This is a genomic window from Empedobacter sp. UBA2044, from assembly GCF_002333005.1.
Lineage (GTDB): Bacteria > Bacteroidota > Bacteroidia > Flavobacteriales > Weeksellaceae > Empedobacter > Empedobacter falsenii_B.
This window is the reverse complement of sequence record NZ_DDBA01000019.1, coordinates 1-57,671: the sequence shown is the minus strand read 5'-3', so window position 1 is coordinate 57,671 and position 57,671 is coordinate 1. Positions and strand designations below refer to the sequence as shown.

54 protein-coding genes and 2 pseudogenes are annotated in these 57,671 nt (G+C 32.4%); 26 read left to right on the top strand and 30 right to left on the bottom strand.

Going from position 1 to position 57,671, the window contains the following annotated elements; genetic code table 11:
* Positions 1–29: 29 nt before the first annotated feature.
* From B4E59_RS02425 to ruvB, 5 genes are all read right to left on the bottom strand, one after another.
* Entirely contained in the window at positions 30–524 is a 495-nt protein-coding gene (locus B4E59_RS02425) for a hypothetical protein (protein ID WP_038332097.1), read from the bottom strand.
* A 52-nt stretch (positions 525–576) separates the two neighbouring features.
* Positions 577–891 carry a hypothetical protein gene (locus tag B4E59_RS02420; protein WP_038332094.1) on the bottom strand — a complete coding sequence of 105 codons (315 nt, stop codon included), beginning with the start codon at positions 889–891 and terminating at the stop codon, positions 577–579.
* 46 nt (positions 892–937) lie between these two features.
* Complete coding sequence (locus tag B4E59_RS02415; RefSeq protein ID WP_286494665.1) at positions 938–1,618, bottom strand: SH3 domain-containing protein; 681 nt, start codon at positions 1,616–1,618, stop codon at positions 938–940.
* Positions 1,619–1,678: 60 nt separating this feature from the next.
* Positions 1,679–2,626, bottom strand: a complete 948-nt coding sequence (gene queG, locus B4E59_RS02410; protein ID WP_286494666.1) for a tRNA epoxyqueuosine(34) reductase QueG — start codon at positions 2,624–2,626, stop codon at positions 1,679–1,681.
* Positions 2,627–2,826: 200 nt separating this feature from the next.
* Positions 2,827–3,864: a Holliday junction branch migration DNA helicase RuvB gene (gene ruvB, locus B4E59_RS02405; RefSeq protein WP_038332085.1), complete on the bottom strand. Its 1,038-nt coding sequence runs from the start codon at positions 3,862–3,864 to the stop codon at positions 2,827–2,829.
* 108 nt (positions 3,865–3,972) lie between these two features.
* Between ruvB and hemH the strand changes: the two genes are divergently transcribed.
* From hemH to hutI, 5 genes and pseudogenes are all read left to right on the top strand, one after another.
* A complete protein-coding gene (hemH, locus tag B4E59_RS02400) occupies positions 3,973–4,956 on the top strand; it encodes a ferrochelatase (RefSeq protein WP_286494667.1) in 984 nt (327 codons plus the stop codon).
* A gap of 81 nt (positions 4,957–5,037) precedes the next feature.
* Positions 5,038–6,138 carry a DUF3078 domain-containing protein gene (locus tag B4E59_RS02395; RefSeq protein WP_286494668.1) on the top strand — a complete coding sequence of 367 codons (1,101 nt, stop codon included), beginning with the start codon at positions 5,038–5,040 and terminating at the stop codon, positions 6,136–6,138.
* A 25-nt stretch (positions 6,139–6,163) separates the two neighbouring features.
* On the top strand, positions 6,164–7,216 hold the full coding sequence (locus B4E59_RS02390; RefSeq protein WP_286494669.1) for a DUF3078 domain-containing protein: 1,053 nt from the start codon (positions 6,164–6,166) through the stop codon (positions 7,214–7,216).
* A 386-nt stretch (positions 7,217–7,602) separates the two neighbouring features.
* Positions 7,603–7,938: pseudogene (locus B4E59_RS14580) on the top strand (GNAT family N-acetyltransferase); the annotation flags it as partial.
* A gap of 211 nt (positions 7,939–8,149) precedes the next feature.
* The gene (hutI, locus tag B4E59_RS02380; RefSeq protein ID WP_219033614.1) at positions 8,150–9,379 is read left to right on the top strand and encodes an imidazolonepropionase; all 1,230 of its coding nucleotides are present in this window, start codon (positions 8,150–8,152) and stop codon (positions 9,377–9,379) included.
* Here hutI and B4E59_RS02375 read toward each other — a convergent pair.
* Entirely contained in the window at positions 9,369–10,679 is a 1,311-nt protein-coding gene (locus B4E59_RS02375; protein ID WP_219033615.1) for a DUF4026 domain-containing protein, read from the bottom strand. The two genes, hutI and B4E59_RS02375, sit on opposite strands and share 11 nt — an antisense overlap.
* A 149-nt stretch (positions 10,680–10,828) precedes the next feature.
* Here B4E59_RS02375 and B4E59_RS02370 point away from each other — a divergent pair, with 149 nt between their 5' ends.
* The 3 genes from B4E59_RS02370 (at position 10,829) to B4E59_RS02360 (ending at position 13,117) form a co-directional block, all read left to right on the top strand.
* The gene (locus B4E59_RS02370; RefSeq protein WP_291051137.1) at positions 10,829–11,689 is read left to right on the top strand and encodes a YicC/YloC family endoribonuclease; all 861 of its coding nucleotides are present in this window, start codon (positions 10,829–10,831) and stop codon (positions 11,687–11,689) included.
* Positions 11,689–12,255: a guanylate kinase gene (gene gmk / locus B4E59_RS02365; protein WP_291051134.1), complete on the top strand. Its 567-nt coding sequence runs from the start codon at positions 11,689–11,691 to the stop codon at positions 12,253–12,255. Before B4E59_RS02370 ends, gmk begins: the two co-directional genes overlap by 1 nt.
* A 91-nt stretch (positions 12,256–12,346) precedes the next feature.
* Positions 12,347–13,117 (top strand): alpha/beta fold hydrolase, encoded by a 771-nt coding sequence (locus B4E59_RS02360; protein WP_291051131.1) that lies wholly within the window; start codon positions 12,347–12,349, stop codon positions 13,115–13,117.
* A 28-nt stretch (positions 13,118–13,145) separates the two neighbouring features.
* Here B4E59_RS02360 and B4E59_RS02355 read toward each other — a convergent pair whose 3' ends face one another.
* From B4E59_RS02355 to mutS, 6 genes are all read right to left on the bottom strand, one after another.
* The gene (locus B4E59_RS02355) at positions 13,146–15,644 is read right to left on the bottom strand and encodes a cation-translocating P-type ATPase (protein WP_291051128.1); all 2,499 of its coding nucleotides are present in this window, start codon (positions 15,642–15,644) and stop codon (positions 13,146–13,148) included.
* Positions 15,645–15,784: 140 nt separating this feature from the next.
* Positions 15,785–16,549, bottom strand: coding sequence for a C40 family peptidase (locus B4E59_RS02350; RefSeq protein ID WP_291051125.1), 765 nt, complete (start codon positions 16,547–16,549; stop codon positions 15,785–15,787).
* Positions 16,549–17,196 carry an O-methyltransferase gene (locus B4E59_RS02345; RefSeq protein WP_291051122.1) on the bottom strand — a complete coding sequence of 216 codons (648 nt, stop codon included), beginning with the start codon at positions 17,194–17,196 and terminating at the stop codon, positions 16,549–16,551. Before B4E59_RS02345 ends, B4E59_RS02350 begins: the two co-directional genes overlap by 1 nt.
* Positions 17,197–17,376: 180 nt before the next feature.
* The gene (acs, locus tag B4E59_RS02340) at positions 17,377–19,281 is read right to left on the bottom strand and encodes an acetate--CoA ligase (protein ID WP_291051119.1); all 1,905 of its coding nucleotides are present in this window, start codon (positions 19,279–19,281) and stop codon (positions 17,377–17,379) included.
* Positions 19,282–19,378: 97 nt separating this feature from the next.
* The gene (locus tag B4E59_RS02335) at positions 19,379–20,182 is read right to left on the bottom strand and encodes a M48 family metallopeptidase (RefSeq protein WP_221854344.1); all 804 of its coding nucleotides are present in this window, start codon (positions 20,180–20,182) and stop codon (positions 19,379–19,381) included.
* Positions 20,183–20,192: 10 nt separating this feature from the next.
* Positions 20,193–22,748 (bottom strand): DNA mismatch repair protein MutS, encoded by a 2,556-nt coding sequence (gene mutS / locus B4E59_RS02330; RefSeq protein WP_286494675.1) that lies wholly within the window; start codon positions 22,746–22,748, stop codon positions 20,193–20,195.
* Between the two features lie 80 nt (positions 22,749–22,828).
* On the opposite strand from mutS, the gene B4E59_RS02325 reads away from it, so the two are divergent.
* Positions 22,829–23,359 (top strand): RNA methyltransferase, encoded by a 531-nt coding sequence (locus B4E59_RS02325; RefSeq protein ID WP_125348748.1) that lies wholly within the window; start codon positions 22,829–22,831, stop codon positions 23,357–23,359.
* A 53-nt stretch (positions 23,360–23,412) separates the two neighbouring features.
* Here the strand turns inward: B4E59_RS02325 and B4E59_RS02320 are convergent, their stop codons facing one another.
* The 12 genes from B4E59_RS02320 to B4E59_RS02265 form a co-directional block, all read right to left on the bottom strand.
* Positions 23,413–23,865: a GNAT family N-acetyltransferase gene (locus B4E59_RS02320; RefSeq protein ID WP_115001464.1), complete on the bottom strand. Its 453-nt coding sequence runs from the start codon at positions 23,863–23,865 to the stop codon at positions 23,413–23,415.
* Between the two features lie 235 nt (positions 23,866–24,100).
* The gene (locus B4E59_RS02315; protein ID WP_286494676.1) at positions 24,101–25,468 is read right to left on the bottom strand and encodes a deoxyguanosinetriphosphate triphosphohydrolase; all 1,368 of its coding nucleotides are present in this window, start codon (positions 25,466–25,468) and stop codon (positions 24,101–24,103) included.
* Positions 25,469–25,547: 79 nt separating this feature from the next.
* Positions 25,548–25,880 (bottom strand): hypothetical protein, encoded by a 333-nt coding sequence (locus tag B4E59_RS02310; protein WP_221854340.1) that lies wholly within the window; start codon positions 25,878–25,880, stop codon positions 25,548–25,550.
* Positions 25,881–25,897: 17 nt separating this feature from the next.
* Positions 25,898–26,710, bottom strand: a complete 813-nt coding sequence (locus tag B4E59_RS02305) for a TPM domain-containing protein (RefSeq protein ID WP_280036030.1) — start codon at positions 26,708–26,710, stop codon at positions 25,898–25,900.
* Positions 26,691–27,131, bottom strand: coding sequence for a TPM domain-containing protein (locus tag B4E59_RS02300; protein ID WP_286494678.1), 441 nt, complete (start codon positions 27,129–27,131; stop codon positions 26,691–26,693). The genes B4E59_RS02305 and B4E59_RS02300 overlap by 20 nt, the downstream gene beginning before the upstream one ends.
* A gap of 5 nt (positions 27,132–27,136) precedes the next feature.
* Positions 27,137–27,739, bottom strand: a complete 603-nt coding sequence (locus B4E59_RS02295; protein ID WP_180904995.1) for a LemA family protein — start codon at positions 27,737–27,739, stop codon at positions 27,137–27,139.
* 114 nt (positions 27,740–27,853) lie between these two features.
* A complete protein-coding gene (locus B4E59_RS02290) occupies positions 27,854–28,321 on the bottom strand; it encodes an ABC transporter ATPase (protein ID WP_125348739.1) in 468 nt (155 codons plus the stop codon).
* A gap of 166 nt (positions 28,322–28,487) precedes the next feature.
* Positions 28,488–29,279 (bottom strand): (Fe-S)-binding protein, encoded by a 792-nt coding sequence (locus tag B4E59_RS02285; protein WP_038332021.1) that lies wholly within the window; start codon positions 29,277–29,279, stop codon positions 28,488–28,490.
* Between the two features lie 39 nt (positions 29,280–29,318).
* Positions 29,319–29,747 (bottom strand): LNS2 domain-containing protein, encoded by a 429-nt coding sequence (locus B4E59_RS02280; RefSeq protein WP_125348737.1) that lies wholly within the window; start codon positions 29,745–29,747, stop codon positions 29,319–29,321.
* Positions 29,748–29,818: 71 nt separating this feature from the next.
* A complete protein-coding gene (locus B4E59_RS02275; protein ID WP_185144083.1) occupies positions 29,819–31,144 on the bottom strand; it encodes a 4Fe-4S dicluster domain-containing protein in 1,326 nt (441 codons plus the stop codon).
* 54 nt (positions 31,145–31,198) lie between these two features.
* A complete protein-coding gene (locus B4E59_RS02270) occupies positions 31,199–32,173 on the bottom strand; it encodes an MlaD family protein (RefSeq protein ID WP_038332017.1) in 975 nt (324 codons plus the stop codon).
* Between the two features lie 59 nt (positions 32,174–32,232).
* Positions 32,233–33,528: an N-acetylmuramoyl-L-alanine amidase family protein gene (locus tag B4E59_RS02265; protein ID WP_257467976.1), complete on the bottom strand. Its 1,296-nt coding sequence runs from the start codon at positions 33,526–33,528 to the stop codon at positions 32,233–32,235.
* A 72-nt stretch (positions 33,529–33,600) separates the two neighbouring features.
* On the opposite strand from B4E59_RS02265, the gene B4E59_RS02260 reads away from it, so the two are divergent.
* The 13 genes from B4E59_RS02260 to B4E59_RS02200 all read left to right on the top strand — a co-directional run bounded on the left by B4E59_RS02260 (position 33,601) and on the right by B4E59_RS02200 (position 46,869).
* Positions 33,601–36,213, top strand: coding sequence for a putative LPS assembly protein LptD (locus tag B4E59_RS02260; protein WP_219033626.1), 2,613 nt, complete (start codon positions 33,601–33,603; stop codon positions 36,211–36,213).
* Positions 36,214–36,225: 12 nt separating this feature from the next.
* On the top strand, positions 36,226–36,612 hold the full coding sequence (locus B4E59_RS02255) for a RidA family protein (RefSeq protein ID WP_291051114.1): 387 nt from the start codon (positions 36,226–36,228) through the stop codon (positions 36,610–36,612).
* Positions 36,613–36,621: 9 nt separating this feature from the next.
* Entirely contained in the window at positions 36,622–37,098 is a 477-nt protein-coding gene (locus B4E59_RS02250) for a hypothetical protein (protein ID WP_125348729.1), read from the top strand.
* A gap of 9 nt (positions 37,099–37,107) precedes the next feature.
* Positions 37,108–38,181 (top strand): 4-hydroxythreonine-4-phosphate dehydrogenase PdxA, encoded by a 1,074-nt coding sequence (pdxA, locus tag B4E59_RS02245; protein ID WP_125348727.1) that lies wholly within the window; start codon positions 37,108–37,110, stop codon positions 38,179–38,181.
* Positions 38,182–38,253: 72 nt separating this feature from the next.
* The gene (locus B4E59_RS02240; protein ID WP_125348725.1) at positions 38,254–38,835 is read left to right on the top strand and encodes a YceD family protein; all 582 of its coding nucleotides are present in this window, start codon (positions 38,254–38,256) and stop codon (positions 38,833–38,835) included.
* A gap of 55 nt (positions 38,836–38,890) precedes the next feature.
* Positions 38,891–39,088: a 50S ribosomal protein L32 gene (rpmF, locus tag B4E59_RS02235; RefSeq protein ID WP_019975824.1), complete on the top strand. Its 198-nt coding sequence runs from the start codon at positions 38,891–38,893 to the stop codon at positions 39,086–39,088.
* Between the two features lie 125 nt (positions 39,089–39,213).
* The gene (gene accB, locus B4E59_RS02230) at positions 39,214–39,696 is read left to right on the top strand and encodes an acetyl-CoA carboxylase biotin carboxyl carrier protein (RefSeq protein ID WP_125348723.1); all 483 of its coding nucleotides are present in this window, start codon (positions 39,214–39,216) and stop codon (positions 39,694–39,696) included.
* 20 nt (positions 39,697–39,716) lie between these two features.
* Positions 39,717–41,081, top strand: coding sequence for an acetyl-CoA carboxylase biotin carboxylase subunit (gene accC / locus B4E59_RS02225; RefSeq protein WP_221854334.1), 1,365 nt, complete (start codon positions 39,717–39,719; stop codon positions 41,079–41,081).
* 279 nt (positions 41,082–41,360) lie between these two features.
* The gene (locus tag B4E59_RS02220; RefSeq protein ID WP_180905001.1) at positions 41,361–42,680 is read left to right on the top strand and encodes a trigger factor; all 1,320 of its coding nucleotides are present in this window, start codon (positions 41,361–41,363) and stop codon (positions 42,678–42,680) included.
* 50 nt (positions 42,681–42,730) lie between these two features.
* A complete protein-coding gene (gene clpP, locus B4E59_RS02215) occupies positions 42,731–43,396 on the top strand; it encodes an ATP-dependent Clp endopeptidase proteolytic subunit ClpP (RefSeq protein WP_038331995.1) in 666 nt (221 codons plus the stop codon).
* A gap of 236 nt (positions 43,397–43,632) precedes the next feature.
* Positions 43,633–44,781: an ATP-dependent Clp protease ATP-binding subunit ClpX gene (gene clpX / locus B4E59_RS02210; protein WP_280062867.1), complete on the top strand. Its 1,149-nt coding sequence runs from the start codon at positions 43,633–43,635 to the stop codon at positions 44,779–44,781.
* A gap of 598 nt (positions 44,782–45,379) precedes the next feature.
* On the top strand, positions 45,380–45,517 hold the full coding sequence (locus B4E59_RS02205; protein WP_286494681.1) for a hypothetical protein: 138 nt from the start codon (positions 45,380–45,382) through the stop codon (positions 45,515–45,517).
* Positions 45,518–45,573: 56 nt separating this feature from the next.
* A complete protein-coding gene (locus B4E59_RS02200; RefSeq protein ID WP_286494682.1) occupies positions 45,574–46,869 on the top strand; it encodes a TlpA family protein disulfide reductase in 1,296 nt (431 codons plus the stop codon).
* A 58-nt stretch (positions 46,870–46,927) separates the two neighbouring features.
* Here the strand turns inward: B4E59_RS02200 and rodA are convergent, their stop codons facing one another.
* The 6 genes from rodA to sppA all read right to left on the bottom strand — a co-directional run bounded on the left by rodA (position 46,928) and on the right by sppA (position 54,757).
* On the bottom strand, positions 46,928–48,472 hold the full coding sequence (gene rodA / locus B4E59_RS02195) for a rod shape-determining protein RodA (RefSeq protein WP_291048789.1): 1,545 nt from the start codon (positions 48,470–48,472) through the stop codon (positions 46,928–46,930).
* On the bottom strand, positions 48,441–50,426 hold the full coding sequence (locus B4E59_RS02190; RefSeq protein ID WP_291048792.1) for a peptidoglycan D,D-transpeptidase FtsI family protein: 1,986 nt from the start codon (positions 50,424–50,426) through the stop codon (positions 48,441–48,443). The genes rodA and B4E59_RS02190 overlap by 32 nt, the downstream gene beginning before the upstream one ends.
* Positions 50,423–50,938: a rod shape-determining protein MreD gene (gene mreD / locus B4E59_RS02185; RefSeq protein WP_291048795.1), complete on the bottom strand. Its 516-nt coding sequence runs from the start codon at positions 50,936–50,938 to the stop codon at positions 50,423–50,425. Before mreD ends, B4E59_RS02190 begins: the two co-directional genes overlap by 4 nt.
* Positions 50,928–51,779 carry a rod shape-determining protein MreC gene (gene mreC / locus B4E59_RS02180; RefSeq protein WP_291048797.1) on the bottom strand — a complete coding sequence of 284 codons (852 nt, stop codon included), beginning with the start codon at positions 51,777–51,779 and terminating at the stop codon, positions 50,928–50,930. Before mreC ends, mreD begins: the two co-directional genes overlap by 11 nt.
* Positions 51,780–51,793: 14 nt before the next feature.
* Positions 51,794–52,819 (bottom strand): rod shape-determining protein, encoded by a 1,026-nt coding sequence (locus B4E59_RS02175; protein ID WP_019975837.1) that lies wholly within the window; start codon positions 52,817–52,819, stop codon positions 51,794–51,796.
* 168 nt (positions 52,820–52,987) lie between these two features.
* A complete protein-coding gene (gene sppA / locus B4E59_RS02170) occupies positions 52,988–54,757 on the bottom strand; it encodes a signal peptide peptidase SppA (RefSeq protein ID WP_291051109.1) in 1,770 nt (589 codons plus the stop codon).
* A 49-nt stretch (positions 54,758–54,806) separates the two neighbouring features.
* Between sppA and folK the strand changes: the two genes are divergently transcribed.
* The 4 genes and pseudogenes from folK to B4E59_RS14620 all read left to right on the top strand — a co-directional run bounded on the left by folK (position 54,807) and on the right by B4E59_RS14620 (position 57,590).
* Positions 54,807–55,193 carry a 2-amino-4-hydroxy-6-hydroxymethyldihydropteridine diphosphokinase gene (folK, locus tag B4E59_RS02165; RefSeq protein ID WP_291051106.1) on the top strand — a complete coding sequence of 129 codons (387 nt, stop codon included), beginning with the start codon at positions 54,807–54,809 and terminating at the stop codon, positions 55,191–55,193.
* Positions 55,194–55,329: 136 nt separating this feature from the next.
* A pseudogene (locus B4E59_RS02160) lies at positions 55,330–56,077 on the top strand (transposase).
* Between the two features lie 725 nt (positions 56,078–56,802).
* Positions 56,803–57,444 carry an OmpA family protein gene (locus tag B4E59_RS02155; RefSeq protein WP_291051103.1) on the top strand — a complete coding sequence of 214 codons (642 nt, stop codon included), beginning with the start codon at positions 56,803–56,805 and terminating at the stop codon, positions 57,442–57,444.
* The gene (locus B4E59_RS14620) at positions 57,327–57,590 is read left to right on the top strand and encodes an OmpA family protein (RefSeq protein WP_414646268.1); all 264 of its coding nucleotides are present in this window, start codon (positions 57,327–57,329) and stop codon (positions 57,588–57,590) included. Before B4E59_RS02155 ends, B4E59_RS14620 begins: the two co-directional genes overlap by 118 nt.
* Positions 57,591–57,671: the final 81 nt, after the last annotated feature.

The window sequence follows — 57,671 nt, the reverse complement described above, 5'->3', positions numbered from 1 at the left end:
TTTTATGTATTTAGGTTTTAATCATTATTTTAAAGTGTACATTCTTCTGGGTTATAAGAACTCAATCTTATTGTTGTTACAATTTCATTTTTCAAAGAAAAAGTCAATATAACACCATTTTCTCTATCATCAATTCTAAATTCTCTGTTATTATTATTCGATTTATCCAAAAACACATTATATTTTGACGAATAAGCTTTCCACAAATCCTCCAACGTACTACCAATTCCAATTCCAGACAAAGTTTTGATATTTTTACTTGTTGTAGAAATAGAACTTAAATAGGTGTCATTTTCTGTTTTACTCAAATAACCACTTCTTATTTCGATTGTATAATCAATCCCTTTTAGGGTGACATTCGTTTCTCCTTCATCAACAATTGCAGCAATTTCTTCACCTAACAATTTCAACACTTCGAACGGACGCATACCAATTTTCAGTTCATTCATTCGTGTTGTAGAAATCTGACCAAATCCAACAACCGAAAGCAAGAAAAATCCTAATAAAGTTATTTTAATCCTCATAAATTTTATTGTTTAAATATCCCGATTCTGTCTCATCATCTTCAAAAATATCTTACACCGAAATATCATATTTTTTGTACGCTTTCCATAAATCGTCCAACGAACTTCCAACTTTTATTCCTGATAAAGTCAAAAGTTTAGAGCTGACAGACGAAACCATACATACTTCGAATTGTTTTGTTTTCAAATTTTTATAGTACGAAATATGATATTTAATTCCATTCAACTCAATGTCCTGTTCAGGCATTTCTGCATTATTTACATCATAAAGAGCTAATTGATTTGGTGTTAAAGCTGCAACTTGTTTTTGCTTCATTTCGTACGAAATATCTCCAAATTTGGAAGTCGTTACTTTTTGAGCAAACATTATCGAAGTGAATAGCAAGAAGCACCCTAAAATTGAAAAAAATCGACTAAGCATAAGCATTAATTTGAGCAATATGTTTTACAATTTTTCCATTATCCAAAACCCAAAGTGCATCATAAACACCAGCTCCATCGCTATATGTACCGAACAAATAATATTGATTTAACTCTTTATTGTAAGTAAGTTTTGTTGCTGATAAATTCGCATTATATAAATTGATAAAATATTCTTTTGGAATGATAATTTCTTTTCCTTTGAATGATATTTTAAACGATTTGAATTCTGTTTGAGGAATCATTCCATCCGAACCAAGAAAATCTTTTTCATCAATCGCATAAACAAAATCACTTTCCTTGAAAATTTTATGTTTTTTCGAATTAAATTCTTGCGTTTCGAGCTGAATGGTATAATCAGCAACCGAAAATTCTATTTTAGAATCATTGACTGAAGTTGGTGAAATAGTTTCAAAATCTTCTAACTTTTTGATTCGATCATAGTAAACAAAACCAGCTTTTTCAGGCTGATATTCAACTAAATACCATTTCGAGTTTTCTTCATCAGAATCAATTGGATAAATTGAATTTGAATTGACTTTAGCAACAATTTTAGACGAAATATTTTTATCATCTCTCACATTTGCAAAACCATCTTTATCTTGCACAATCCCAAATTGAGCTTGCACAAAATAGCCTAAAAAAGTAGTAAGAATGAATAAACTTTTTTTCATTTTTTGATTCGATTTTCTTGAAGTAAAGCTAACAAAATCTAAACCAAAAATTTTCACGAATTATAGTGATTTTACAAAATCGATATTTCTTTTCAAACCATCAAATTTTGTACGTTTTACAGGTGATTTCTTAAAAATTTCTCGAAAAACATCCTCTGTAATTTCTTCCCAATCTTTCTTCGAGAATTGATTAATTTTCTTATGACCAACAAAACGAGTTTCTTTCGTTGGCAACGAAAAACGATTCCATGGACAAACTTCTTGGCAAAGATCACAACCAAAAATCCAATCATCAAATTTTCCTTTCATTTCGGTCGGAATTTGATCTTTCAATTCAATTGTAAAATACGAAATACACTGACTTCCGTTCACTGTTTTATTGGGTAAGATTGCCTCAGTTGGGCAAGCATCAATACAACGCGTACATTTTCCACAATGATCAGTTTCAATTGGAGAATCATAAGCTAAATCCAAATCAATAATTAATTCGGATAAAAAGAAAAACGAACCTTTTTGTTTAGATAACGTCAACGAATTTTTTCCAACCCAACCAATTCCAGCTTTTTTCGCCCATGCATGTTCCAGAATTGGTGCTGAATCGGTAAAAGCTCTTCCGCTCACCTCCCCTATTTCTTCTTGAATAAAATCTAACAACTCGCGCACTTTTTCCTTCACGACAAAATGATAATCTTCGCCTTGCGCATACATCGCAACTTTGTAAGAATTAGGATTTCGATCTAAATCTTGGTAATAATTATACGCCAACGAAATCACAGATTTTGCTCCTTCGACCAAAATTCGAGGATCCAGTCGCATATCGAAATGATTTTCCATATACTGCATTTCTCCATGATAATTATTCTTTAACCAAGACTCTAAACGTGGAGCTTCCTCTTCCAAAAAATCTGCTTTGGCAATACCACACGAAATAAATCCCAATGCTTCAGCTTTTTCTTTGATTCGATGGGACCATTTTATTTTGATATGTTCTTCTGTTTGAAGGAGCATTAGTTAATTCGTAATTATGAATTTATAATTATTATATCGACGAGATTAAATTTTATCATTCTGAATGAAACGTGAGTGAAATGAAGAATCTTAGATTCCTCCTAACGCAAGAATAATATGTCGTGTGAGCCATTTTCGATTTATTAGAGTAAGAAAATCGTTAAGATTCTTCGACAAGCTCAGAATGACTTAGAACAAAATTACAAATCAAACAAATCGGTTTGAGGTGAATTTTCTCCACGATATTTTACACCAATATGTTTGAAAGCTTTTTCTGTTGCCACACGTCCACGAGCAGTACGCATCAAATAACCTTCTTGAATGAGATACGGTTCATAAACTTCTTCTAATGTTCCACCATTTTCTCCAACTGCTGTTGCTAAAGTTGTAATTCCGACTGGTCCACCTTTAAATTTTTCAATAATTGTTGATAAAATTCTGTTATCCATTTCATCTAAACCATTATCATCAACTTTTAGAGCTTTTAAAGAAAATTCAGCAATTGATAAATCAATTTTTCCATTTCCTTTAATTTGTGCAAAATCTCGAGTCCTTCTCAATAAAGCATTTGCTATACGAGGAGTTCCACGACTACGACCTGCAATTTCTATCGCCGCTCTTTCGTCAATTGGTGTGTCTAAAATACGAGAAGATCGCTCAACAATCGTACTTAATAATTCAACATTATAATATTCGAAACGGAAATTAATTCCAAAACGAGCACGAAGCGGCGCAGTTAATAAACCAGAACGCGTTGTTGCACCAATTAATGTAAAAGGATTCAAACCAATTTGAACCGAACGTGCATTTGGTCCAGATTCGATCATAATATCAATCTTAAAATCTTCCATTGCCGAATACAAATATTCTTCGATAACGGGAGACATACGATGGATTTCATCAATAAAAAGCACATCATTTTCTTCCAAATTCGTCAATAAACCAGCTAAATCACTCGGTTTATCGAGAACTGGTCCAGATGTAATTTTGATTCCTACACCTAATTCATTCGCAATAATATTTGCTAATGTCGTTTTTCCCAAACCTGGAGGTCCGTGCAACAAAACGTGATCTAATGCTTCGCCACGAAGTTTAGACGCTTTTACGAAAACTTCTAAATTCTCTAGAATATGCGCTTGTCCAGCAAAATCATCAAAACTTTGCGGACGAACAGTATTTTCGTGATTTAGATCGTCATCTGGATAAAATTCTTTATCAGGATTTAATAAATCTGACATAAAATGATGATATAAATTATAATGATGATATTACGAAGGACAAATTAAATTATCCTCCGTACTTTTACAACTACAAAGAACGCAATATTTTTTTAGATAAAAAGAATTATGAGCAAAGGAATATTATTAGTGAATTTAGGTTCGCCCGATTCTACCAATGTTGAAGACGTAAGAACTTATTTACGCGAATTTTTAATGGATAAGAAAGTTTTGGATTCTCCTTGGATTATTCGTAAAACTATTGTTGAATTATTTATTTTACCAAAAAGACCCGAAAAATCTGCTGAAGCTTACCGAAAAATTTGGACAAAAGAAGGTTCTCCTTTAATTGTTTACTCTAAAATTTTGAGAGATATGATACAAAAACAAATGGATATTCCAGTTGTTTTGGCAATGCGTTACAAAAACCCTTCGATAGAAGCTGGTTTACAAGAGCTTTATGACAAAGGTGTTCGCGACATTTTGGTTGTTCCTTTATACCCTCAATACACAATGTCTTCTACAGAAACTGTTGCGGATAAAGTGCTTGAAATTCAGAAAAAAAGTTACAAAGACACTAAGATTAATTTCTTGAAAGCTTTTTACAATCATCCAGATTATATCAAGGTTTTAGGAGATTCTATCAAAGAAAAATTACCTGAGAATTTTGATAAATTATTGTTTTCTTATCACGGAATTCCAGAACGTCACGATAATAAAGCACTTCGTGCTGCAAAAGCGAGCAAATTACCTATTGAAACTTATCGTAATCAATGTTTTGAAACAACACGTTTGGTAACCGAATACTTGCAATTACCAGAAGATAAATATACCACTTCTTTTCAGTCTCGTTTAGGTCGTGACCCTTGGATTAAACCTTATACAGACCACATGTTAGAAGAATTTCCTGCACAAGGCGTTAAGAATTTAGCGGTTTGCACCCCTGCCTTTGTTTCGGATTGTTTGGAGACTTTGGAAGAAATTTCGATGGAAGGACAAGAAGAATTCTTAAAAGCTGGTGGTAAGCAATTTACATACATCCCTTGTTTGAATGATCGTCAAGATTGGGTGGATACATTAGTGAAATGGTTGAAAGGTTGGCAAAATAATTAAGAAAGGTTTTTAGCCTTACAAAATAAATTAGATATCTTTGTTTGGAATTTTTCAATTTTAAACAAAGATATTTTTTTTAAAATGAGACTAATTTTCTCAATTATATTTTTAGTCCTATCACTTTTTAGTTCGGCTCAATTTTTAGATACTAGTGGAAATCTAATTATTGATGGTCGAAAATATCTGAAATCCAAAGTGGATACTACAGGACGAAAATCGGGTTGGGAAATTTATGGTGCAAATACTTTAACCGTTAATCAAAATACCTTTTCCAATTGGATGGCAGGTGGTGAAAATTCGGTTTCACTAAATGCTAAAGCTGATTACGAATTTAATTTCCGAAAAAAGAAACACTTTTGGGACAATCGTTTTATTTTTGAATATGGTTTTTTAGACAATAAAACCAATGGAACGCGTAAAACTGCTGACAATCTAAATATCACAACTTCTTATGGATATTTGATAAAAGAAAAGTGGTACCTAACCTCATCACTTAATATTCGTTCACAGTTTTCTACAGGTTACAATTACGGAACAACTCCAAAAACAAAACTATCAAACTTATTTGCGCCTGCATATGTAACAATTGGGGTCGGTGCGAATTATACGCCAAATTCTAATTTTTCTGTCAGTTTTCAACCTTTAACATCAAGAACAACAATTGTAGCAGACAAAGATTTGCAAAAGAAAGGAACTTATGGTTTACGAAACGATGGAGATACGTTTCTTTTTGAAGTTGGAGCATATTTAGGTGGTCGATACAAAATGAAACTTTTTGATAACGTAACTTACGATAATAATATTGGAATTTTCTCTAATTATTCGAACAAATTTTATAACCTCGATATTGTATATGCTGGATTATTAGACATGAAAATTAATAATTTTATGTCCACACAATTAACCATCAATTTGATTTATGATGAAGATCAAGTTACTCAAACACAATTTAAACAAGCCCTCGGAATTGGCTTAACATATAAAATAGACAGTACTAAGAAAAAAGATAAGAAGAAACGTAGAAAGAAGGAAATTCTCCCATATTTCGATACATCTGGCATTTCCCCAGTCAAATTACCTAGAATAAAACTGGATAAACAAAACTATGATCAAGTTTTTGATAAAAATACAATTGACGAAAAATCAACATATATTAAATCAGAATCCATATTTTTGGAGTAAGTTAATATAAATCAATCAAATCTACATGAAAAAATTTTTATTTGTATTAGCAATTTTAGGAAGTGCTACAACTTTTGCGCAAACAGTAAAAGATGGTAAAGTAGCTACTGATAGCAAGCGTTATTTAAAAGATCAAAAATTTGATGGCCGTCAACCAGGATGGTTCGTTTCGGGAAATAATTCACTTTTATTTTCTCAAAGTGCATTCAGTAATTGGGTTGCGGGAGGTGTAAATTCGTTTGCGCTGAACGGAAGTTTAGATTACGAATTTAACTTGACAAAAGAGAAACATATTTGGGATAATCGTGTTGTTTTAGGATACGGAATCCAGACTAACAAAGGCGAAAGTTCTCGCAAAACAAATGATGTTATCGACTTAACTTCTTCTTATGGTTACAGCATCGGAAATCATTGGTATTTAGCTTCCTCTATGAATTTTCGCACACAATTTACAGATGGTTTTGATTATTCAAGAGATCCAAAAACGAAGATTTCAGCCTTGATGGCTCCAGGTTATTTAAGTTTAGGATTGGGTATTGATTACAAACCAAGCGAAAATTTTCAAATTAATATTCACCCATTTACACCAAGAATGACCTTTGTCTTAGACAAAGATTTACAGAAAAAAGGAAATTTTGGACTTAAAAATGATGGAGACAATACTTTATTTGAATTCGGTGCATATTTAGGTGCGCGATATAAACTACAAATTATGGAAGGAATTTCTTATGATAACCGTGTCGGAATCTATGCAGATTACCTGAAAAATTTCGGAAATATGGACGTTGCTTATCAAGGAATTTTGGATATGAAAGTGAACAAGTTTGTTTCGGCACAAGTAAGTGTCAACCTATTGTATGATGAAGATCAAATCAAAAAAACACAGATTAAACAAACACTTGGAATTGGATTTAATTACAAATTTGATAACACGCCACCAAAAATAGAAGAAGCTCCAGCAATTGCATTTATGCAAGAAGCACCAATTTTCGAAGAAAAAGAAGAAACTGTAGAAGTAGCAACAAATATTCTAAAAAGAGAACCAATTCTTAATGAAACAAAATTAGTCACTCAATAATATTTTTAACCTGCTTTTAATAAGCAGGTTTTTTATTTTTCTTATTTTTATAACTCAATAGAAGAATAAAATGACAAAAAATATTTTCGGCGCACTTTTACCACAAATTTTAATAATTGTTTGGGCAGCTTTCGAGCTTTACCTTGGGTTCAACAACGAACAAAATAACCGCATCATTCTTAGCGCAATCGTGATATTAATCTTCGTTATTTTTACAATTATTACATTACTCAAGGTAATTAAATATCCCAACGACCCAACTTATTTGAAGAAAAAGTAATTTATATAAATGTAATTCTTAAAACTGAACGTTTAACTTTGAGACCAGTCACACTTGATGATACTGAAACAATTCATCAATTATATTCTATCGAAGAAGTTGATTAATACAACACGTAGGAATTCCAGAAAATATAGAGGTTACAATTCTTCATGTAAAAGATTTAGTAAAATCTAATCAAGGAGAACAACCACAAGCTTATACTTTTGTTATCGAAAATGACAATCAATTTGATGGATTAATTTCTTTAAATTTAGGTAGGGCTAAATACAAGAATGCAGAAGTTTGGTTTAAACTTCATCCAGATTTTTGGAACAAAGGAATTGCAACAGAAGCTTTAAGAGAAATTATTTCTTTTGGATTCAATACGTTAAATCTTCATAGAATCGAAGCTGGATGCGCAATTGAAAATATTGGTTCTTACAAAGTTCTTGAAAAAGTTGGAATGATTCGAGAAGCACATACCAGAAAGCTTCTTCCTCTAAAATCTGGTTGGGCAGATAATTATGGCTACGCTATTTTATCGACTGACTTACGATAAAAATTAAGTCATTGCAAACTCATTTTAGAATCATATCTTATTTGATAACAAGTTCAGCTTATCTACAAATTCTCCCTTAAATTTCGTAAACTTGTGTTATAAAACAACAAAAATGAAATTAATCGGTCCTTTCAGACAAATTATAACACTTGCCAATTTACCTTTAAAAGGTGCTATTCACGAAAACCAAGTCGAAGTTCTCGAAGATGGAGGAATTATTATTGATGATGAAACAATTGTAGAAATAGGAAATTTCGAAACGCTTTCTCAACAACATCCAACTATCGAAATTGAACATATCGAAACGGAACAAATTCTTCTTCCTGGATTTGTAGATTCGCATACACACGTTTGTTTTGGAGGAAATCGTGCCAAAGATTTCGCCATGCGTTTGGACGGAAAAACCTATTTAGAAATTGCCGAAAGTGGTGGTGGAATTTGGTCTACTGTGACAGAAACACGTAAGAAAACAGTTGACGAACTGAAAGATATTACGCTAAAACATATTGCCCAATTAGCTAAACAAGGAATCACAACTGCTGAAGTAAAATCTGGTTATGCTCTCTCTGTTGAGGGTGAAATTAAAATGTTAGAAGCGATAAATATGGCGAATCAAGAAAGTGAGATTGATTTGATTCCTACTTTTTTAGGTGCGCATATGAAACCAAAAGATTTTGAAGGTTCGAACAAAGAATATTTAGAACTTTTGGTGAAAGAAGTTTTTCCTAAATTAAAATCTGATGATTTAGCAAATCGTATCGATATTTTTGTGGAACAATCTGCTTTCTCTGTTGAGGAAGGCGATTATTTCTTAAACGAAGCAAAAAATCAAGGTTTTGATATTACGATTCACGCTGATCAATTTACAGCTGGAGGAAGTTATTTAGCTACAAAATTCGATGCTTTGAGTGCAGATCATTTAGAATTTTCAGGAGAAGAAGAAGTGAAAAAACTTGCCAATTCTGATGTTGTTGCAACTGTTTTACCTGGCGCTTCTATCGGTTTGGGAATGCAATATGCACCTGCTCGAAAATTGTTAGATGCTGGTTGTTGCGTTTCGATTGCTTCGGATTGGAATCCTGGCTCAGCTCCAATGGGAAATCTTCTTACACAAGCTTCTGTTTTGGCTACTTTTGAGAAATTATCAATGGCAGAAGTTTTAGCTGCAATTACTTTTCGTGCTGCAAAGGCTTTAAATTTAGCTGATCGTGGAACAATAGAAAAAGGTAAAAAAGCCGATTTTATCAGCTTCTCTACCTTCGATTATCGTAATATTATCTATTATCAAGGACAATTACAACCAACAAATGTATGGAAAAATGGTGCTTTGATTAATCAATAGTGTAAATATTATCAGGAGTGATGGTGTTTGTCGGCGTGTAAATTAACCAATCGGTAATCATTTCTTGCGGATAAAGACCTTCATCTCCTTCATTCAAACCTTCTACAGCATAAGGACGATTCAAACAAACGCCAAAAATTTCGTTGTTCTCATTGATTCCGTACACATCAAACCAAATGTGTTCCTTATTCATTTCATGATCGACATCAAATCCTAATTTAATTAAAAATCGATAATAATTTTCTTCATCTGCTTCTGGATTAAAATATGTGTTAAATGCTTTTTTATACAATTCAAAACGTTGATAAGCCAAGGCTGACATTCGTTCCGTTTCCTGATCGCTGATAAAGAAAATCGGATTATCTGCAATTGTCGCCGCATAAACTTCTGGTGTCAATGTATGTCCTTCTTGCACCGCTAACAAAACGCCACAAGGTTCATAATTTTCGTTTTCTGGCTGACGTTCATTGTAACCTCCAGGAATTTTAGCAGGATAATCTTTCACCACATCTTCCCAACGTTTCCAACAAAATGTAATATCCAAACCATCATAACCAATATTAAATTCTTCATTTTCTGGCGAACGAAAATCTGGTTTGATAAACGCATTTACAATCATATCCAAAGCCGAATTCATCTGCTCTACTCCATCTTTGATGTTCAACATCTCCAACTCCACAGAACCGCAACGATGCAAACCATGCGTATGCATCCAATACACGCGATCGCCATTTTCATCCTCATCATAAACGCCATGAATCACATATAAATACGAAGGCGCAGGCGGAATTTCTGACTCTGCTGTCACTTTAGCCCATTTACCAGAAAGCAAACGATAAGGCATAAAATCGACAACAATAGACGGGTTTTCAACAATTGCTTGCATAATTTTTAATTGCAAATGAAAACTATCCAATGCATCATTTCCAAAATACATCACAGATTCCAAATAAAAATCTTGTTGCGTTGCAATTTCCATTTCTTCGTCCGAAATCATATTTCCAAAACCAAATTCAGAATAATCGTTACTTCTCGCATCCACAACATACAAATTCACATCAAATTCTTCCTCCAAATAAGACACTACAAGTTGATATTCTTGCTTTACAGCTCCATTTTCGTCTTTATCAATCTCGATAAGATCAAAATTGATTAATTGAAAATAATCGGTTGATTTTAGACTTTTTTCAATTGATTCTCTTGAAAATACAAAATCTTTCGACGAAGGAAAAATTCCCATTGTAGAAGGTAAACTCAATCCATCCTCTGCAATTCCTTTGTACAATTCTTGATTTGTCATAGTTATTTTTAGTTTGTTTTTTGTTAAAGATAAATGTTTTAAGTTCATCAAAATTTTAGCAAAATGTTAAACTTTAAAATGATTAAAGATGATAATTCAGTTCGCATTACGTTAATTTATTGTAATTTTGTTCGCATAATTTTACAATTATGATAGCATCTATGACAGGTTACGGTAAATCCGTATTGGAATTACCTGAGAAAAAAGTAACGATAGAAATCCGTTCTTTAAACAGTAAAACACTAGATTTAAACACGAGAATTCCTTCTTTTTATCGTGAAAAAGAATTAGAAATCAGAAACCTTATTTCAGAAAAAGTTCAACGTGGAAAAGTTGATTTTTCGATGTTAGTAGAGTTAAATCCTGCTGCAAGAAATCAAAATATAAATGCTGAATTAATCAAAAGTTATATGGCAGAATTTAAATCAATCACACCAAATGTGACTGATGGTGAATTATTGCCTGTAGTAATGCGCCTTCCAGACGTTATTTCGTACACGCAAGACGATTTGAGTGAAGACGAATGGAATCAAATTCGCGCAACAATTATTGATGCAATTGACGCTTTAAATCAATTTAGATTAGACGAAGGAAAAGTTTTAGAGAAATATTTGACTTTAAACTTGAATAATATTTTGGAGCTTTTAACACAAGTTGTGCCTTTTGAAAAAGAACGAATTGAAACTATCAAAGAACGTTTCAATAAACGTTTAGAAGAAGTAAAAGTTGATATTGATCAAAATCGTTTTGAGCAAGAATTAATTTTCTATTTGGAAAAATTGGACATTACTGAAGAAAAAGTTCGTCTAAAAAACCATTGCGAATATTTCTTGAAAGAATTAGCTGGAACTGAATCAAATGGGAAAAAACTAGGATTTATTTCGCAAGAAATTGGTCGTGAAATTAATACATTAGGTTCAAAATCAAATCATTCTGAAATGCAAAAAATTGTTGTTCAGATGAAAGATGAATTAGAAAAAATTAAAGAACAATCGTTAAACATTTTATAATGAAAAAAGGAAAATTAATCGTCTTTTCAGCTCCATCAGGCGCAGGAAAAACAACTTTGGTTCGTTACGCTTTAGAACAATTGGAAAATATCAAATTTTCTATTTCTTGTACAACTAGAGATAAACGCGAAGGTGAAGCTCACGGAGAAGACTATTATTTCTTAACACCAGAAGAATTTAAGGCAAAAATTGCAAACGACGAATTCGTAGAACACGAAGAAGTTTACCGCGATAATTTTTACGGAACTTTAAAATCGGAAGTTGATCGCATTACATCAGAAGGTAATTCTGTTATTTTTGATATTGATGTTATTGGTGCATTGAATATCAAAAAATTGTACGGAGATCAATGTTTAACGGTATTTGTAAATCCTCCATCTTTAGAAATTTTGAAAGAACGTTTGATTTCTCGCAACACAGAAAGCGAAGATAAATTGAAACAACGTTTGGACAAAGCGGGAATTGAAATGGAAAAAGCAAAAGACTTTGATGTCATTTTATTGAACGACGATTTGGAAACTGCAAAAGCAAAAACCTTAGAAATTATTACAGGTTTTATCAAATAATAATTCTAAAACCAAAATAAACAAATGCCTCGAATAAATAAAATCGAGGCATTTTTGTTATCTTTAGCTTTCGAAAAAATTATAACAAAAAATGGAAAGCCAAAATAGTTTAGAAATCAACAACGCCAATATTCATTATTATCACCGCGAAATAAATCCAGCAAGACCAACTCTTATTTTCTTACACGATTCTTTAGGTTCTACGCAACTTTGGAGAGATTTCCCGAAAGAAGTTGCCGAAAAAACGAATTGCAATTTATTTATCTACGATCGAAAAGGTTATGGAAAATCGTCGCCTTTTACCATTAATCATCGCGAATTAACCTATATGCATGATGAAGCAGATTTTCTAAATGATTTGGTTCAACATTTCAATTTCAAAGACATTATTTTATTTGGACATAGCGATGGTGGCTCGATAACGTTGCTTTACGCTTCAAAATATCATCAAAATTTAAAAGGAATCATTGTCGTTGGTTCGCACATTATTGTGGAAGAAATTTCATTGCAAGGAATCAGAGATGCTAAAATTGCATATGCAGAAACTAATTTGAAAGAACGTTTGACAAAATATCATGGCGATAAAACGCAGAAAGTTTTTGAGATGTGGACAGAAACTTGGTTACGCCCAGATTTTATTGATTTTGATATTCGAGAAGAATTAAAAAATATCGAATGTCCAACTTTGGTTATTCAAGGAATTGGTGATGAATATGGCTCGATTGAGCAAGTAAATGGGATTATCAACAATGTAAAAGGAAGAAAAGAAAGTTATCTTGTTCCTGATGCAAAACATACGCCTTACAAGGAAAATAGAACGCCAACTTTGGCTAAAACAGTTGAGTTTATTGATTCGTTATAACGAATCAATAAACCTAAAGTGTCATTATTTATTCAATTTTACTTCTACGTTTTATACATTTATACACTTCGAACCAAAGTACAGAAAGGATTGCTACAAGCATCGCGATTCCTAATTCATTTAGATTTAATGAAGTTACTTTAAAAAACAATGAAATTGGTTGTATGTACAATATTGCAAAAAGTATTACTAATGTCAAAACTGTGACATAGACCATTAAGTTATTTTTGTTTCGGAAACTTGACCATAAACTATAATAAAATGAGCGATTGGTTAAACTCAACCAAACATTCGAGAAAATTAACGTTGTAAAAACCATTGCACGTGTTTTCTCTTCATTTCCTCCAAGTTGATAAGTATATTGATATACAAACAATAATCCTAATGTAATTATAATTCCTTGAATAATACTTGTTGAAAGCTCTTTCCAATTCAAGAAAGTTTCGGTCATAGGACGAGGTTTTCTTTTCATCGAATCTTTTTCCAATGGTTCATTTTCATACACAATAGAACATGTTGGTCCCATAACCAATTCTAAGAAAATAACGTGAACTGGCGTAAAAATTTGTGGAAAAGCCCAACCTAAAAATAATGGAAGCGAAACAATTAAAATAATCGGAATATGGATAGAGATAATATATTGAACAGCTTTTTTGAGATTCGTATAAATACGTCTTCCTGCCGCAATTCCAACAACTAATTTACCTAAATCATCATTCGTCAAAATCAATTGTGCAGCTTGTTTCGCTATTTCTGTTCCCTTTTCACCCATTGCCACTCCAATATGAGCCGCTTTCAAGGCTGGTCCATCATTAACGCCATCACCCAACATTGCCACAACATCTCCATCTTCTTTCAACGCTTTTACTACAGCCAATTTCGCTTCGGGAAACATACGCGCAAACAACACTTTATCACGAGCTTCTTTTAATAATTCTTTTTCGGAAAGTTGTGTAATTTCACTTCCTGTAATACTATTTTCTACATGTAAAATTCCAGCTTGTTCAGCAATACTTTTTGTTGTTTCGGCATTATCACCCGTAATCACTTTTACTTTAATTCCCGCATCATAAATCTGTTGAAACACTGTATTAATTCCTTTTTTAGGAGGATCATAAAAAACTACGAATCCTAAAAACTCGAATGGTAAATCTTGTTGAATTTTTGGAAAATTATCCTCTTCAAAATTAGATTTAGCAACACCCAAAAGTCGAAAACCTTTTAATCCAAAATCATCAATGACTTTTTTTAATTGATTTTTTTCTTCCTCTGATAATTTTGAAACATTCAGAATTGCTTCTGGAGCACCTTTGGCTGCGATTATTCGTTGATTTTCATTATTTTTAAAACAATGCGTCATCATGGGAGGTTTCCCAGATAAAGGATATTCGAAAAACATTTGATATTGATTGCGCTCATCAACCTGTGTTTGTTCGTAAACTCGGTGTAACGTTTTTTCCATTGGATCGAATGGAACAGGTTCACTACTCCACATCGCATATTGTATAATCTCAGAAATTTCAACATCATTGAATTGATTTTCATCAAAAACCGTACACATTTTTGCATCATAAATTGCATTCAATTTCATCGAATTTTCGGTAATTGTGCCTGTTTTATCACTACAAATAACAGTTGTGCTTCCTAAAGTTTCGACAACACTACTCTTTTTTACAATAATTCCTTCGCGTAATAATTTCCATGAACCCAATGCCATAAATGTAGTAAATGCAACTGGTATTTCTTCGGGTAAAATAGACATTGCCAAAGTCAAACCGTTTAATAAACTACTTACAATGTCATTTGTTTGAAAATAATTGAATCCGCAAACCATTGCAAAAACAATAATTCCAATGATTGCCATTCCTTTCACAAATTTTTCTATCTGCAATTGCAAAGGCGATTTTTCTTCTTTTATAGATAAAATTGACGTTCCTATTTTTCCCAACTTCGTTTCTGCTCCAATGGCTGTCACTTCAAAAATAGCCAAACCAGAAACTGTCAAAGTTCCACTGTAAATTTCTGAATGATCTATATCTTTAAAAACTGACATACTTTCGCCTGTTAAAGCAGATTCATTCACCGAAAAATCATTGCTATGAACAATATTTCCATCAGCATTAATCATCTTTCCTTCTTCCGTCACACACAAATCACCAATTGTAATTTCGTGTGTTGGAATCTCAACTAATTGTCCATTACGAATAACTGAACTCAAAGGTTCGTTCAACTTTTCTAACTCTTGCAGAGCTTTTTGATTACGAGAATCTTGGTAAAATGAAATTCCTGTCACAGCAACAATAGCCACAAACATAAATGCAGCTTCACCCAAATCACCAACCAACACATAAATAATTGATACAGCAATCAAAATTAGCGTCATTGGTTCTTTTATAATATCAAATAATAAACTATACCAAGCAGAATTCTGTTCACCCTTTATTGCATTATCTCCGTATTGTTGTTGAGCTTTTTTGACTTCAGAATCAGATAATCCTTTTAAATTTTCAGGAATTTTTATAGACATTATTTCAATCGATTAGTGTTTACTAAAGTTACAGCTAAATCCAATTAAAAAATAGTTTAATACTTGATTATATCCTATTTAGATTTGATTTCAATTAAAACAAAAAAATCATTTCTTTCGAAATGATTTTTGCTCTATTATTAAGGAATTAATTTTCGAATGCATCGCAGTTTATGCGAATATTTTTGAGAATCGGTATTGAAAATTCCATTGGTATCAATAGGATCAATACGAACTTTACCATGTGCATGTAAAACTTTTCCGTTACCACACATAATTCCTACATGTATTATACGACCTTCTGCATTATCAAAAAATGCTAAATCACCAGGTTCTGCTTCTTCTACAAAACTTAACACTTCGCCCATTTCTGCTTGTTGATAAGCATCTCGTGGTATTTTATATCCCCCAATTTTGTACACTTGTTGTGTTAATCCTGAACAATCTATTCCAAAAGATGATTTACCACCCCACAAATAAGGTACATTTAAGTAAGCTTTTGCTATTTCAACCAACTGATCTTTTGATTTTTTACCAGAAGTATATACGCCAAAATATTCAAAACATTTTGGACCAATTTTGATTTTACTTTCATTCAAAGTACGAACCTCAGCTCCAATTGTCAATGTCATTGGCAAGCCATTTTCCATCGCATGATTATACGGATTAATTGCAAATTTCTCGATCGAATCTTTATTATATTCTTCTTCCGAAATTTCTACAATTTGTTTTGGATCAAGCCAACCTTCATAACCATCAAAAGCTAACTGAACTTTCGTCCATTTTTCTAATTCTTCTAAAATAATCAACTTTTCTCCAAATAAAACCTGACTCACCATTTCTGATGAATCTCTTGCTTCGGAGCGCAATGGCGCAACACTTACTTGACAAATGGCGTACTTCATTATTTTTTTCGAATTAACGTAATTCCATCACGAATTGGTAAAATGATCGATTCGACACGTTCATCTTTCGTTACCATCTCATTAAATTCTTTCAAAATTTTTGTCGAAGGATCTTTCTTATCTTCCTCTTCCATCATCACTTTTCCGTACCACAGCACATTATCAACCAACATTGCTCCACCTGGACGAAGAAGTTCCAAAACCTTCTCGAAATAATAAGGATAACTCTCTTTATCGGCATCAATAAAAGCTAAATCTACAGAATCTTTTTCAATTGTATTCAATTCTTCGCGCGCATCATTGATTCTAAAATAAATTTTTGAGGCAAATTCTGATTCATCAAAATACTTTCTGCAAAGATATTCTAACTCATCATTTTTATCCATCGTAATGATTTTTCCATCAGCAGTCAAACCTTCTGCCAAACACAATGTTGCGTAACCTGTGAAAGTTCCTAACTCTAAAATAGTTTTAGGCGCTAAAATCTTCGACAAAATGCTTAACAAACGACCTTGGTATTCGCCCGAAATCATGTGTGGTTGTGTTGTACATTGATAAGTTTCAACACGTAAACGACTCAAGATTTCTGGTTCTTGATCCACATGATGATCTAAATACGATTCTAAAACTGGTGAAATTTTTATCATACCTTTAAAAAGTCAACAAAATTACAAAAAATGCATTGAATATCGGCTATATAAAGGAAATTTAGAAGAGAAAATTTATCCAAAATAATCAAACCAAAAAAGCATTAATTTTTGGGTAATGCTTTTTGTTTTGAAAATTATTTTGATAAGCTTAGACTAAATCTTAACCTCAGCCTTACTTTAAACTTTTCCTTTCTGAATAACAGTTACAACATCTGGATCTAATAATGTTGATGTATCGCCAAAATCAGTTTCGTTGCTTGCTATTTTTCTTAAAATACGACGCATAATTTTTCCGCTTCGCGTTTTTGGTAAACCTGAAACAAACTGTATTTTATCTGGCTTTGCAATTGCTCCAATTAATTTAGAAACTCCATTTTTTATTTCTGCTTCAAGTTCTGGTGAACCTTGTACTCCATCTTGCAAAATCACATAAGCATACAATGCATTTCCTTTGATATCATGAGGATAACCAACAACCGCGCTTTCTGCTACAACTTCGTGTTCATTTATCGCATTTTCTATTGGTGCAGTTCCTAAATTGTGTCCAGAAACAATCACTACATCATCTACACGTCCTGTAATTCGATAATTTTCCATTACATCACGATACGCTCCATCTCCTGTAAAATAATATCCCGGAAATGTTGAAAAATAGGTTTCTACATAGCGTTTATGATTACCATAAATAGTACGAGCCATAGATGGCCAAGGAAATTTAATTGCTAAACGTCCTTCTGCTTTTTCATTTACTGCTTCTACTTCTTTTCCATGTTCATCCATTAAAACTGGCTGAATTCCTGGAAGCGGTAATGTTGCAAACGTTGGACGAAGCGGCGTAATTCCTGCTAATGGCGAAATCAAAATAGATCCCGTTTCTGTTTGCCACCATGTATCTACAATTGGACAATTTCCTTTTCCAATATAATCATTAAACCAGTGCCAAGCTTCCTCGTTAATTGGTTCACCAACTGATCCTAAAACTTTAAGACTTGATAAATCATATTTCTCGACATAGTCTAACGATTCACGAGCTAACGAACGAATTGCTGTTGGAGCTGTATAGAAATGTGTCACTTTTAATTTTTCGACAATTTCCCAAAAACGTCCAAAATCAGGAAAACTTGGAATTCCTTCGAACATTACTGAAGTTGCTCCACAAGCCAAAGGTCCATAAATAATGTAACTATGTCCTGTAATCCAACCGATATCTGCTGTACACCAATAAATATCGTTGTGCTCCATTTGAAAAATATTATCGAACGAATAAGCCGTTTCCACCATATATCCACCACATGTATGCACCATTCCTTTTGGTTTTCCTGTAGAACCAGAAGTATACAAAATAAACAAAGAATCTTCGGCATCCATAATTTCCGCAGGACAATTATCGTCTACCTTATGCATTTCATCAATCCAAAATTTATCACGTCCACCAACCATAGAAGTAGGCTCGATAGCACGTCGATAAACAATACACGACTGAATAGAAGCACAATCTTTTAAGGCTTCATCACAAATTGCTTTTAAGTTAATTGATTTCGTTCCACGAAAAACTTCGTTTGCTGTCACCAAAACCTTACATTGCGCATCGTTGATACGAGAGGCAATTGCAGCAGAAGAAAATCCTGCAAAAACAATAGAATGTACCGCGCCAATACGAGCACAAGCTAACATCGCGATGGCTAATTCTGGAATCATTGGCATATAAATACACACACGATCTCCTTTTTGTACGCCATTATTTTTTAAGACATTCGCAAATTGGCAAACTTTTGAATGCAATTGACGATATGTAATAATTCTAGATTCCTCTAAAGGATTATTTGGTTCCCAAATTAAAGCTGTTTTGTTTCCATTTTTTTCCAAATGACGATCCAAAACATTTTCGGTAATATTTAGTTGTCCACCTTGAAACCATTTAAAATCTGCTTGTTCAAAATTATATTCAAGTGTTTTGTCCCATTTCTTTTGCCAAACGAAGTTTCCAGCAATTTTATCCCAAAATTTTTCAGGCTCCTCGACACTTTTTTTATACGCTTTCTTATATTCAGAAAACGAATTGATTCTAAAATTGTTAATCATTTTAATTTTAATTGTGGTTTTGAATACTAAATATAAAAAAAGCGAATCAATTTATCAAATTAACTCGCTTATATTTTACAAATGAATAAAAACTATTCTATTTTCCTTTATACGGACTTGCATTGTAATATGCTAAAGCAGTTGGTAAGGCTTCCTTTATTTTAGCCATACGCGTCGCATCCGAAGGGTGAGTACTCAAGAATTCTGAAACTCCTGCATTTCCACTTTTCGCCGCCATACGTTCCCAAAAAGGAATTGCTTGAGAAGGATCATAACCCGCCATCGCCATTAAATACAATCCTGTAACATCAGCATCTAATTCCATTTTACGAGAATAGTTTAGTAAACCAACTTGTGCACCTACAGGATATAATTGTTCAAAAACTTTTGCATATTCTGCATTTCCAATGGATCCACCAACTATTTGTCCTAAACCTTGTGCGGCCATTTGCTGAGAAGCTTGCTCCGCACTATGACCAGCCAAAGCGTGACCAATTTCGTGACCTAAAACAACAGCCAATCCCGTTGCATCTTTGGTAACAGGTAAAATACCTGAATAAACCGCAACTTTACCTCCAGGCATACACCATGCATTTACTTCGTTTGCATTTAACAACGTAAATTGCCATTGATAACCTTGTAATTGAGAAGATATTCCCTTTTCTTGATAATATTTTTCAGCGGCATATTTTAAACGTTCCCCTACTGTTTGCACCATTTTAGCATCGGCAGTACCTGTAATTACTTTCCCTTGTTTAAGAACCTGAGAATATTGATTGTAAGCTGTCGGAAATAAATCTGCATTAGAAACTAATGACAACGATTTACGTCCGGTAACAGGGTTTGTAGCACAAGAAGCTAATACTAAAGCTCCTGCTACAGTTAAAATTATTTTCTTCATATTTTTAAGTTTATTTACCAAGTTTCTTTTTGATTTCGTTCAATTTCATCAATGCTTCAACAGGTGTTAACGTATTGATATCTGTGTTCAGAATTTCTTCTCTTATAGAATCTAAAATTGGATCATCTAACTGAAAGAAACTTAATTGCATATTATCTTGCGTTATTTTCTCCGTTTTATTCGAGATTCCTTCATCTGTTTTCGTTGCTTCCAAAATTTTCAACACATCATTTGCTCTGTCCACCACTCGTTTTGGCATCCCAGCCATTTTAGCAACATGTATACCAAAACTGTGCTCACTTCCTCCTGGAACTAATTTTCTCAAAAATAATATTGTATCTTTTGTTTCTTTGATACTAACATTAAAGTTTTTGATACGTTCCATCGATTTTGACATTTCATTCAATTCATGATAATGCGTTGCAAACAATGTTTTTGGTTTCAAGGCACTTTGATGTAAAAATTCTGCAATTGCCCATGCAATCGAAATTCCATCGTAAGTCGAAGTTCCTCGACCAATTTCATCCAATAAAATCAAACTTCGTTCCGAAATGTTATTTAAGATACTTGCTGTCTCATTCATTTCGACCATAAATGTCGATTCACCTGATGAAATATTATCTGAAGCACCAACTCGAGTAAAAACTTTATCAATGATTCCTAAATCTGCAGCTTGAGCTGGAACAAAACTTCCCATTTGCGCCATCAAAACAATCAAAGCAGTTTGACGTAAAAGCGCCGATTTACCAGACATATTTGGTCCAGTAATCATAATAATTTGCTGATGATCCGAATTTAACTCAACATTATTCGACACATATTGTTCACCAATTGGTAATTGTTGCTCAATCACAGCATGACGACCTTCTTTTATATTTAGTTCAAAACCATCATTAAGAGAAGGTTTTGTGTAATTATTTTTCTCTGCTATTTCTGCAAAAGTTGACAAAACATCCAAAAATGCAATTGCTTTTGCCGTTTGTTGAATCGGTAAAAGTTTAGTGATAATTTCTTGTAACAATTCAATAAATAATTGATTTTCTATAGCAAGAATTTTTTCTTCTGCACCAAGAATTTGTGTTTCGTACTCTTTTAATTCTTCGGTAATATAACGCTCTGCATTCACCAAAGTTTGCTTACGAATCCATTCTTCTGGCACTTTATCTTTGTGCGTATTTCGAACTTCAATATAATAACCAAACACATTATTGAATGCAATTTTCAAGGACGAAATTCCAGTTCGTTCTGTTTCGCGTTGACACATTTGATCCAAATAATCTTTTCCAGAAAACTGAATTTTTCGTAATCGATCCAATTCTTCTGAAACACCTTCTCTAATTACATTTCCTTTTACAATTTGATGCGGAGGCTCGTTAGAAAGTGTATCAAAAATCTTTTGTGTTAAATGATCAATTGGTTCGATTCGAGAAAATAAATCTGCAACTTCTTTGATATTCGATTGTTCAGCAACTTCTTTTATTTCTTCCGAAATTTTCAAACTTTGTGCTAATTGTTGCAATTGACGAGGTGTAATTTTACCTGTCGAAACTTTTCCAGCCAAACGTTCTAAATCGGTTAATTGACCTAATTTTTCTCGCAAATCGTAACGTAAATCTCCAAATTTGTAGAAGTATTCGACAATATTTTGACGACGTTGAATTGATTTCAAATCTTTCAACACCATTACCATCCAACGATTCAACAAACGTGCTCCCATCGGAGTTTTGGTATCGTCTAAAACATTTAATAACGTAACACCTTTTGGATGTGGAGAATAAACCAATTCGAGATTGCGAATCGTAAATGGATCCATCCACACAAAACTATCTTGATTAAGACGCTGAATAGATGTTAGATGCTGAATTTCGAAGTGATGTGTGTCATCCAAATAAGCTAAAATTGCACCCGCAGAAATGATTCCATCTTTTAAATCCTCAATTCCAAAACCTTTTAGATTCTTAGTTTTAAAAAGATTGGTTAATTTATCAACTGCAAAATCATATTGAAAAGCCCAATCATCCAACAAAAATTTACTTTTGACATCAGAAAAATTATATTTAACACGTTTTTGGTAAATCACTTCACTTGGTCGAAACGATTGAATAATTTTCGCTACTTGATCTTCTTGTCCTTCCGAAACCAAAAATTCTCCTGTCGAAACATCTAACAACGCAATTCCAAAAGCTTTATCACCTTGATGAACAGCCATCAAAAAGTTATTCGATTTTGACGATAAAACCTCATCTTGCAACGCAACACCAGGCGTTACCAATTCTGTAACACCACGTTTTACGATACCTTTTACCATCTTTGGATCTTCGAGCTGATCACAAATTGCAACGCGTAAACCGGCTTTCACCAATTTCGGTAAATAAGTATTCAAACTATGATGAGGAAACCCTGCCAAAGCACTATTATCAGAACCATTGGCGCGTTTTGTTAAAACTATATCTAAAATGCGAGAAGCTCGCACAGCATCTTCTCCAAATGTTTCGTAAAAATCTCCCACACGGAACAACAACATTGCATCAGGATATTTCGCCTTGATGGTGTTATATTGTTTCATTAGAGGAGTTTCCTTATTCTTTACTACTTTTGTCAAATTATTATAAATTTTGAACAGCTAAGTTAGTTAAAAACGAAGTGATGAGAAAACTAAAATTAGACGAATTAGGTCGCGTTTCTGCGGAAGAATATAAAGCTATTGAAAAACACCCGATTGTTGTGGTGTTGGATAATGTGAGAAGTATGCACAATGTTGGTGCAGTTTTTAGAACTTCGGATGCATTTTTAATTGATAAAATTTATTTGTGTGGAATTACAGCAACTCCACCTCATAAAGAAATTCATAAAACGGCCATTGGTGCAGAAAATTCTGTTGATTGGGAATATGTGAAAGATTCGAATGAATTGGTTGCTAAATTAAAAGAAGATGGTTATCAAATTGTAACGATTGAACAAACGGAAGGTTCTGTTTTGTTAAATGAATTTGAAGTTGACCAATCTCAGAAATATGCAATTGTGATGGGAAATGAGGTTGATGGTGTGCAACAATCAATCATTGATCAATGTGATACGTGTATCGAAATTCCACAATCAGGAACAAAACATTCGCTTAATGTTTCGGTTTGTACAGGAATTATTTTATGGAAATGGTATGAAAGTTTTATGAAATAGCGTTAAGCAAAAATATAAACTCCAACTTTTCATCAAGTTGGAGTTTTTTGTTATTAAAAATTCACCGAAACATTAATCCATTCTGGATCAAAATCTGCGTTATATTTTTTATAGAAATTAATTGCAGGTTCATTCCAATCCAGAACTTGCCAAACCATTCCGTGGTAATTATTCGCTTTTCCATAAACAATTAATTCATCCAATAATAATTTACCAATTCCAGAACCGCGCATTTTTTCGGTTACAATCAAATCCTCCAAATATAATCTGCGTCCTTTCCAAGTCGAATAACGATCGTAATGCAACGCAATTCCTTCCACATTTCCGTCCACTTCTGCAACCAAAGAACCCCAAACTGGTTTATCTCCAAACCCGCATTCTTCCATTTCTTCTAAGGTTACCGTTACTTCGTCTGGTGCTTTTTCGTATAAAGCTAATTCGTGAATTAACTCTAAAATTCGAGGACAATCTTCTTTTCTTGCTTCTCGTATTGTTACATTTTTCATTATTGTGTGATGTTATTTAGTTATTCGTTATTCGAGACTAGAAATTAGTTATCTAGTTTACGAAACGTAGAATTCATTATTTTTTGTCATTCTGAATATAGCTTCAGCGAAATGAAGAATCTATAGATTCCTCCATTCGTCGGAATAACAAATTCGCTAATTTTTGATGAGATACTGAAACGAGTTCAGCATGACAATTTCTCTAAATTCGAGCTTCGTATTTCTAACTTCGTACTTAAATCGTCATTCCAATTTCGATTCCTTTGATACGACGATATAATTCTGTTGCGTAATTATCAGTCATTCCCGAAACATAATCCAAAATTCCCATTACCTTTTGATACTTTGTTCCTTTCTCATATAAAAACTGAGCAGGAACTAAACGCAAGGCTTTTTTCTCAAACGTTTTGCGTTCTTTTTCATCTTTTAAAATTGGAGGAATAAATTGCGAAAGCAATTCTGACATTACATTATAACCTGCATTTTCAATTTCGAGAACAGAACGATGATTATAAATATTTTCAATCGAGAAACGTTGAATTTCGTCTAAAACTCGTTTCGTTACTTGTTCCGTTTCATTTTTAATCACATCTAATAACGCCGTTTTAAATTCTCCTTTTACAATTTGATCAAAATTATTTTGGTAAACTTCAACCGATTTTTGCGTCAATAAATTAATTGATTTTGCACGTAAATAGGCTATTCGATCATTTTTATCTGAAATTGATTTTAATGTATTTTTTGTTTTATCAATTTGAGATGGATCTAAAGATTCAACTAAATTCAAAAATAATTTTCGGCATTTATCATGATCAATAATTCCTAAACGTTGCGAATCTTCGACATCGATAATCGAATAACAAATATCGTCAGCCGCCTCTACCAACCACACAAACGGATGTCGCTTGTAAATAATTGGTGAATCTTGTTCCAAAATCATATTCGTTTTTTCAGCAATTGTTCGGAAAGCTTCCTTTTGCGCCTGAAAAAATCCAAATTTCTTACGATGCAATTGATTTTTATCTTTTGCAACCGATTCACATGGATATTTTGCAATCGCAGCCAATGTTGAATACGTCAAACGTAAACCACCTTCCGATTTTCCGTTTTGTTGTTGTGTTAAAATTCGAATTGCATTTGCGTTTCCTTCAAAATTGATTAAATCAGCCCATTCGGCTTCAGTAAAATATTGTTTCAAATCTGTTTCATGGCGATCAAAATAAGAAGCAATTGCATCTTCGCCCGAATGTCCAAAAGCTGGATTTCCGATATCGTGACACAAACATGCCGCTGAAATAACATCGTGAATACTATATTTATAAAATTCTTGTGATTCTTTTGTTAATTTATAATTTTCGGAAATAAACTTTCCTACCAAATTTCCCATCGAGCGTCCAACAGACGAAACCTCTAACGAATGCGTCAATCGATTGTGGACAAATACACTTCCTGGCAAAGGAAAAACTTGCGTTTTGTTCTGCAAACGACGAAAGGCAGACGAAAAAATAATACGATCATAATCACGCTGATATTCTGATCTCGCATCCGACGTATCGTTTGTATTGCTGCGTTGATTGGTGTAAATATGATTGAGAAGTTCCATAAACTGATTTAGAAAACGAATTTAACGAATAATGTTCAGTCATAAAAAAATCCGAACGGTTTCGTTCGGATTTTTGGGTTTATTCGTGAAATTTTAAAAGATTTTTCATTCTTTCTGTAATATATTCATCTTGAAGAAAATTTGCTTCATTAAAGTTTAAATCAAACTTATATTGAACAGCTAACTCTTTTAGAATTTCAATTTCAGCTTTTATCTCTCCTTCAAACCAGTTGTCCCAAGCAAACAAAATTATTTTTTCATTTTTAGCTAATTTGTAAAAGTCGAAATCAATTGATTTATCAAAAATTTCATCATCATATTCACAAATAATTTTCCATTTATCTTTTACTAATTCATTAATAATTAAATAAAAAATATCAGTTTCAATATTTGTGACAATTTTAAAATTCATTAATCAAAATAGTATTTCTACCAACTACCAGATGCTCCTCCGCCTCCGAAGCTTCCGCCTCCGAAACCACCAAAGCCGCCTCCGCCACCAGATGATCCACCCCAAGAACTACCTCCTGAGCCGAAACCTCCGCCACCGAAAACAGAACTTCCTGTGTTCATAATGATAATATCATCTAACAAACTTCTTCGTCTGCCACCATTTCCTCCATTATTTCCTCCTTTACCTTTCGAAATAATAATAAAGATAAAAATGAAAAATCCTATGGCAAAAATCAATGCAAGCCAATCCATTTCTGGTTCTTGCGATTTTGGTTTGTCTTGCTTATATTTTCCTGCAAAAGCTTGAAAAATAGAATTGACTCCAGCATTTATTCCACCAGCATAATCACCTTGTTTGAAATACGGAATAATAACATTGTCAATAATCGATTTGTTGACACTTGGCGGTAAATAAATTTGAGCTCCATAACCTGTTCTAATCGTAATCTTACGATCTTGTTCACTTAAAACAATTACAACTCCATTATCTTTTCCTTGTGTACCAACTTTCCATTTTTCACCAATATCATTTGCAAACATTTCTAACGGATAACCATCTAGAGACTTCACTGTTAATACCAAAATTTGAGTAGATGTTGAATCATCATAGGCTACTAATTTTCGTTCTAATTCATCCAATTGCATTGCATCAAAAACATGTGCATAATCTTGCACAAGCTTTTTAGGCGGATGTTCCATCTTCACCAATTCATCCGGTGTCTGCCCAAAAACGGTTAAAATTGAAAGAAAAAAAGTTAGAAAAAAGTATTTAACTGTAGCTAATTTCATCTGGTAATTCGTTTGTATCATCCTCTTGATAAGGAAAATATTTTTTAAGTGCTTTGCCTGTTTTTTTTATTCCTTCACAAAGCCCTTTTACATAATGTTCTTTTTTGAAATGCTTGATGACCTCTTCTTTTATATCATCCCAAAAATCATCTGGTGTCACTTGATCAATTCCTTTATCACCAATAATTGTAAAGTTATGATCGGTTGGTGAAACATGAAACAACACACCATTTCTATCTTTGGTTTTGTGCATTTCCAATTGCTCGAAAACTTCTAAAGCTTTGTCAAAATGATTGGGAGAAGATTCGAATTCAATATGAACTCGAATTTCCCCACTTGTATTTTTCTCCGCTTTTTGGATGGCTTCGATTATTTTTTTTTCATCTTTAGAGGAAAGAAATTTATGTTTCTTATTTCCCATAATGATTAGAATTCTACTTTAGGAGCATTCTCAGATCCTGCAGCAGCTTTGAAATAACCTTTTTTCGTAGCACCTGTAAAACCAGCGATTAAGCTGTTAGGGAAAGTTACAATCATGTTGTTAAATTTCTCTGCAGCATCGTTGTATTTTTTTCTTTCAAATAAAACTTCTTGTTCGATAGAAGATAATTCTGCTTGTAAAGAAGTAAAGTTTTGATTGAATTTAATATCTGGATACTTTTCAACAGAAACCAATAAGCGGCTTAATGTAGATCCTAATTGATCTTGAGCTTGTTGAAATTTCGCAATATTTGCATCTGTTAATTGACTTGGATCATCAATTTTAATTTGATTAGAAGTCGCTTTTGCACGTGCATCAATCACAGCTGTTAACGTTTCTTTTTCCATATTCGCAGCACCTTTTACCGTGTTCACTAAATTTGGAACTAAATCTGAACGTTTTTGATATGTATTTTCTACATTCGACCATTGTTTTTGCACACCTTGGTCTGTTGTTTTGATCGTATTCGAAACTCCAATTCCCCAGAAAACGATTCCTGCAAGAAGTAAAAGAATCACTCCGCCAATAAGACATCCTTTGTTTTTCATAGTATTTTTAATTTATTATTACGTAAAAATAGTGTTTTTTAAACAATATTTTATCAAAAATAAAACCGAGCTTATTTCTAAACTCGGCTTTAATATTTTTTGGATTTTAAGCGTTTAATTTAATAATGTTTTCGCCCAACTTTCTTCAATCGGTAATAACCAATTTTGCTTAAAATCATTCAAAGAAGAAATTCCATTATTGAAAACTTTTACATTTTTGATTTCTCCTTCTTTTACTTTTTGTTTGAATGTTGGTAATTTTTCGATAAAAACTTCCTGTTCATTTTCATACGAAACTAACATTCTGTTCAATAAATCGAACGAATAATCTGCATCAATTTCGCGTACGATTTTCGTTAATTTATCGATAGAACAACCACTTGCTGTCGCTTGATTTTCGTCTACACCAACTACAATAAATTGATCATAAGGTAAATCAAAATCAGCTAAAAGTTCAGCGCCATGCGCATTCCAATCCGCTATAAAAGTATTTAGTTTAGCTGTAATAGCTTGCTTTTCTTCTGTTGAGAATTTACGATTGGCTTGAAAAATCCAAATTCTTGAATCGTCTGCTAAATTCATTTTCTCTTTGTTTAAAATTTGTGTTTCAAAGATACGGAAATTTTAGATGTTAGATGTTAGATGTTAGATGTTAGATGTTAGATGTTAGATGTTAGAAAGCTAAAATTTTTACATAAAAAAGCCATCTCAAAGAGATGGCTTTTTTATATTATTTTTATAAATTCGATTATAAATCTTTCGCTTCCATAATCAATTCAGCTAAGTCTTTTACCATAACCGTTGATTCTTTTTCGAAGTGTTTTACACCGTCTGTCATCATTGTATTACAAAATGGACAACCTGTTGCGATAATGTGCGGCTCTTTCTCTAAAGCCTCTTCTGTACGTTCTACATTGATGTCTTTGTTTCCTTTTTCTGGTTCTTTGAACATCTGCGCTCCACCAGCACCACAACATAATCCACGTGTTTTGCAACGTTTCATTTCGACTAATTCGGCATCTAATTTTTCGATTAATTCGCGAGGCGCTTCGTACACATCGTTACCGCGACCTAAATAACAAGGATCGTGGAAAGTGATTCGTCTTCCTTTGAACGTTTCAGAACCTTCTAATTTCAATTTACCTTCGTTGATTAACTGCTGTAAATATTGAGAATGATGCAAAACTTCATACTCTCCACCTAAACTTGGATATTCATTTTTCAACGTATTGAAACAATGTGGACAAGTTGTAACGATCTTTTTCACTTCGTAAGCATTCAGAACTTCAATATTCATCATAGCTTGCATTTGGAAAACAAATTCGTTACCAGCACGCTTTGCAGGATCACCTGTACACGATTCTTCTGTTCCTAAAACGGCGAATTCTACGCCAATATTATTTAAAATTTTAACGAATGCTCGTGTTATTTTTTTAGCTCTGTCATCAAAACTTCCGGCGCAACCAACCCAAAACAAAACTTCTGGTTGTTTGCCTTCGGCCATATATTGAGCCATTGTTTTAACTGTAATATTTGACATATTTTTTTGTAGTCTTTGTGTTATTTGAATGGATTTAGTTTAATGTTTTCCATCATCAAAAACTTGAATCGAAACATTTTTTTCAACCAAATCTGTAAATTTACCATTGTATCGTGTCGCTTTTACTAAATGGTTGTCAACCCAATGATAATTTCCTCCACGAGGTTTTCCCATTAAAAGTCCATGGTATTTGAAACCATGTTTTTTCAACCAAATTTCTGTGTACTCACGATGTTCTTCTGTACGTGATGTAAAAAATGTGATAATATGTCCTTCGTCGTACCATTTGTTTAATGTTTCTAAAGCATCTGGATATAATTCTGCTGTTAGCATACGTTCTGGTTCTTCGTTTGGAATATCATCGCAAATTGTTCCATCAATGTCAATTAAATAATTTTTAACATTTTCTGGTAAAATAGGACTTACTCTTTCTCCGTTTTCAATTTTTTCCTCTAAGAAATTTTCCATGTGTGCTGTGTTTGTGTGTTATGTACAAAAATTAATAGTTCTTTGAGAATGAGTAATTGTATTTTACAATTTTAATCGTTTGCCCAATTCAATCTATCCGCATTGTTAAATTGCCAAGGAGCTCCATTATTTTCGACATTTGTCATCATCATGTTCAACTCGTTTGGTGCAGCAGATTGTTCCATTACCAAATAACGACGTAAATCAACAATAATTGATAACGGATCGATATTTACTGGACAAGCCTGTGTACATGCATTACAAGATGTACATGCCCATAATTCTTCTGGTGAAATGTAATCGTTGACAAGCATTTTACCATCATCCACAAAACTTCCGTTTGCATCGATGTTTTTACTTACTTCTTCTAAACGATCACGAGTATCCATCATAATTTTTCGAGGAGATAATTTTTTCCCTGTCAAATTTGCTGGACATTCAGATGTACAACGCCCACACTCCGTACATGTGTAGGCATTCAATAATTGTACTCTGTTTAAATCAAAAATATCTTTTGCTCCAAATGTTTCTGGCTCTCCCTGTGGTTCGGCAGGTGCTGCGTAAGGATCTGCATTTGGATCCATCATCATTTTTACCTCATCTGTTACAGATTGTAAATTATTGAATTCTCCTTTTGGTTCTAACTTAGAAAACCATGTATTTGGAAAAGCCAAAATGATGTGTAAATGTTTTGAATAATACAAATAATTTAAGAAAAAGAAAATTCCGATGATATGAAACCACCAAGCTGCTCTTTCTATAATTGTAATAAATGTGATGTCGTTGAATTGACTAATAATTGGTGCTGTTAACCAAGAAGAAATTGGAAAAGATCCTGTTTCGATATAATGAGGTGCACCCATTTTTTGTAACACTTGATCTGCACCATTCATTGTAAATAAAGCCAACATAAATGCAACCTCCATAATTAGGATATAATTAGCATCGTCTTTTGCCCAGCCTTTCATTTCTGGTTTCCAAAAACGTCCAACTTTTACAAAGTTTCTTCTACAGAAGAAAATGATACACGAAACCATCACCAAAAAGGCTAAAATCTCGAAAAACCCTATCATTCCGTTATAGAAACCTCCTAAGAAACTTAGAATACGGTGTGTTCCGAATACACCATCGATGATAATTTCTAATACTTCGATATTGATTAAAACAAATCCTACATAAACAAAAACATGTAGAATACCAGCAAGAGGACGAACAGTCATTTTACCTTGTCCTAAAGCCACACGAGCCATCGTTTTCCACCTTTCCGCAGGATGATCGAAACGATCTATTTCTTTCCCTAATTTGATGTTACGTATAAGTTTCTTTACGTTTTGCGCAAAGAACCAAATACTTCCTATCATAATTAGAAGAAAGATTACATTTGGAATGTACTTCATCATTTTTTATTAGTCTTTTTGTGAGTTTTGAGTATTTAAATTTTAGTTTTGATTTTATGGCTGAACTGGTTGCTTTTTACCAAAAACAGAGATGTTCACATAACGACTTGGGTTTTTCTTTAAGTCTGTTACCAATTCATTCATATTTTTGATTGTTGCTTCAAGTTCGTTAGCAAGCGTTTCATCTTTTGCTAATTTTCCTAAAGAACCTTTTCCATTATTCATATCTTCTAACAATGTATTTAAGTTTTTAGACGCATTTTCAAAATTCTTAATCACTTGATCTAATTCTAACGCGTTTAATTTATCCGCAGTTTTTCCAAATTTGTCAACCGTAGCTTTTGCAGAAGCCATTGTAGCACTTGCATTGTTAAGCGTTGTGTTCAATGTCTTTTCGTTTGTTTTGATCAAATTATTTGCACTATTTGATGTTGCAGTCAACGATTGCGCTGTTTTGTCGAACGAATCAATTGTATGATTCAAGTTTCTCAACATTGCTTTAATATCTTGTTGAGTTGACGGATCCAAAACATTGTTTACACTTCCTAATGTTTGATTAAAACTTAATAAAACACTATCTAACTTTGCTTGTGTTGGCGTTAATTGTTTCGTCAAACCATCTAACATTCCGCCTGCAATACGACCTTGTAAATAATCACCATCTTTTGCTACATCTGGTCCATAGTCTAATAAAAGTCTAACTTCTGGTCCAGACATAATTCCTGGTTCGTAAATTTCTGCAATTGTTTTTTTCGAAAATTGAATATCTTTTTCGACAGAAATCACGACTTCAAAATAGATAGGTTTTGCAGTATCTATAATTTTAATTTCTTTCACCTGACCAACTCTCAAACCGTTTACAGAAACAGGTTTAGAAGGAGCTAATCCGCTTACATTTTCGTATTTTACAGTAAACAAACGTCCTGATGAAAAAATATTTTGACCTTTTAAGAAATTGAATAGCATGAAAAAACCTACTAAGGTTAAGATGGTAACAACTCCTATTTTTAATTCTTTAGATAACTTCACTTGTTATGATTTTATGCAAAAATAAAATTTAATTTGTAAAGAAACATTTTATATTACGTTTACATTGGTTCTTCACCATTAAATGTAACGATAAAGGCGTTTCTAAAACCTTTGTCTTGTACTTGTTTCAATGTTTTTTGAGCAGATTCCATTGTTTTATCAGAGCCATAATAATATTTCTGAAGTCCACCTTCTTTTACTCGCAACACATTTGTCAATCCATTAAATTTTTCGTCTTTGTCTTTATATTTTTTATTTGATGTCATAAACTGAACACGATAATTTTTACCACCTTCTAATTTTTTATTCGTTTCAAATTCTACAATTTTTGCACCAGAAAATCCTTTACGTTTTACCGTTTGCAACAAATCATCTGCACGAGATTGTAAATCTGTTTCTCCGTAATAATACACGTAATTATCACCTTCCTGAATTACATCTAAATCTGTTAAACCTCTTAATTGCGGCGAAGTTGAAGAAAATTTCATTTTAGACTCCATTACCCTTACCTTCAATTTTTTTCCTTCTACAGGTTTTTCAACTTTTTTAACTGGTTTAGGTTTTTCGTCCTCGTCCTCTACTCCACTTCTACGATCATATTCTTTTTTGAATTGTTTAAAAGCTTCATAAATTGTAGTCGTCGTTTTATCTTTTCCTTCGTCTGATGCTAAAAATGTTCCTTCATCATAATTCGAAATAAATCCTAACTCTACCAAAACAGAAGGAGAAGCATTTCCTCTCAACACGTGAAAATTTGCTTGTTTAACACCTCTACTTTTTCTGAAATCACGATTTACGAAACCTTTTTCTACCAAATCTGCAAAACGAATAGATTGTTCTTTATAAGCTGCATTCATAATCTCAAAAGCGATAACCGCTTCCGGATCATTTGGATTAAATTTTTCGTAACGTTCTTGATCTTTCTCTAAAAACACAACCGAGTTTTCACGTTTAGAAACTTCATCTGTTTCGTTAGATCGTTTCAATCCCATTACAAATGTTTCTGTTCCTGTTGCGCTTTTGTTATCAGCCGAATTACAGTGAATCGAGACAAATAAATTCGCATGATTATCATTTGAAATTCGTGTACGTTCCCATAATTCTAAAAAAATATCTGTATCACGTGTTAAAACAACTTTAACATCTTTGTGATTTTTCTTAATTAACTCCGCTAATCTTTTCGAAACATCTAACGTGATATTCTTTTCATAATCAGCGACTCCCCTTGCTCCAGCATCATGTCCACCATGACCAGCATCAATAACAATTACAAAATTTTGCTTTTTTTGTGCAAATGAAAATGTAGAAAATACCATCATCATCGCAAAAAATAAATACTTTTGTATGTTAATCATTTTTAAACTCATACTATAGGTTTGTTTTTTTGATTAATTTTGACGCAATTTATAAAAAATAAGTTTTTCAATTTGTTTACAAAGGCAATTAAATCGATTTTATTTTTTAGTCCAGTTATGGTTTGCACCGTTTCTTTTGGACAAGTTAAGCAAAATAATAACGATAAAGATCACTCTAAGATAGTTTCTGATTCTGTAAAATTAGATACTATTATCCCTGTAAAAGAGAAATTAGAGTTTGTGGTAGAGCACAATTCCGAGGACGAAATACATAATCGTAAAAAACGTATGACTTACCTTTTGCGTAAGGCACATGTAGTTTACGGCGATATGACTATTGATGCAGATTATATCGAACTAAATTGGGATACAGGTGATGTATATGCCGAAGGTAAGCGCGATTCTATTGGGAATATTATTGAAAAAACTAAGTTTACACAAGGTCAACAAGAAATTTTGCAAGATGCTTTCAAAGTAAATTTCAAAACGAAAGTTGGAATTGCATATAACATTCGCATGACGCAAGAAGATGGAATCATCATTGCTGATAAAGCGAAGCGTGTCAATGATTCGGTAATGTTGTTAAAACGTGCCGATTTTACAACGGATACTTATTTTAAAGAAGGAAAAGATACTCGACCAGATTATTTTCTTCGCGCCAAAGAAGGAAAAATGATTGATAAAAATGGTAAGAAAACATTAATTACCGGACCTATCAATATGTGGATTTATGACGTACCAACGCCCTTAGCATTGCCATTTGGTTACATCCCAGCGATGGGTGCAAAACGTGCCGCAGGTATTTTGATGCCTCGCCCAGGTGAGCGTACAAATCTTGGTTTCTTTATCGAAGATTTAGGGTTTTATGTTCCATTTGGAGATAATTTTGATTTAAAACTTTCGGGAGATATCTATACAAAAGGTAGTTGGGCTACTAGAGCCGAGTCTACCTATAAAAAACGTTACAAATACAATGGGCGACTTGCAGCGAATGTAGAAAATCGCTTAACTGGTATCAAAGGTCTTACAGAAGGCTCTAATGCCTTTTCTAAACAAAGTATGTTTGGTGTTATGTGGTCACATAGCCAAGATCCGAAAGCAAATCCATATTGGTTATTCAATGCCAATGTTAACTTTTCGAGTTCGAAATATTACCGTGAATCTGTACGAAATCAATACATTAATACTGGACAAGTTTTTACAAACAACGTTAACTCGTCTATTAACTTAACAAAAAACTTTGAGAATGCTCCACTAACAGCTCAGTTGAGTATGTCGCACTCTCAAAATTACAATACTGGAGATATTAACATTGCATTTCCTCGTTTCAACTTGACTATGTCTCGTATTTTCCCGTTTGCAAAGAAAAATATGCCAAAAGAAGGTTTAATTCAGAATCTTGGTTTAACGTATAGTATGCAAGCTGGAAATGAAGTTAACACCAACGACAAAGACATCTTTACAGACAAAATGTGGAAAGATCAAATGCGAATGGGTGCGAATCACAAAATTGGTTTGCAGACAGGTATTACACTTGCTAATTATTTCCCATTAACACTTTCTTCTGACTATAATGAAGTTTGGGGTGATAATCGTTTGATTAAAAATTACAATTCTGTTAACGGAAAAATAGAGGACACAACATTGAAAGGATTCAATTCATATCGAACATTTAATTTCAATGCTTCTGTTTCAACTAATATTTATGGATTATATCTTAATCCAAATAAAGATGCTAAGATTTTAGGAATTCAGCACGTGATTACACCATCTATTGGTTATAGTTATACGCCGGATTTCCAAAGTCAATCTTGGGGATATTACAAAGCTTATCAAAACCAAAATCAAGAAGAAGTTTGGTACAATCAATATCAAAACATGTTGTATGGTGTATCAATTCCTGGTTTGACAAATTCATTAAACTTTGGAATTTCGAACAACTTAGAGATGAAAGTAAAAGATGCAAATGACCCGAAAGGTTTCAAAAAAGTAAAGATATTTGAATATTTACGTTTGAGTTCATCTTATAACTTCTCTGCAGATGAATTTAAACTTTCTCCAATCAGTATTAACGGAATGACATCTTTGTTTGATAGAAAAGTAAACGTACAATTTTCGTCAACTGTTAATCCATATAAAATTCAACGTTACATGAATGCTGAAGGAAGTGAAGTTGCTCAATACATTGATGAACTTGGCTTAGGAAATCTTCGTATTTCGAATATGACATTAGGAACTGGTTATACATTTGACAATAGTACATTTGGCGGAAAACGTTTCGATGCCAAGAACTATAAAAAACGTGGAACAGTTCGTGATGAAAATTTCTATTATGACAGCGATAATTATGCGCAATTTGCTATTCCTTGGAGTTTAACAGCTAATTTAAGTTATAATTATAGCAAAGGAACAGAACGAAAAGGAAGTAGCACAGGTTCTATTGCAATGAATGGTAAAATTTCGCCAACACCATATTGGGCAATTTCTGCAAATGCAACTTACGATTTCATCAAAAGTGAAATAACTTATGTACGTTTTGGTTTTGAAAGAGATTTACGAAGCTTTACCTTATCATTCAACTGGACACCAATGGGAACATATAAAAGTTATGATTTCTTTATCGGAATCAAAGCATCAATCTTACAAGATTTAAAATACAACGATAGATCAAGACTTAATTACTAAAAAAATATTAATATGAAAAAAAAAATCGTTCATACAGAAAAAGCACCACAAGCAATTGGACCTTATTCACAAGGTGTAAAATACAACGGATTTATTTACACATCAGGACAAATTCCTTTCAATGTAGAAAAAAATGAATTGGTTACAACAGGTATTCAAGATGAAGTTCATCAAGTAATGAAAAATGTAATTGCAATTTTAGAAGCTGGCGGAACAACAATTGACCAAGTTGTAAAAACAACAATTTTTGTTAAGGATTTGAATGATTTCAACGCAGTTAACGAAGTTTATGCTTCTTATTTTAATGACGAAAATTATCCTGCACGCGAATGTGTAGAAGTTGCTCGTTTACCACGCGACGTAAATGTTGAAATTTCTGTAATCGCTATTGCAGACTAATAAAATATTATGCTAAAAGACAAAACTGTATTAAGAAACACAATTGCTGTAATAGTAGGATTAGCTGTTATCTACGCTATCATACAATTTGGTCTTATATACAACGCGGATAGATTGGGATGGGACAACAAAGTTTTTCCGGAATGGAGACACATCATCAAATACTTTTCGCACCAAGAAGGAAAAAAATTCGAAGTTCAATTTTTTGGATCAATGCTCGCAATTAGTGGAATTGCAGCTTTAGTTGGAGGTGTTATAACAGCACTTATCGTAAGAAGAGCTAAACAAGCTTACACGATGTTTGTAGGTTTTATTGTGTTAATCGTTGCATTAGGCGACGTTCTTATCACGCCTTATCACCCAACTTGGTACGAAATTGCGATCTGTCCAGTTTTATTCTTTTCATCATGGATTGGAGGTTTAATTGTAGATTTAATTTACAAAAGATTTTTAAAAAAATACAAACCATCCAGCCAATCATATTAAACTAACATTATGTCTGAAAAAGATAGAAAAATTAGAGTTGCCATCTCGATTGGTGATTATAACGGAATCGGAATTGAGGTTATCTTAAAAACCTTACAAGAAAAAGAAATAACAGAGTTTTTTACGCCTGTTATTTTCGGTTCAACCAAATTATTATCGTATCAAAAAGATCGTTTAAAATTTGACCGAATCAATTTTCAAGGTATTCAAGATGCGAATCAAATTGTAGACGGAAAAATCAATGTGGTTAATCTTTGGAAAGATCAAATTGATGTACATTATGGTAAAGTAACCAAAGAAGCTGGTGAACACGCTTATCAATCATTAAAAGCGGCTGCAAAATCTGTTTCAGATGGTTTTACTGATGTTTTGGTAACGGCTCCAATTAATAAAGATAATATTCAGTCCGAAGAATTTCATTTCCCAGGTCATACCGAATATTTAGGAGAAATTTGGGGAGGAAAACCTTTGATGTTCTTAGTTTCAGAAAAATTGAGAGTTGGTTTAGTAACGCAACATATTCCAATTAGCGAAGTTGCAAAACAAATTAATCCAAAATCTGTTTATGCAAAAATTCAACAAATTCATAAAAGTTTGATTGAAGATTACGCCATCGAAAAACCAAAAATTGCAGTTTTAGGTCTTAATCCTCATGCAGGTGACAATGGTCTGTTAGGATCAGAAGAAAAAGAAATTATTTCGCCAGTTATCGAGCGTTGCATTAACGAAAATCAATTAGTTTTTGGACCTTATTCGGCAGATAGTTTTTTCAATCCAAGTAATTTAGACGCTTTTGATGCGGTTTTGGCCATGTATCACGATCAAGGATTGGTGGCATTCAAAACAATTAGTTTTGATGAAGGCGTTAATTATACAGCTGGATTAAAATTTGTACGAACTTCGCCAGATCATGGTGTGGCTTACGACATCGCAGGAAAAGGAATTGCAAACGAAGAATCATTTAAGGAAGCTATTTTTTCAGCGATCGAATTATATAAAAATCGAAACGAATACCAAGAGCTAACAAAAAATGTATTGCAACATATCCATCTAAAATTAGAAAAAGGCGATAATAAAGAATAAAAATTTAAAATAAGTTGCAAAGAGCTATTAATTTTAAATAAATTAGATTATCTTTGCACACCTTTTTGTGGTATGGACAAGTTAAAAAATTATAATATTGTATTTACAAGCTTGCCTTTTGGTAAGAGTGATTTTACATTCGAATTATCACAATCGTTCTTTGATTTATTTGAAATTGAGCAAGATTTTGACAATCCTAATTTAATTGCAACAATTATTTTAGATAAAAAATCAACAATGCTTGAGTTAGAAATCAGCTTAAAAGGAGACATTACAGTCCCTTGTGATTTGACTGGAGAATTGTTTCAACAAGAAATTTCAAATAATGCAGAATTAATTGTTAAATTTGGAAACGAGTTTGACGATACTGATTTTGAAATGTGGGTAATTCCAAGAGAGGAATACCAAATCAACGTTGCGCAAGTTCTTTATGAATTGGCAATGTTATCAGTACCAACAAAACGAATTCATCCCGATGTCTTGAATGGCAAAAGCGATTCTGAAATGATTGAATTGTTAGACCAATACAGCATTTACGAATTAGACGAAGATGAAGAATACGAGCATTACGATGAAGACAACAACAATGATGACGATGACGATAATAACGACATTGATCCTCGTTGGGCAAAATTGAAAGATTTGAAACCTTAATTGGTTTTTATTATTAAAATAAATTATAGAAATAAAGAAAAAAAAGTAGTTAGATATGGCACATCCTAAGAGAAGACAGTCGTCAACAAGAAGAGATAAACGTAGAACACACTACAAAATCGAAGCTCCACAATTAGCAATCGATAAAACAACAGGTGAAGCACATTTATATCACAGAGCTCACTGGTCTGACGGAAAATTATACTACAAAGGTAAAGTAGTATTAGAGAAAGTACAAGAAGTTACTGAATAATATAATCTTCGAAAGATTTTGAAGCTGTTTCTAAAAAGAAACAGCTTTTTTTATTTTTTTTTCAATACCTTTGAAATCGTTTTATAAAAAACAAACATAAAAGGTCAAATAAAAAACCGCATTATATGGACATTAAAGACATTCAAAATTTAATTAGATTCGTATCAAAAGCAGAAGTTGCTGAAGTAAGCATCAAACAAGATGACATCGAAATCAAAATCAAAACTTTAGCAAGCGTACCTGCACAAGTTGCATCTCAACAAATTTATGTACCACAAGCTCCTGTAGCTCCAATTGCCGCTCCTCAAGCGTCAGCAGCTGCACCAGCAAATAACTCTACAACATCAACAGAAGAAGAAAATAGTAATTTAATTACAGTTAAATCTCCTATGATTGGTACTTTCTACCGTGCTGCAGGACCAGGTAAAGAACCTTTTATTAATGTAGGTGATGCTATTGCTCCAGGTAAAGTTTTATGTATTGTTGAAGCAATGAAGCTATTCAACGAAATCGAATCAGAAGTTTCTGGAAAAATTGTAAAAATCTTAGTGGACGACGCTAGTCCAGTTGAGTACGATCAACCATTATTCTTAGTTGATCCAGCTTAATCAATTACATCTAAAAAATTATGTTTAAAAAGATATTAATCGCTAATAGAGGTGAAATTGCAATGCGTATTATACGTACTGCAAAAGAAATGGGAATCAAAACGGTTGCCGTTTACTCTAAAGCAGACGAGACTTCATTACACGTACGTTTCGCTGACGAAGCTGTGTGTATTGGTCCTGCTCCAAGTAAAGATTCGTACCTAAAAATGGCTAACATCATCGCGGCTGCAGAAATTACTGACGCGGATGCTATTCACCCAGGTTACGGGTTTTTATCTGAAAACTCAACTTTTTCTAAAATCTGTGCTTCTAACGGAATCAAATTCATCGGTGCTTCTGCAGAAAATATCGAGCGTATGGGAGATAAAGCCAATGCGAAAGCTACTATGAAAGAAGCTGGTGTTCCTGTAGTACCAGGTTCTGATGGTTTATTAGAAAGCTATGAGCAAGCCTTAGAAGTTGCGCGCGAAATTAAATACCCAGTTATGATGAAAGCTACTGCCGGTGGTGGTGGTAAAGGTATGCGTGCAATTTGGAAAGAAGAAGATTTATTACACGCATGGGAATCTGCTCGTACAGAAGCTGCTGCAGCTTTTGGTAACGACGGAATGTATATGGAAAAATTAATCGAAGAACCACGTCATATCGAGATTCAAGTTGCAAGTGACCAAAACGGTAAAGCTTGTCACTTATCAGAACGTGACTGTTCTATTCAACGTCGTAATCAAAAATTAGCAGAAGAAACCCCTTCTCCAATCATGACAGACGAATTACGTCAACGTATGGGAGATGCAGCAGTTAAAGCTTGTGAATATATAGGTTATGAAGGTGTTGGCACAATTGAATTCTTAGTTGACAAACACGGAGATTTCTACTTTATGGAAATGAATACTCGTATCCAAGTAGAGCATCCAATTACTGAGCAAGTAACAGGTTTCGATTTAATTCGTGAACAAATTATGTTAGCGGATGGTGAGCCAATCTCTGGTCAAAACTATTATCCAAACGGACATTCTATCGAGTGTCGTATCAATGCAGAAGATCCTTATAACGACTTCCGCCCTTCTCCAGGGAAAATTACAAATATTAATATTCCTGGTGGTAACGGTGTTCGTGTTGATACACACGTTTATGCTGGATATACAATTCCACCAAATTACGATTCTATGATTGCAAAAATCATTGTTACTGCACAAACGCGTGAAGAAGCAATAGCAAAAATGAAACGTGCGTTAGGGGAATTTTATATCGAAGGTATCAAAACAACGATTCCTTTCCACTTACAGTTGATGGATAATCCAGATTTTATCGCGGGTAATTACACAACTAAATTTATGGAGGATTTTGTTTTTGACGAATCTTACGCAAATTACGGAGAATTATAAGAAATTAAATTTTCGAAATATTGAAAATCCAGAACGTATATTCTGGATTTTTTTATGTCATTGTGTCAGCAAAAATCAAATGGCTTAATTGTTGAAAATATCACCTCAGAAAAGTAGTAAATAATCAATTCAATCATTCCATCTAAAATCAAAATATCAAGTATTTGATAAGATTCCATCCGAATTGTTAATTTATAGTGAATGAATTGATTGTAATATTACTTTTTACTATTAAAAATCATTAATAATTTATACATTTGCACTCCAAATTTAAGGTAGATGAATATTACTAAAAATACAACAGACAAATTAAACGCAGTATTAACTGTAACTGTTGATAAGGCAGATTATCAAGAAAAAGTAGTTGATGTATTAAACCAATACAGAAAAACAGCTAACATCAAAGGTTTCCGTAAAGGACAAGTTCCTATGAGCTTTGTAAAAAAACAATACGAACAAGCTGTTGTTTTTGATACAGTTAACGAAATTTTACAAAAAAGTGTATCTGAATACATCAACACAGAAAAATTATCAATCTTAGGAAATCCAGTTCCAGTAATGAAAGATGTTGATTGGGATGCTGATCAATTATCATTTGATTTCGAATTAGGATTAGCTCCAGAATTTGATGTTGATTTATCTAAAGTAGAAGTTGACAGCTACAAAGTAAAAGTTGCTGACGACGAAATCCAAAAATATGTAGATAATTTCGCTGCTCGTTTTGGATCATTAAAATCTTTAACTGAAGCTGAAGCTGAAGCTGTATTGAAAGTAGAAGCTGCTGTAGAAGGACAAGAAGCTAAACCAACATTTATCCGTTTAGAAGAATTGAAAGATGCTTCTGCATTTATCGGTAAAAAAGCTGGTGATGTTGTAGAAGTAAATTCTAACGATATTTTTGACACTGCTGAAGAAGCTGCACAACAATTGAACACAGAAGTTTCTGAAGAAGGAACTAACGTTACGTATACAATCAAAGAAATTAACAAAGCTGAAAAAGCTGAAGTTAATCAAGAATTATTTGATAAAGTTTATGGAGAAGGAGCTGTAGATTCAGAAGAAGCTTTCCGTAACAAAATCAAAGAAGAGTCAGAAAACATGTACAACAAAGAATCTGACAAACAAATTATCAATGATGTTGTAGCTAAATTATTAGATACAGTTCAATTTGATTTACCAACAGAATTTTTAACAAAATGGTTAATCACTTCTAACGAAAATGTAACTTCTGAAGAGCAAGCGAAAGAAGAATTGGTAAAAATGGACAAAGGTTTACGTTACCAATTAATCGAAGCTAAAATTGCTGAAGTTAACAATGTAGAAGTAAATGCTGAGGAAGTAAAAGAAGCTGCTTTTGCTGCAATCAAAGATCAATTAAAAATGTACGGTCAAACTTCTATTCCAGAAGAAACATTACAACAAATTGCAATGTCTGCTTTACAGAATCAAGAAGAATACAACCGTTTATCATACCAAGTGTTTACAGACAAAATGTTAGACATCTTCAAAAACAATGTAAAATTGAACGAGAAAGAAGTAACATTTGACGAGTTTGTTGACATTATTACAGAAAAAAATAAAGAATTAGCAGAAGCTTAATCACTTCTAAAAAATTCTTTATACCTTTCATTTAAAATCTAAATTTAATAATGAAAAACGTAGGAGAAGAATTTAAAAAATATGCGCTGTTAGACAAAGGAATTAGCTCTTTACATATGGAGAGTTACATCCAAAATACAACGCCTTACATCGTTGAAGAAAGAAAATTGAACGTTGCACAAATGGACGTTTTCTCTCGTTTGATGATGGATAGAATCATCTTTTTAGGAACAGGAATCGATGATCAAATTGCAAATATTATTCAAGCACAATTATTGTTCTTAGAAAGTGTAGATGCAACAAAAGATATTCAGATTTATGTTAACTCACCAGGTGGTGGTGTTTATGCAGGATTAGGAATTTACGACACAATGCAGTTAGTAAAACCAGATGTTGCAACAATTTGTACAGGAATGGCAGCTTCTATGGGAGCAGTTTTATTATGTGCAGGTGCAGCAGGAAAACGTTCAGCACTTAAACATTCTCGCGTGATGATTCATCAACCTTTAGGAGGTGCTCAAGGACAAGCAACTGATATGGAAATTACATTGAAGGAAATCTTGAAATTAAAAAAAGAATTATACGACATTCTTGCAACTCATTCTGGTCAAACTTTCGAGCAAATCGAAAAAGATGGTGAACGTGATTACTGGATGACTTCACAAGAAGCAAAAGAATATGGAATGATTGACGAAGTTTTATTGCCTCGTAAATAATTTTAAATTCAATAAAAATACAAAAAAAGGATACTCAACTTATTGAGTATCCTTTTTCGTTTACAAATACTTAAAAATTTGTAAAACAATAAGAAAGAAACATAAAAAACAATAATCTAAAATAAGATAACTTCATCCTTTATTTTACCATAATTTATACTGATAGAAATTAACAAATAAATATTTTCTATCTAAAAGAAAATAAATACCTTTGCATCTTAATTAAGTATAGAAAATTGGAAGAAAATAAGTGCTCTTTTTGCGGAAAAAGCAGAAACGAAGTAAATATTTTAGTGTCTGGAATCGACGGTAATATTTGTGATAATTGCATAGAACAAGCTCATGGTATAGTTTTAGAAGAATCGAAATTTAACGAAAATAACGATTTGATAAAACCATTAACGCTAAAATCTCCGAAAGAAATTAAAGAGTTTTTAGATGATTACGTGATTGGTCAAGACCAGGCAAAAAAAATATTGTCGGTTGCCGTATACAACCATTACAAAAGAATATTACTAGACAAAGAAAATGATGTAGAGATTGATAAATCGAACGTAATTTTAGTTGGAGAAACAGGAAGTGGAAAAACATTATTAGCTAAAACAATTGCTAAGTTATTAAATGTTCCGTTTGCAATAGTTGATGCAACTGTACTTACAGAAGCTGGATATGTAGGAGAAGATGTAGAAAGTATTTTGACGCGTCTTTTACAATCTGCTGATTACAATGTAGAGCTTGCCGAAAAAGGAATCGTATTTATTGATGAAGTAGATAAAATTGCACGTAAAAGTGACAATCCATCTATTACACGTGACGTTTCTGGAGAAGGTGTACAACAAGCTTTGCTTAAAATTTTGGAAGGAACTATTGTTAACGTGCCACCAAAAGGAGGACGTAAGCATCCTGATCAAAAATTTATAGAAGTTAATACAAAAGATATTTTATTTGTGGCTGGTGGAGCTTTTTCTGGAATAGAAAAACACATTGCAGATCGTTTGAAGAAACACGTAATTGGTTTCAAGAATGAGGATCACAAAGAAATCGAAAATCTTTTGGATGAAGTAAATGCACAAGATTTGAAAAACTTTGGTATCATTCCAGAATTAATTGGACGTTTACCAATTATTACGTATCTTAAAGCATTAGATAAAGAAGCGATGAGAGCTATTTTGACAGAACCAAAAAACTCTCTAATGAAACAATATACAAAACTTTTTGCCCTAGACGGAAAAGAGCTTGTAGTGACGGACGAAACCCTAAATAGAATTGTAGACCGTGCCAATGAACTGGGTTTAGGAGCTCGAGGATTACGAGCAGTTACGGAAGAAATCTTTACTGATTTAATGTATAACATTAAAGATTTACCAGAAAAAGTTATAATATAATCTGTTGAATAGTAACTTATTAATAAATATTTTTATATTTGTAATAAAATTATTATTTAATTTAATAGAAACCTACCAAAAATAACATAATTTATGAAAAAGAATCTACTTGCTTTAGTCACACTTGCTTAGGTCTATAGTGATTCTACACAATATAAATATATAAAAAATAGCTGACGATAAAATTAATAATCGCTTAGAATTCTATTGGAATCAATCACCAAAAACACTAGATATAAATGATTTAAATAAGCTACTATTTATATTGAAATAATGGAGGTCATTTTGTTAAATTTGAGCAAAGTAATACAACCGCTAATATTTCAATTTTTAATTTAATTGGACGTCAAATATTTTATAAAACAATATTTCTACAAATACAGATTATAATTTAAATATTAATAATATTCCAACCTTATATTTGGTTAAGATTGTATATTAAGGTGGTGAAACTTTAACGAAGAAAACCATTAACAAATAAAACTAGCTATGAAAAAATTATTGAAAATTAACTTGTTTTTTTTATTTGTTTTCATTATTAATGTATCTGTTAACGCCCAACCTACAAATCCTTTATTCAGATTGGAAAAATTGTAATATGAACGGAGATAATACAGGAAATAGGGATGGTATTAGAAAAGTATCTATTCATGATTATGCACCTTTTTTAATTGTTACAGCTGTAACAATTGCAGGAATAGATTCATATGAACAAAGACTAATAATTAAAAAATAAATTCATACTTTTAAACCTCAATCAATAGATTGAGGTTTTTTTATATCAAACAAACTATGAAAAATAAATTTATACTGCCGCTTGTTGTTTTAGGAAGTTCTGTCTTTGGGCAGTTTAATGTTTCTGGGCAAATAGAAAATTATGCAAATAAACCTGTTTTGGTTAAAATTTTCGACAATGCCGAAATGAAATTAATCAACAATGCGATTACTGATAACAACGGAAATTTTTCTGTAAAAGTTCCAAAAGAATACAATGGTTTTGTACGTATTGATTTGCCAACAGGTGAAAATCTTTCGTTATTAACTGATAACAAAAATCTAAAATTCAAAACGGTTAGTGGGCAAGAAATATCTACTAAACTTGAAATTTTTGAGGGAAATACACAAAAGGAATACAATAAAGTTTTAGCACTTCAACCATTAAATGAAATTCAGAACCAGGTTTTTCCTTATTTAATGCAAATGTATAAACCAACTGATGAATTTTATACAGCAATGGTAAAAGAAGATAAGCGTATAAAAGAGTTGAAACGTAACGAAAATTTTTCGCCATTAATTACCTATATTAATGAGTTGAATGATTTGAAACAAAAAGCTCAAACAAATAAAGATGCTGAAACGCTAAATGAAATTGTGAATCATTTTGTAAAAGATGATATACGATTGGAGCAATCTGGAATGTTTAATGATTTAGTTTTTGCTTATATTAATGGAAAATTAGCTGCTGCAAACAATCAAGATGTAGAAGGGAATTTAATTGCTGCTACAGACGAAATTTTGGCTAAAACAGATATCAAAACGACAAGAGGTCAAAATGTATTGACAACTATCTTAAACTTTGTTCCTGAAAAAGAATATGCAAATTTTCATAAAAAATATGTAGATAAAGTAAAAAGTTTGACTTCTAATGTAACAGATCAATTGAAAAAGAAAGTGGAAAAAAGCGCTTCTATGCAAGTGGGAAGTAAAGTTCCTAATATCACTTTTCCTCAACCTGTTAATGGGAAAAAATCATTATATGATATCAAAGAAGATCAAAAATTAATTGTTTTCTGGGCTTCTTGGTGTCCTGCTTGTCAACAAGAATTACCGCACATTAAAGAGTTTTACAAGAACTTCAAATCAAAAGGTGGAGAAATTGTTGCTATTTCTTTAGACTATGATCAAACAGCGTTTAACAATGCTACGAAAGAATTACCTTGGTACAATTATACTGATCTTTTGAGATGGGATTCGCCAATCGCGGCAGAATATGGAATAGAATCTACTCCTACTCTAATTTTGGTTGATAAAGACAATAAATTAATTAAGAAAGTTCATCATATTTCTGAGTTAGAAGTATCGAAATAATAACGAAAAAGCTACATTGAAAATCAATGTAGCTTTTTTATTCTATTGAATTATTATTCTAAATAAATCCTTGACTGTTCTTGTAATGAATGATTAGGAAAATTCCGATCAGAATAGTGAATCCCCATAACGAACTTCCTCCGTAGCTGAAAAATGGTAACGGAATACCAACCGTTGGGAAAAGCCCAATCACCATTGCGATATTGATAAAAAAGTGGAAAAATAAAATAGAGGCGACTGCATATCCATAAAATCGTGCAAATCTATTTTTTTGGATTTCGGCTAAGAAAAATAATCGCCCTACGAAAACTGCATAAACAATCACCAAGGCTGTACTACCAATGAATCCCCACTCTTCTCCTACTGTTGTAAAAATGTAATCGGTTTGTTGTTCTGGTACAAACCTTCCTTTTTTAATAGTTCCTTGATTGTAACCTTTTCCATATAATTCGCCCGAACCAATCGCTGTTTTTGCATACAATAAATTATATCCCGAAGTATCACGATACTTTGCTTCTCCTTCGTACAAAACCATCACACGCTCTTTTTGGTGTTTGGGTAATTTCTCAAAAATGATCGGAGAAATAAAACTAACCGTGCTTGCAAATAATAACAACACAATAGACGCAATAATACTAAAATTCAGAACATTTGCAGCTAATCCAGATTGTGTTTTGAATGGTGAATCATTAATTTCTTTTTGTTCGGTTAATTTTAAAATTAAAACTGGAATAATTGATATAAAGAATCCTATCAATCCAAAGAAAGTTGTATTAAAAAATATTGGTTCTGAGAAAAATAAGGAACGCATTGGAAATAAATGTCCGAAAGATTCGCGTGTTTCTTCAGATAAATCTTCAACCAAATAACAAATTCCAATCAATAATAAAAAGAAAATTGATAAGCCGATTAAAACACCATGCATCGCATCAACTACATTCTGATTATAATTGAAAGCTAAAATTAATAAAGCTATTGTAAGAATTATAAATCCAAAAACTAATAAAACGTAAAAAGGAATTTGTACAATCGAAATCAAGAAAATGATTAATAATATGATTGGTGCTAAAATTATCCATGGATTAAGTCCTTCTCTGTACAAGGCAATACTTAATGAACAGAAAATAATTACTGAACCTAAATCGGGTTGTAAAAGAATTAAAACTACTGGTATTGCGATAATCAACAATATTTTTCCTATAAAACCTAAGTCTTTTAGATTTGCGTTTGAATGATTGATAAAATTAGCAATCAACAAAGCTGTACCAATCTTCGCAAATTCGGCTGGTTGCAAACTCAGAGGTCCAAAACGATACCACGCTTTTGCTCCATTAATTTCCTTTCCAACAATCAAAACTCCGACGAGCAAAACGAGGGAAATGATATAAAAAACAGGACTATAAATTTCGAAAAAATTACGGTTGTTTCCGCTCGCAATTATCAAAATCAATATCATCACCATTCCAAGTCCAAACCAAATTAGCTGTTTTACACCTAAATCTGGATTGACACTATACACATTCATAATCCCGAAAGTTACTATCAGAAACCCTAGGATCAGTACAATCCAATCAATTCCTTTTAGTAATCTGCTTTGGCTCATGTTTTAGTTTTGTTGAATCTTTTTTAAATTTTAAACTATCTATTTTATTTCCGATAGAATCCTTTTTTACAGGTTCTACGTATAATCCTTTTCTTTTTAGATAATCTATCCATTGACGACGATATTCGCCTTGTAGATTACCATTTTTCATACGTTGCACTAACGCAGGTCGTTTTATTGTATCCGTTACGTATAATTCTGCGATCAAACTCGCCATTGGTCCAGCATAAGTTGTACCCCAAGAACCATTTTCTACAATTGCAGCAATCGCAATTTTTGGTTTATCTGCTGGAGCAAACAATACAAATAATGAGTGATCTTGTCCATGAGAGTTCTGAGAAGTTCCAGTTTTACCAAATTGTACAAAAGAACTTGTATCAAAACTACGAGCTGTACCCATTGTAAATACATTACGCATTCCGCGTTGAATGATGTCAAAATGTTTTGGATCAACCAATGTATTTTTTTTCACCATATAAGTAGAATCCGTCAATGGTTTTCCATCAATACTATGTACAATATGCGGTGTATAGAAAAATCCTTTGTTGGCAATAATTGCTGTATAATTTGCCATTTGCAGCGGAGTTGTATTAATATCTCCTTGTCCCATACCATTGAAAATAATACGGTAAGGATTCCAAACACCTTCTCCAAAACGATTATCGTAAAACTCAGCTGTCGGAATAAGACCTTTGCTACCAACAGGTAAATCTGTTCCCATAAATTTTCCTAATCCGAAACTATTCAAAATGGAAGCCCATTCGTTAATTCCGACACTATAATCATTTGGGTCTTTACGAACAATATCACGATAAGCTTCAGAAAAATAATTATTACATGATTTTCCAATTGCATGTTCTAAACCTTGCGGCGTATAATACATTCCACAGTGACAACCAATATGCATACGTCCATAACGGAAACCATGTTTACAAACATATGTTGTTTTTTCTGTCATCGTTCCCATTTGTAAACCAGCCAAAGCCGTTACCATTTTGAATGTAGAACCAGGAGGATAAGTTCCTTGTAAAGCTCTATCATAAGTTGGACGAGCAATAGAATCGTTGATTAATGCACTTCTCAACTTTGTATTCAAATAATCGTTTGGATTAATTGTAGGTGCGGATGCTAAAGCCAAAATTTCACCATTATTAGGATCAAGTGCGACAATTGCCCCACGTTTATTTTGAAGCATTTGTTCTGCCAATTCTTGCAAACGATAATCAATTGTCAAATGAACTGTTTTCCCACTTTTTACAGGTCGATCATAATCTCCGTTTTTATATGGACCAACAACATTCATTGTTCGGTCTACAATCCAGTTTTTTACACCTTTTATTCCTCGCAAATCTTTTTCATACGATTTCTCAACACCAGCAATACCAACCAAATCTCCAGGTTGATAATAGGTAGAATCTGTTTTGATATAAGATTGATTGGCTTCGTTTATATAGCCCAGTATATTTCCGGCAGAATTTACCATATATTTACGCTCGGGACGTTTGATAATGCTAAATGCAGGATACAAGTACAATTGTTCTTGCATACGAGCAAAATTCTCTCGCGAAATATTTTTTAAGAATGGATAAGGCGATAATTTTTTATAATCTTTTGCGGTAACAATTTTATCTAAAATAGAATCAAATTGTTGTGTAGAAATTCCAATCATTTTAGAGAATTTAGGTTTATCAAAACCATTCATATATTCTCCATAACTGTCAATTAATTTCCCTGGAATAACGTCTAATTCGTACGAATATGTATTACTCACCAACAATTTTCCGTTTCGATCAAGAATATCACCACGATTAGGATAAATAATTTCTTGTTTGATCGAAGTATTAAATGCATTTAACGTATAACGATCTGTAAATAATTGCAAATACGCCAAACGTCCTATAAATAGAAACACTATAAACAGGATGAGTGCATAAACAACCATCAACTTTTTCATACTCCAACTTTATTTTTAAATAAAATTTTATAAATAAAGACAAACACAAAAGTTATTCCCGAATTGATTAATGCTTTTAGCATCAAAGATCCAATTCCTGATGGTTTAAAATTCTCAAGAAGTAATAAAATAATATGATGTGCAAGAATTAGAATAATCAAATAAAACAACCATTGCGCAAAACTGAACGAATTGAAAGAGAAAAATTCCATTTCGTAATCTTGTTTTCCTGCCAAAAGTTTGATGATTGGATTTCTAAGAAATGCGATAAGTGTTAATGCAAAAGCATGAATTCCTCCTGTGTATTCGAAAATATCTATCATTAATCCTAACATAAATGATAAGATTAGTAAGGCATATTTATTTTGATAAGGCGGATAAAATAATACAAATACAATATAGATATATGGTTGATAACTTCCTAAAAAGTTGATGTGATTGAACACAAAAACTTGTAACAAAGCTAAAACGATAATCTTGATAATATTGATTAAAAAATCTTTATTGAACATTCTGTGGACTTGTTATTGTATCTGATTTTTCTACTTGTTGAATTTCAACTTTATTAAGGTTTGTGACCACATAAGCTTGAGCTAAATTGGCGAAATCTTGTTTCAATCTTACTTGAACTTTCATTTCTCCCGTTTCATCAATTCCTTTACTTACAACTTTACCTATAATAATTCCTTCTGGGAAAACTGGTGATTTACCATCTGTTTCGATAATATCTCCTTTTTTCACTTCGATGTATTTCGGAATTTCATATAACTGAACATAACGAGGATCTTTTCCATCCCATTTCACTGTCCCAAAATATTGATTTCCTTTGATACGTGCATTGATATTGATATCCTTGTTTAACAACGAAATTGCACGAGAATAATTTTTCCCAGCAAAAGTTACAATACCAATTACACCATTATTTGTAATGATTCCGTCACCTTTTTCTATTCCATCATTTGTTCCTTTATCAATCATCAAAAGGTTTTGCGTTTTGATAATCGAGTTATTTACAATCTCTGCAGGTACAAAAGAATACGTTTGATGATAACCTAAGGTATCCGATTTGTAAAACTTTTTAGTTTTCGCATCTTTAATACCTAAATGCACCAATTGCTCACGCAAAAAGGCATTTTCGTCCATCAAATCTTTATTGGTACTCGGTAAATGAATAAAGTTTGTCACCTTTGCAATTTTATCATCCACATAACCTGTAAACGATGTGCTTGCAGAGGCAAGAATAGTTTCGTGATAAATATTTTTCTTAAAGACAAGAAACAACGCAATTAACTCTAAAAAGACAAAAATTAATAGCATTCCATTTCTTCTAATCGCATTCAGAATATATTGCATTGCTCTTTACTCTTCTATTTCATTAAGAAAGTGAATTTATCAATATTTTTAAGTGCAATACCAGTTCCACGAACAACAGCACGTAAAGGATCATCAGCCAAGAAAACTGGTAAACCTGTTTTTTTAGAAATACGTTGATCTAAACCTCTCAACATAGCTCCACCACCAGCCATATAGATACCAGTGTTGTAAATATCAGCAGCTAATTCTGGAGGAGTTTGAGATAACGTTTCCATTACACCATCTTCAATGCGTAAAATTGATTTGTCTAATGCACGTGCAATTTCGCGGTAATTTACAGTAATTTCTTTTGGTTTTCCTGTAATCAAATCACGTCCTTGTACTGGCATATCCTCTGGTGCATGCTCTAGTTCTTCTACAGCAGCTCCAACTTCAATTTTAACACGTTCAGCAGTTCTTTCTCCGATATATAAATTATGATGGGTTCTTAAGTAATATGCAATATCATTTGTAAAAACATCACCTGCAATTTTCACAGATTTGTCACAAACAATACCACCTAATGCAACAACGGCAATTTCTGTAGTACCACCACCTATATCAATAATCATGTTACCTTTAGGTTGAGTGATATCAATTCCAACACCTATCGCAGCAGCCATTGGTTCGTAAATAAGACGAACATCTTTTGCGTTAACGCGTGCACAAGAATCTTTTACAGCACGTTTCTCAACTTCTGTAATTCCAGAAGGAATACAAATCACCATTCGTAATGAAGGTGAAAATAACTTCCCTTGAATTCCAGGAATTTTCTTGATGAACTCTGTCAACATGAATTCTGAAGCTTCAAAATCTGCAATTACTCCGTCTTTCAAAGGACGAATTGTTTTTATATCATCATGCGTTTTACCTTGCATGTGTTTTGCTTGTTCTCCAACAGCAATAACTTTATTTGTTCTTCTATGTATAGCGACGATAGATGGACTATCTACTACAACTTTATTATTGTGGATAATTAAAGTGTTAGCAGTCCCCAAGTCAATCGCAATTTCTTGCGTGAAAAAATCAAATAATCCCATCGTTGATTATGTCTCAGTATTATTAAAAATGAATGTACAAAAGTATAATAAATTTAGATGATTATAAAAGAGAATTTAATTTTATTATCAACTAAATATTTTTACTAAAATAGTAAGATTTTAACAATAAAAAAGGGTTAAAAATATTTTAACCCTTTTTTATGATTTTTATTGAATTTGAATATCGTAAGGTAGCCTAACTTGAACACCTTTTTGCTCATTCATCATCTTTATTTCTTTGTAAATTCGGATTCCGTCCGAACCTAATTCTTTTGCAATTGCTGCCTCAGTATTTTTTCCTTGAAGATTATCCATAAATTCTTCAAAAGAATCTTTTCTTTTTGGATAATTTTCTGTCGAATATTTTTCTATTTTAGCCAATTTAGCTGCTTCTTTTATCGCTGTATCTAAACTTCCAAAATCATCTACCAAACCAATTTGTTTTGCGCGAGTTCCAGACCAAACACGTCCTTCTCCTATTTTGTCAACTTGCTCATACGTTAACTTTCTATTTGTAGCAACGTGGTTTACGAATTTTCCATAAATCAATACGATTGATTTTTGCATCGTATTTTTTGCTGTTGGTGATAATGGTGTTGTCAAAGATTTTAACTGATCTGCATTTGCATTCGTTTTTACTTCATCAAAATCTAATCCGAAATTATTGAATAATTTTTGCGCATTTGGGATCATTCCGAAAACTCCAATCGAACCAGTAATTGTATTTGGTTGAGCATAAATTTTGTCAGAAGCTTGTGCAATGTAATATCCACCAGATGCTGCAACATCACCAAAAGAAACTACGATTGGCATTTTTGTTTTCAATTGCATCAATTCATATAAAATTTCTTCTGATGCATTTGCGCTACCTCCAGGAGAATTTACACGTAAAACTAAAGCTTTGATTTTATCGTTTTGACTGATTTTGCGAATCGCATCCACATAAGTCTTCGATTGAATACCATCAAAACCATCCCCTTCAGTAATTGTTCCAGATGCATATAAGACTGCAATTTTATCTTTTTCAGATTTATCTGATAAGGTTTCAAAATAATCTTCTACTTTTATGGTATGTTTTTCAAGAACTTCAAAATCAGTTTTTGATTTTTCTTCTTTCAGACCAAGTTTTGTGAATAACATTTTTTGATATTCATTTTCTTGTGCCAATACATCATAAATCTTATTTTCTTTTCCTGTTTCTGGGATGAAAGCATACAAACTATCTGTTACTGTAGTGAATTGTTCAGGAGAAATTTTACGCGATTTTGTAATCGAGTTTGAAACATTACCCCATACATCATTCAATAATTCTGACAATTGTAATCGATTCTCATCAGACATATTTGTTCTCATATAAGGCTCTACTGCACTCTTAAATTGTCCGTGACGAATCACCTGAAAATCTACACCATATTTATCTCCTGCATTCTTGAAGAACATAATATTAGAACTTAAACCTTGTAATAAAGTTCCTCCCAAAGGATTTTGATAAATTTTATCAGACACACTACTTATATAATATGACAGCTGACTTCCTGAATTAGAATATGAATACACAAATTTTCCAGATTTCTTAAAATCTTCTAGTGCATTACGAATATCAGTCGCTTGCGTAGCTCCACCAGAAAATTTATCCAATTTCAGACTAATTCCTTTTATTTTATCATCATTCTTCGCTTCTTCAATTGAATGAATAATATCTTGTAAAAAAACATTTGGACTTTCTGACATATCAAAAATAGAAACGGAACGATCCATATCACTTTCCATAATTGGATCTTCCAACGAAATTTCTAAAACAGAACCATCTTTCACACTTTTTGTTGGAGCAGATAATGCTGAAACAAATATCAACACGAAAAGTAGTATGACAAATACACTAATCGTTAATAGATTTCCTATGATTGTTGAGAATACTCTCCCGAAAAAGTTTTTCATTTTTAATTTATTATTACTTTTGCTCTATATGTCGCAAAATATAGTCATTTTGTTACTTGGTACAAACTTAGGTGACAAAAAAAATAATTTAGAATCAGCTAAAAACCTTATAAACAAAGAGGTAGGTAATATAAAAAAAGAATCTAATATTCTTGAAAATAAGGCTGAAGGATTTACTACACCTAATTTATTCTTAAATCAAAAAATAGAAATTAATACAAGTTATTCTCCATTTGAGATTTTGAAAAAAATTAAAGATATTGAACAAAAAATGGGAAGAATCTATTTTAAACCCAAAGAAAATGAGAGTTACGTTGATCGTTTAATAGATATTGATATACTATTCTATAATCAGCTTTTAATTAATTGCAATTATTTAAAAATTCCTCATCCTCAAAATTATTCTAGAGATTTTATTAAAAGTTTATATTTTTAGCCTGTTCTGCATTTTGATTATTAAATAATAAAGTTGTTCATTTGATTGAAAATTTGTAAATTGTTTTTACAACAAAAAATTCACAATGAATAACTTACTCGCAAATTATAAAAGAATATTGGAAATTCTATGAAAAATATCCTAAGATAAACTTTTAATTTATCAATGTAGAAGACCTAAACATTTGATTTAAAACTCATAAGTCTTTTCTTAACTACTGAATTTATGGGTATTGATAGTGAAAATAATTCATTTCGGAATATTCCTAAAGCGTAAGTTGTAAAATTGAGCGAAGTATTTACAATCGAAGAAAATGTAGATTATCATATCAAATTAATAGTATTCGCCTCAAATTAGCGAAAGAATTTAATGAATTTGAAAATTGTTTTAATCATTGATAGTATGCCGTTTCAGTTTTGTAAAATAGCAAGTATAAATAGCTCAAAATTTACAAGGAACACTAGTATAATGCACAAAACAGAGGTTTTTGTGCTTCTCAGTAAATGTCTTTTTATGGCTATAAACTTCATGCTGTTTGTTCTTTAAGTGGTGTTTTCCTGAGTTTTAACATTAGTCCAGCATCTGTTCATGTATTCATTTTTTGAAAGATATTGATTTATTTAATGAAGTTAATATCGATTAGAAACACTGAAAAGATCGAATCAAAAAGATTACAAACCTCAGTTTTATACATTCAAAAAGAATTGAAACTTTATTTTCTCTACTATACGAACAATTTATGATTAGACGCAATTATGCAAAGACTTTTGAGAGATTTAAAACCAGAATTCTAGCTAAAATTACTGCACTATCAGTGATTCAGTACATTATATAGAACTTACTTTTATCAAAATATTAATAATCTAAAAACTCAAATTATTTAAAATGCAAAACAGGTATTTTTATTAAGATACTAAATATTAATTTATTAGTTTTGTAAAATTATATTAAGATATGCTTTATATTAGTTATAAAAATAATTCTAACCTATGATAAAACTTTTATGTTTATTAATATTAGGTGCTGCAGCATATACAAGTGTACAGACAAATTAAAATTAAACCCCCTTCACAACCGTAAAAAAGAATTTAACGATTGGTTTATTTATGCTTCTGGAGATTTAAATGCTTTGCAAAATACCGATCTTAATTATTGGTAGGAAGTTGGATATTTTACTCCTAGATATGATTTAAAATTCCAACTTAATAAACCAATTAGTCACGCTTTTGGTCTTAGTTTAGAATATCTATTTGGTAAAACTAGACAAAAGGGTAATATTGATGATTCTGCTTTAAGTGGATATCATGGATATGCGTATGGTAAAACTAAATACCAAGCAATTGGAGTTTTAGCTGATTTAAATGCTTCAAATTTACTAAGAAGAGTTGATAACAGAACTGAATTTAAATGGGCTATGCATTTATATGCTGGAGTAGGAATACATGGCTATAAAGCTTATAGAAATAATTATGCTCCTCAAGGAGATCCTAACTTTACATTAATAACTGATCAAGATATCTCTGATAAATCTATTTATTTTCAAGTAGGATCAGGGCTACGTTACAAATTAAATGATAGATTTTATTTTCAACTACGTGCTATGTAATTAATGTCTAGTAATGAAGAGTTTGATGGATCAGGAAAACCAATGCCTTATCACAACTCAGGTGGTATGACTGCCGCTGATACTGAAGAAGGTAGTGATGATAACATGATTACATTTTCTTTAGGCTTACATTATAAAATTGGAAAACATAAAGATGCCTTACAATGGGTTTCTCCATTAGCATACAAAGCTCCTATAGAACAAACTCCATTCGAACGTATTGACGAAGACCGTGACGGTGTTTGTGACCAATGGGATAAATATCTTGGAACTCTAGAAGGTATTCGCGTAGACGGATCAGGATGTTCTTTAGATTCTGATGGAGATGGTATTCCAGATAGTGAAGATAAATGTCCTACAATTCCTGGACCTCCTACAAATGGTGGTTGTCCTGAGAAAGTAATCAGAATTTCTGGTGAAGATGTTGCAACAACAATTAATGCATACTTAGAGGGTATCGAATTCGATTACAACTCTGATCGTATTAGAGAGCAATCTTATGAAAAATTAAATCATGCTTCTGAAGTATTATTAGCAAATCCAGATTTCAAATTCGTAGTAGAAGGTCATACAGATGCTGCTGTGGTGTTGATTATAACCAAAAATTATCTGAAAGACGTGCTGCTTCTGTTGTTCGTTACTTAGCTAACAAAGGTGTTGACACAACTAAATTATCTTCTGTAGGAAAAGATAAATCTGATTTAAAATGGCCAGAATGTAATCCTGTTACAAATTGTCCTGCTTGGAAAAACTTAGAAAACAGACATGTAATTTTCAAAGAAATTAAATAGTCTAAATTTAATCATACGAAAAAGCTCAGTTAAATATAACTGAGCTTTTTTATTGTTTAATATGTCCCGTCCTGAAATAGC

Bases quoted from the DNA above. Each gene is read 5' to 3' on its own strand.
- B4E59_RS02425 (WP_038332097.1), bottom strand. From the start codon at position 524: ATGAGGATTAAAATAACTTTATTAGGATTTTTCTTGCTTTCGGTTGTT.
- B4E59_RS02420 (WP_038332094.1), bottom strand. From the start codon at position 891: ATGTTTGCTCAAAAAGTAACGACTTCCAAATTTGGAGATATTTCGTAC.
- B4E59_RS02415 (WP_286494665.1), bottom strand. From the start codon at position 1,618: ATGAAAAAAAGTTTATTCATTCTTACTACTTTTTTAGGCTATTTTGTG.
- queG (WP_286494666.1), bottom strand. From the start codon at position 2,626: ATGCTCCTTCAAACAGAAGAACATATCAAAATAAAATGGTCCCATCGA.
- ruvB (WP_038332085.1), bottom strand. From the start codon at position 3,864: ATGTCAGATTTATTAAATCCTGATAAAGAATTTTATCCAGATGACGAT.
- hemH (WP_286494667.1), top strand. From the start codon at position 3,973: ATGAGCAAAGGAATATTATTAGTGAATTTAGGTTCGCCCGATTCTACC.
- B4E59_RS02395 (WP_286494668.1), top strand. From the start codon at position 5,038: ATGAGACTAATTTTCTCAATTATATTTTTAGTCCTATCACTTTTTAGT.
- B4E59_RS02390 (WP_286494669.1), top strand. From the start codon at position 6,164: ATGAAAAAATTTTTATTTGTATTAGCAATTTTAGGAAGTGCTACAACT.
- hutI (WP_219033614.1), top strand. From the start codon at position 8,150: ATGAAATTAATCGGTCCTTTCAGACAAATTATAACACTTGCCAATTTA.
- B4E59_RS02375 (WP_219033615.1), bottom strand. From the start codon at position 10,679: ATGACAAATCAAGAATTGTACAAAGGAATTGCAGAGGATGGATTGAGT.
- B4E59_RS02370 (WP_291051137.1), top strand. From the start codon at position 10,829: ATGATAGCATCTATGACAGGTTACGGTAAATCCGTATTGGAATTACCT.
- gmk (WP_291051134.1), top strand. From the start codon at position 11,689: ATGAAAAAAGGAAAATTAATCGTCTTTTCAGCTCCATCAGGCGCAGGA.
- B4E59_RS02360 (WP_291051131.1), top strand. From the start codon at position 12,347: ATGGAAAGCCAAAATAGTTTAGAAATCAACAACGCCAATATTCATTAT.
- B4E59_RS02355 (WP_291051128.1), bottom strand. From the start codon at position 15,644: ATGTCTATAAAAATTCCTGAAAATTTAAAAGGATTATCTGATTCTGAA.
- B4E59_RS02350 (WP_291051125.1), bottom strand. From the start codon at position 16,549: ATGAAGTACGCCATTTGTCAAGTAAGTGTTGCGCCATTGCGCTCCGAA.
- B4E59_RS02345 (WP_291051122.1), bottom strand. From the start codon at position 17,196: ATGATAAAAATTTCACCAGTTTTAGAATCGTATTTAGATCATCATGTG.
- acs (WP_291051119.1), bottom strand. From the start codon at position 19,281: ATGATTAACAATTTTAGAATCAATTCGTTTTCTGAATATAAGAAAGCG.
- B4E59_RS02335 (WP_221854344.1), bottom strand. From the start codon at position 20,182: ATGAAGAAAATAATTTTAACTGTAGCAGGAGCTTTAGTATTAGCTTCT.
- mutS (WP_286494675.1), bottom strand. From the start codon at position 22,748: ATGAAACAATATAACACCATCAAGGCGAAATATCCTGATGCAATGTTG.
- B4E59_RS02325 (WP_125348748.1), top strand. From the start codon at position 22,829: ATGAGAAAACTAAAATTAGACGAATTAGGTCGCGTTTCTGCGGAAGAA.
- B4E59_RS02320 (WP_115001464.1), bottom strand. From the start codon at position 23,865: ATGAAAAATGTAACAATACGAGAAGCAAGAAAAGAAGATTGTCCTCGA.
- B4E59_RS02315 (WP_286494676.1), bottom strand. From the start codon at position 25,468: ATGGAACTTCTCAATCATATTTACACCAATCAACGCAGCAATACAAAC.
- B4E59_RS02310 (WP_221854340.1), bottom strand. From the start codon at position 25,880: ATGAATTTTAAAATTGTCACAAATATTGAAACTGATATTTTTTATTTA.
- B4E59_RS02305 (WP_280036030.1), bottom strand. From the start codon at position 26,710: ATGAAATTAGCTACAGTTAAATACTTTTTTCTAACTTTTTTTCTTTCA.
- B4E59_RS02300 (WP_286494678.1), bottom strand. From the start codon at position 27,131: ATGGGAAATAAGAAACATAAATTTCTTTCCTCTAAAGATGAAAAAAAA.
- B4E59_RS02295 (WP_180904995.1), bottom strand. From the start codon at position 27,739: ATGAAAAACAAAGGATGTCTTATTGGCGGAGTGATTCTTTTACTTCTT.
- B4E59_RS02290 (WP_125348739.1), bottom strand. From the start codon at position 28,321: ATGAATTTAGCAGACGATTCAAGAATTTGGATTTTTCAAGCCAATCGT.
- B4E59_RS02285 (WP_038332021.1), bottom strand. From the start codon at position 29,279: ATGTCAAATATTACAGTTAAAACAATGGCTCAATATATGGCCGAAGGC.
- B4E59_RS02280 (WP_125348737.1), bottom strand. From the start codon at position 29,747: ATGGAAAATTTCTTAGAGGAAAAAATTGAAAACGGAGAAAGAGTAAGT.
- B4E59_RS02275 (WP_185144083.1), bottom strand. From the start codon at position 31,144: ATGAAGTACATTCCAAATGTAATCTTTCTTCTAATTATGATAGGAAGT.
- B4E59_RS02265 (WP_257467976.1), bottom strand. From the start codon at position 33,528: ATGATTAACATACAAAAGTATTTATTTTTTGCGATGATGATGGTATTT.
- B4E59_RS02255 (WP_291051114.1), top strand. From the start codon at position 36,226: ATGAAAAAAAAAATCGTTCATACAGAAAAAGCACCACAAGCAATTGGA.
- B4E59_RS02250 (WP_125348729.1), top strand. From the start codon at position 36,622: ATGCTAAAAGACAAAACTGTATTAAGAAACACAATTGCTGTAATAGTA.
- pdxA (WP_125348727.1), top strand. From the start codon at position 37,108: ATGTCTGAAAAAGATAGAAAAATTAGAGTTGCCATCTCGATTGGTGAT.
- B4E59_RS02240 (WP_125348725.1), top strand. From the start codon at position 38,254: ATGGACAAGTTAAAAAATTATAATATTGTATTTACAAGCTTGCCTTTT.
- rpmF (WP_019975824.1), top strand. From the start codon at position 38,891: ATGGCACATCCTAAGAGAAGACAGTCGTCAACAAGAAGAGATAAACGT.
- accB (WP_125348723.1), top strand. From the start codon at position 39,214: ATGGACATTAAAGACATTCAAAATTTAATTAGATTCGTATCAAAAGCA.
- accC (WP_221854334.1), top strand. From the start codon at position 39,717: ATGTTTAAAAAGATATTAATCGCTAATAGAGGTGAAATTGCAATGCGT.
- B4E59_RS02220 (WP_180905001.1), top strand. From the start codon at position 41,361: ATGAATATTACTAAAAATACAACAGACAAATTAAACGCAGTATTAACT.
- clpP (WP_038331995.1), top strand. From the start codon at position 42,731: ATGAAAAACGTAGGAGAAGAATTTAAAAAATATGCGCTGTTAGACAAA.
- B4E59_RS02205 (WP_286494681.1), top strand. From the start codon at position 45,380: ATGAACGGAGATAATACAGGAAATAGGGATGGTATTAGAAAAGTATCT.
- B4E59_RS02200 (WP_286494682.1), top strand. From the start codon at position 45,574: ATGAAAAATAAATTTATACTGCCGCTTGTTGTTTTAGGAAGTTCTGTC.
- rodA (WP_291048789.1), bottom strand. From the start codon at position 48,472: ATGAGCCAAAGCAGATTACTAAAAGGAATTGATTGGATTGTACTGATC.
- B4E59_RS02190 (WP_291048792.1), bottom strand. From the start codon at position 50,426: ATGAAAAAGTTGATGGTTGTTTATGCACTCATCCTGTTTATAGTGTTT.
- mreD (WP_291048795.1), bottom strand. From the start codon at position 50,938: ATGTTCAATAAAGATTTTTTAATCAATATTATCAAGATTATCGTTTTA.
- mreC (WP_291048797.1), bottom strand. From the start codon at position 51,779: ATGCAATATATTCTGAATGCGATTAGAAGAAATGGAATGCTATTAATT.
- B4E59_RS02175 (WP_019975837.1), bottom strand. From the start codon at position 52,819: ATGGGATTATTTGATTTTTTCACGCAAGAAATTGCGATTGACTTGGGG.
- sppA (WP_291051109.1), bottom strand. From the start codon at position 54,757: ATGAAAAACTTTTTCGGGAGAGTATTCTCAACAATCATAGGAAATCTA.
- B4E59_RS02155 (WP_291051103.1), top strand. From the start codon at position 56,803: ATGTCTAGTAATGAAGAGTTTGATGGATCAGGAAAACCAATGCCTTAT.